This is a genomic window from Type-E symbiont of Plautia stali, assembly GCF_059731115.1.
Genome location: NZ_AP035906.1, coordinates 2,300,319 through 2,357,815, shown reverse-complemented (window position 1 = coordinate 2,357,815; position 57,497 = coordinate 2,300,319). Strand labels below are relative to the sequence as shown.

General features: G+C 53.1%; 56 protein-coding genes and 2 tRNA genes (1 of these 58 only partly in view). 28 read left to right on the top strand and 30 right to left on the bottom strand.

The genetic code is table 11. The features are described 5' to 3' along the window. Positions 1-12: 12 nt before the first annotated feature. From AC6I8L_RS10825 to rlmA, 5 genes are all read left to right on the top strand, one after another. On the top strand, positions 13-288 hold the full coding sequence (locus AC6I8L_RS10825; protein ID WP_058960164.1) for a YebO family protein: 276 nt from the start codon (positions 13-15) through the stop codon (positions 286-288). A gap of 18 nt (positions 289-306) precedes the next feature. Next, entirely contained in the window at positions 307-1,317 is a 1,011-nt protein-coding gene (locus tag AC6I8L_RS10820; RefSeq protein WP_058960163.1) for an MBL fold metallo-hydrolase, read from the top strand. Between the two features lie 527 nt (positions 1,318-1,844). Continuing rightward, complete coding sequence (locus tag AC6I8L_RS10815; RefSeq protein ID WP_128599124.1) at positions 1,845-1,919, top strand: DUF2627 domain-containing protein; 75 nt, start codon at positions 1,845-1,847, stop codon at positions 1,917-1,919. A gap of 83 nt (positions 1,920-2,002) precedes the next feature. Beyond that, complete coding sequence (gene cspE, locus AC6I8L_RS10810) at positions 2,003-2,212, top strand: transcription antiterminator/RNA stability regulator CspE (RefSeq protein WP_034828712.1); 210 nt, start codon at positions 2,003-2,005, stop codon at positions 2,210-2,212. A 139-nt stretch (positions 2,213-2,351) separates the two neighbouring features. Next, complete coding sequence (gene rlmA, locus AC6I8L_RS10805) at positions 2,352-3,158, top strand: 23S rRNA (guanine(745)-N(1))-methyltransferase (RefSeq protein ID WP_058960162.1); 807 nt, start codon at positions 2,352-2,354, stop codon at positions 3,156-3,158. Here the strand turns inward: rlmA and AC6I8L_RS10800 are convergent. The 4 genes from AC6I8L_RS10800 to manX form a co-directional block, all read right to left on the bottom strand. Then, on the bottom strand, positions 3,155-3,613 hold the full coding sequence (locus tag AC6I8L_RS10800; protein ID WP_058960161.1) for a DUF986 family protein: 459 nt from the start codon (positions 3,611-3,613) through the stop codon (positions 3,155-3,157). The genes rlmA and AC6I8L_RS10800 overlap by 4 nt on opposite strands. Positions 3,614-3,705: 92 nt before the next feature. Continuing rightward, entirely contained in the window at positions 3,706-4,551 is an 846-nt protein-coding gene (locus AC6I8L_RS10795) for a PTS mannose transporter subunit IID (RefSeq protein ID WP_038646579.1), read from the bottom strand. Between the two features lie 14 nt (positions 4,552-4,565). Continuing rightward, on the bottom strand, positions 4,566-5,366 hold the full coding sequence (locus tag AC6I8L_RS10790; protein WP_034828717.1) for a PTS mannose/fructose/sorbose transporter subunit IIC: 801 nt from the start codon (positions 5,364-5,366) through the stop codon (positions 4,566-4,568). A gap of 57 nt (positions 5,367-5,423) precedes the next feature. Next, complete coding sequence (gene manX / locus AC6I8L_RS10785; RefSeq protein WP_058960160.1) at positions 5,424-6,389, bottom strand: PTS mannose transporter subunit IIAB; 966 nt, start codon at positions 6,387-6,389, stop codon at positions 5,424-5,426. A gap of 511 nt (positions 6,390-6,900) precedes the next feature. Between manX and AC6I8L_RS10780 the strand changes: the two genes are divergently transcribed. After that, positions 6,901-8,466 (top strand): TerC family protein, encoded by a 1,566-nt coding sequence (locus AC6I8L_RS10780; protein ID WP_058960159.1) that lies wholly within the window; start codon positions 6,901-6,903, stop codon positions 8,464-8,466. A 481-nt stretch (positions 8,467-8,947) separates the two neighbouring features. Here AC6I8L_RS10780 and pdeD read toward each other — a convergent pair whose 3' ends face one another. From pdeD to pabB, 4 genes are all read right to left on the bottom strand, one after another. Further along, positions 8,948-10,510 (bottom strand): cyclic di-3',5'-guanosine monophosphate phosphodiesterase PdeD, encoded by a 1,563-nt coding sequence (gene pdeD, locus AC6I8L_RS10775; RefSeq protein WP_058960158.1) that lies wholly within the window; start codon positions 10,508-10,510, stop codon positions 8,948-8,950. Between the two features lie 219 nt (positions 10,511-10,729). After that, positions 10,730-12,094, bottom strand: a complete 1,365-nt coding sequence (locus tag AC6I8L_RS10770; protein ID WP_058962469.1) for an L-serine ammonia-lyase — start codon at positions 12,092-12,094, stop codon at positions 10,730-10,732. A 191-nt stretch (positions 12,095-12,285) separates the two neighbouring features. Then, the gene (locus AC6I8L_RS10765) at positions 12,286-12,855 is read right to left on the bottom strand and encodes a CoA pyrophosphatase (protein ID WP_058962468.1); all 570 of its coding nucleotides are present in this window, start codon (positions 12,853-12,855) and stop codon (positions 12,286-12,288) included. After that, positions 12,856-14,214 (bottom strand): aminodeoxychorismate synthase component 1, encoded by a 1,359-nt coding sequence (gene pabB, locus AC6I8L_RS10760; protein ID WP_058962470.1) that lies wholly within the window; start codon positions 14,212-14,214, stop codon positions 12,856-12,858. A gap of 110 nt (positions 14,215-14,324) precedes the next feature. On the opposite strand from pabB, the gene AC6I8L_RS10755 reads away from it, so the two are divergent. Beyond that, positions 14,325-14,510, top strand: coding sequence for a YoaH family protein (locus AC6I8L_RS10755; RefSeq protein ID WP_034828730.1), 186 nt, complete (start codon positions 14,325-14,327; stop codon positions 14,508-14,510). A gap of 17 nt (positions 14,511-14,527) precedes the next feature. Here the strand turns inward: AC6I8L_RS10755 and AC6I8L_RS10750 are convergent, their stop codons facing one another. After that, positions 14,528-14,872 (bottom strand): RidA family protein, encoded by a 345-nt coding sequence (locus AC6I8L_RS10750; RefSeq protein ID WP_034828732.1) that lies wholly within the window; start codon positions 14,870-14,872, stop codon positions 14,528-14,530. Positions 14,873-14,995: 123 nt separating this feature from the next. On the opposite strand from AC6I8L_RS10750, the gene yoaA reads away from it, so the two are divergent. The 5 genes from yoaA (at position 14,996) to rnd (ending at position 21,417) form a co-directional block, all read left to right on the top strand. After that, the gene (yoaA, locus tag AC6I8L_RS10745; protein WP_479398707.1) at positions 14,996-16,906 is read left to right on the top strand and encodes a DNA repair helicase YoaA; all 1,911 of its coding nucleotides are present in this window, start codon (positions 14,996-14,998) and stop codon (positions 16,904-16,906) included. 52 nt (positions 16,907-16,958) lie between these two features. Continuing rightward, complete coding sequence (tsaB, locus tag AC6I8L_RS10740) at positions 16,959-17,657, top strand: tRNA (adenosine(37)-N6)-threonylcarbamoyltransferase complex dimerization subunit type 1 TsaB (RefSeq protein WP_160869315.1); 699 nt, start codon at positions 16,959-16,961, stop codon at positions 17,655-17,657. 59 nt (positions 17,658-17,716) lie between these two features. Next, positions 17,717-18,313 carry a Slp family lipoprotein gene (locus AC6I8L_RS10735; protein ID WP_034828738.1) on the top strand — a complete coding sequence of 199 codons (597 nt, stop codon included), beginning with the start codon at positions 17,717-17,719 and terminating at the stop codon, positions 18,311-18,313. Between the two features lie 207 nt (positions 18,314-18,520). Beyond that, the gene (gene fadD, locus AC6I8L_RS10730; protein ID WP_153012275.1) at positions 18,521-20,197 is read left to right on the top strand and encodes a long-chain-fatty-acid--CoA ligase FadD; all 1,677 of its coding nucleotides are present in this window, start codon (positions 18,521-18,523) and stop codon (positions 20,195-20,197) included. Positions 20,198-20,295: 98 nt separating this feature from the next. Then, complete coding sequence (gene rnd, locus AC6I8L_RS10725; RefSeq protein WP_058959851.1) at positions 20,296-21,417, top strand: ribonuclease D; 1,122 nt, start codon at positions 20,296-20,298, stop codon at positions 21,415-21,417. Positions 21,418-21,471: 54 nt separating this feature from the next. On the opposite strand, the gene minE is transcribed toward rnd, so the two are convergent. Genes minE through minC form a run of 3 tightly spaced genes read right to left on the bottom strand, consistent with a single transcriptional unit; the run spans position 21,472 to position 23,307 of the window. Then, positions 21,472-21,747 carry a cell division topological specificity factor MinE gene (gene minE, locus AC6I8L_RS10720; RefSeq protein ID WP_034828741.1) on the bottom strand — a complete coding sequence of 92 codons (276 nt, stop codon included), beginning with the start codon at positions 21,745-21,747 and terminating at the stop codon, positions 21,472-21,474. A 3-nt stretch (positions 21,748-21,750) separates the two neighbouring features. Then, positions 21,751-22,563 (bottom strand): septum site-determining protein MinD, encoded by an 813-nt coding sequence (minD, locus tag AC6I8L_RS10715; RefSeq protein ID WP_034828743.1) that lies wholly within the window; start codon positions 22,561-22,563, stop codon positions 21,751-21,753. 33 nt (positions 22,564-22,596) lie between these two features. After that, a complete protein-coding gene (gene minC, locus AC6I8L_RS10710) occupies positions 22,597-23,307 on the bottom strand; it encodes a septum site-determining protein MinC (protein ID WP_058959844.1) in 711 nt (236 codons plus the stop codon). 153 nt (positions 23,308-23,460) lie between these two features. Between minC and AC6I8L_RS10705 the strand changes: the two genes are divergently transcribed. From AC6I8L_RS10705 to ycgN, 3 genes are all read left to right on the top strand, one after another. After that, the gene (locus AC6I8L_RS10705; RefSeq protein ID WP_058959843.1) at positions 23,461-23,736 is read left to right on the top strand and encodes a YcgL domain-containing protein; all 276 of its coding nucleotides are present in this window, start codon (positions 23,461-23,463) and stop codon (positions 23,734-23,736) included. A 267-nt stretch (positions 23,737-24,003) separates the two neighbouring features. Continuing rightward, the gene (locus tag AC6I8L_RS10700; RefSeq protein ID WP_034828748.1) at positions 24,004-24,663 is read left to right on the top strand and encodes a fumarylacetoacetate hydrolase family protein; all 660 of its coding nucleotides are present in this window, start codon (positions 24,004-24,006) and stop codon (positions 24,661-24,663) included. 65 nt (positions 24,664-24,728) lie between these two features. Next, positions 24,729-25,175, top strand: a complete 447-nt coding sequence (ycgN, locus tag AC6I8L_RS10695) for a cysteine cluster protein YcgN (RefSeq protein WP_034828749.1) — start codon at positions 24,729-24,731, stop codon at positions 25,173-25,175. A gap of 39 nt (positions 25,176-25,214) precedes the next feature. On the opposite strand, the gene dsbB is transcribed toward ycgN, so the two are convergent. Then, positions 25,215-25,748, bottom strand: coding sequence for a disulfide bond formation protein DsbB (dsbB, locus tag AC6I8L_RS10690; protein ID WP_034828752.1), 534 nt, complete (start codon positions 25,746-25,748; stop codon positions 25,215-25,217). Positions 25,749-26,064: 316 nt separating this feature from the next. On the opposite strand from dsbB, the gene fadR reads away from it, so the two are divergent. Further along, on the top strand, positions 26,065-26,784 hold the full coding sequence (fadR, locus tag AC6I8L_RS10685) for a fatty acid metabolism transcriptional regulator FadR (RefSeq protein WP_034828755.1): 720 nt from the start codon (positions 26,065-26,067) through the stop codon (positions 26,782-26,784). A 37-nt stretch (positions 26,785-26,821) separates the two neighbouring features. Here the strand turns inward: fadR and AC6I8L_RS10680 are convergent, their stop codons facing one another. Next, positions 26,822-28,357, bottom strand: a complete 1,536-nt coding sequence (locus AC6I8L_RS10680) for a SpoVR family protein (RefSeq protein ID WP_058959842.1) — start codon at positions 28,355-28,357, stop codon at positions 26,822-26,824. A gap of 501 nt (positions 28,358-28,858) precedes the next feature. Here AC6I8L_RS10680 and AC6I8L_RS10675 point away from each other — a divergent pair. Together AC6I8L_RS10675 and dadX are read left to right on the top strand one after the other, a co-directional pair. Beyond that, the gene (locus tag AC6I8L_RS10675) at positions 28,859-30,160 is read left to right on the top strand and encodes a D-amino acid dehydrogenase (RefSeq protein ID WP_058959841.1); all 1,302 of its coding nucleotides are present in this window, start codon (positions 28,859-28,861) and stop codon (positions 30,158-30,160) included. Between the two features lie 21 nt (positions 30,161-30,181). Further along, positions 30,182-31,252 carry a catabolic alanine racemase DadX gene (gene dadX, locus AC6I8L_RS10670; RefSeq protein ID WP_058959840.1) on the top strand — a complete coding sequence of 357 codons (1,071 nt, stop codon included), beginning with the start codon at positions 30,182-30,184 and terminating at the stop codon, positions 31,250-31,252. On the opposite strand, the gene AC6I8L_RS10665 is transcribed toward dadX, so the two are convergent. From AC6I8L_RS10665 to yeaG, 6 genes are all read right to left on the bottom strand, one after another. Then, positions 31,245-32,438, bottom strand: a complete 1,194-nt coding sequence (locus AC6I8L_RS10665) for a multidrug effflux MFS transporter (protein ID WP_058959839.1) — start codon at positions 32,436-32,438, stop codon at positions 31,245-31,247. The two genes, dadX and AC6I8L_RS10665, sit on opposite strands and share 8 nt — an antisense overlap. A gap of 118 nt (positions 32,439-32,556) precedes the next feature. Next, entirely contained in the window at positions 32,557-34,023 is a 1,467-nt protein-coding gene (wbaP, locus tag AC6I8L_RS10660; RefSeq protein ID WP_058959838.1) for an undecaprenyl-phosphate galactose phosphotransferase WbaP, read from the bottom strand. 377 nt (positions 34,024-34,400) lie between these two features. Beyond that, positions 34,401-34,634 carry a DUF1480 family protein gene (locus AC6I8L_RS10655; RefSeq protein ID WP_034828766.1) on the bottom strand — a complete coding sequence of 78 codons (234 nt, stop codon included), beginning with the start codon at positions 34,632-34,634 and terminating at the stop codon, positions 34,401-34,403. Between the two features lie 77 nt (positions 34,635-34,711). Further along, a complete protein-coding gene (locus tag AC6I8L_RS10650) occupies positions 34,712-36,439 on the bottom strand; it encodes a potassium/proton antiporter (protein ID WP_058959836.1) in 1,728 nt (575 codons plus the stop codon). A 230-nt stretch (positions 36,440-36,669) separates the two neighbouring features. Further along, complete coding sequence (locus AC6I8L_RS10645) at positions 36,670-37,947, bottom strand: YeaH/YhbH family protein (protein ID WP_034828771.1); 1,278 nt, start codon at positions 37,945-37,947, stop codon at positions 36,670-36,672. A 91-nt stretch (positions 37,948-38,038) separates the two neighbouring features. Continuing rightward, positions 38,039-39,973, bottom strand: coding sequence for a protein kinase YeaG (yeaG, locus tag AC6I8L_RS10640; protein ID WP_034828773.1), 1,935 nt, complete (start codon positions 39,971-39,973; stop codon positions 38,039-38,041). 407 nt (positions 39,974-40,380) lie between these two features. Between yeaG and AC6I8L_RS10635 the strand changes: the two genes are divergently transcribed. Together AC6I8L_RS10635 and AC6I8L_RS10630 are read left to right on the top strand one after the other, a co-directional pair. After that, the gene (locus AC6I8L_RS10635) at positions 40,381-41,130 is read left to right on the top strand and encodes a MipA/OmpV family protein (protein ID WP_058959835.1); all 750 of its coding nucleotides are present in this window, start codon (positions 40,381-40,383) and stop codon (positions 41,128-41,130) included. Between the two features lie 84 nt (positions 41,131-41,214). Next, on the top strand, positions 41,215-42,063 hold the full coding sequence (locus AC6I8L_RS10630; RefSeq protein WP_058959834.1) for an aldo/keto reductase: 849 nt from the start codon (positions 41,215-41,217) through the stop codon (positions 42,061-42,063). A gap of 21 nt (positions 42,064-42,084) precedes the next feature. On the opposite strand, the gene AC6I8L_RS10625 is transcribed toward AC6I8L_RS10630, so the two are convergent. Together AC6I8L_RS10625 and gapA are read right to left on the bottom strand one after the other, a co-directional pair. Continuing rightward, a complete protein-coding gene (locus AC6I8L_RS10625; protein WP_058959833.1) occupies positions 42,085-42,960 on the bottom strand; it encodes a D-hexose-6-phosphate mutarotase in 876 nt (291 codons plus the stop codon). A gap of 74 nt (positions 42,961-43,034) precedes the next feature. Then, entirely contained in the window at positions 43,035-44,033 is a 999-nt protein-coding gene (gene gapA / locus AC6I8L_RS10620; protein ID WP_034828788.1) for a glyceraldehyde-3-phosphate dehydrogenase, read from the bottom strand. A 338-nt stretch (positions 44,034-44,371) separates the two neighbouring features. On the opposite strand from gapA, the gene msrB reads away from it, so the two are divergent. Both msrB and AC6I8L_RS10610 read left to right on the top strand, forming a co-directional pair. Beyond that, positions 44,372-44,782, top strand: a complete 411-nt coding sequence (msrB, locus tag AC6I8L_RS10615) for a peptide-methionine (R)-S-oxide reductase MsrB (protein WP_058959832.1) — start codon at positions 44,372-44,374, stop codon at positions 44,780-44,782. A 2-nt stretch (positions 44,783-44,784) separates the two neighbouring features. Then, entirely contained in the window at positions 44,785-45,066 is a 282-nt protein-coding gene (locus AC6I8L_RS10610) for a YeaC family protein (RefSeq protein ID WP_045816085.1), read from the top strand. 35 nt (positions 45,067-45,101) lie between these two features. On the opposite strand, the gene pncA is transcribed toward AC6I8L_RS10610, so the two are convergent. The 3 genes from pncA to sppA form a co-directional block, all read right to left on the bottom strand. Then, the gene (gene pncA, locus AC6I8L_RS10605) at positions 45,102-45,710 is read right to left on the bottom strand and encodes a bifunctional nicotinamidase/pyrazinamidase (RefSeq protein ID WP_058959831.1); all 609 of its coding nucleotides are present in this window, start codon (positions 45,708-45,710) and stop codon (positions 45,102-45,104) included. A gap of 16 nt (positions 45,711-45,726) precedes the next feature. Next, positions 45,727-46,740 carry an asparaginase gene (gene ansA / locus AC6I8L_RS10600; protein ID WP_034828797.1) on the bottom strand — a complete coding sequence of 338 codons (1,014 nt, stop codon included), beginning with the start codon at positions 46,738-46,740 and terminating at the stop codon, positions 45,727-45,729. An 85-nt stretch (positions 46,741-46,825) separates the two neighbouring features. Beyond that, positions 46,826-48,685: a signal peptide peptidase SppA gene (gene sppA, locus AC6I8L_RS10595; protein WP_045816086.1), complete on the bottom strand. Its 1,860-nt coding sequence runs from the start codon at positions 48,683-48,685 to the stop codon at positions 46,826-46,828. Between the two features lie 169 nt (positions 48,686-48,854). On the opposite strand from sppA, the gene AC6I8L_RS10590 reads away from it, so the two are divergent. The 4 genes from AC6I8L_RS10590 to AC6I8L_RS10575 all read left to right on the top strand — a co-directional run bounded on the left by AC6I8L_RS10590 (position 48,855) and on the right by AC6I8L_RS10575 (position 52,844). Further along, positions 48,855-49,406, top strand: coding sequence for an NAD(P)H nitroreductase (locus AC6I8L_RS10590; RefSeq protein ID WP_058959830.1), 552 nt, complete (start codon positions 48,855-48,857; stop codon positions 49,404-49,406). A gap of 153 nt (positions 49,407-49,559) precedes the next feature. Further along, entirely contained in the window at positions 49,560-50,603 is a 1,044-nt protein-coding gene (gene selD, locus AC6I8L_RS10585) for a selenide, water dikinase SelD (RefSeq protein WP_058959829.1), read from the top strand. A 22-nt stretch (positions 50,604-50,625) separates the two neighbouring features. Continuing rightward, a complete protein-coding gene (locus AC6I8L_RS10580) occupies positions 50,626-52,548 on the top strand; it encodes a DNA topoisomerase III (protein WP_058959828.1) in 1,923 nt (640 codons plus the stop codon). Positions 52,549-52,589: 41 nt separating this feature from the next. Further along, a complete protein-coding gene (locus AC6I8L_RS10575; protein WP_236699723.1) occupies positions 52,590-52,844 on the top strand; it encodes a YnjH family protein in 255 nt (84 codons plus the stop codon). A gap of 33 nt (positions 52,845-52,877) precedes the next feature. Here the strand turns inward: AC6I8L_RS10575 and xthA are convergent, their stop codons facing one another. The 5 genes from xthA to AC6I8L_RS10550 all read right to left on the bottom strand — a co-directional run bounded on the left by xthA (position 52,878) and on the right by AC6I8L_RS10550 (position 55,519). Then, positions 52,878-53,690 (bottom strand): exodeoxyribonuclease III, encoded by an 813-nt coding sequence (gene xthA, locus AC6I8L_RS10570; protein WP_034828809.1) that lies wholly within the window; start codon positions 53,688-53,690, stop codon positions 52,878-52,880. A 110-nt stretch (positions 53,691-53,800) separates the two neighbouring features. Further along, positions 53,801-53,885 (bottom strand) — tRNA-Tyr (locus tag AC6I8L_RS10565). Positions 53,886-53,930: 45 nt separating this feature from the next. Then, positions 53,931-54,015, bottom strand: a tRNA-Tyr gene (locus tag AC6I8L_RS10560). A 142-nt stretch (positions 54,016-54,157) separates the two neighbouring features. Continuing rightward, positions 54,158-55,006 (bottom strand): formyltetrahydrofolate deformylase, encoded by an 849-nt coding sequence (gene purU / locus AC6I8L_RS10555; RefSeq protein WP_034828882.1) that lies wholly within the window; start codon positions 55,004-55,006, stop codon positions 54,158-54,160. Between the two features lie 57 nt (positions 55,007-55,063). Further along, the gene (locus AC6I8L_RS10550; RefSeq protein ID WP_058959826.1) at positions 55,064-55,519 is read right to left on the bottom strand and encodes a YchJ family protein; all 456 of its coding nucleotides are present in this window, start codon (positions 55,517-55,519) and stop codon (positions 55,064-55,066) included. Between the two features lie 96 nt (positions 55,520-55,615). Between AC6I8L_RS10550 and rssA the strand changes: the two genes are divergently transcribed. Further along, positions 55,616-56,521, top strand: a complete 906-nt coding sequence (rssA, locus tag AC6I8L_RS10545; RefSeq protein WP_058959825.1) for a patatin-like phospholipase RssA — start codon at positions 55,616-55,618, stop codon at positions 56,519-56,521. A 102-nt stretch (positions 56,522-56,623) separates the two neighbouring features. Then, positions 56,624-57,497: the 5' portion of a two-component system response regulator RssB gene (rssB, locus tag AC6I8L_RS10540; protein WP_058959824.1), read on the top strand. Its footprint extends 143 nt past the window's final position; only the first 874 of its 1,017 coding nucleotides appear in the window; it begins with the start codon at positions 56,624-56,626; its stop codon lies beyond the right edge, outside the window.

Here is a 57,497-nt window from a genome sequence, read left to right as displayed (position 1 = left end):
ATAGAGGCAGTTATGAACGAGTTAGCCGCAAATACCAGTCCGCTGTTCAGTTATGGTGTACTGGCCATCATTATTGTTGTGGCCTTGATAGCCTGGTTCTTCGTTAACCGGGCCAGCATGCGCGCCAGTGAACAGATTCGTTTGCTGGAAGCACTGCTGGAAGAGCAGAAAAAACAGAATGCATTGTTGCGCCGCCTGGCGGATGCTCAACCTGCCACAGCAAAACAGCAGGAGGAAGAAGACGCCGTAAAACAGCGCGACTTCATCCGTATGATTCCAGAACGTTAAACACATGATGGAGCAGTAATGGCCTGGCAAAATCCCTGGTACGACGCAACGCTGGCGCATCACACGCCAGAAGGTTTCCGCAATCCGGAACCGGAATTGCGCCAGCCAGGGGATTTGCAGCGCTGGCGGCGGGAGCGCAAAGCGGACCATTTGCCGCTGCCGCCTCAGGCCGGTTATCCGGCATTCATTGCCCGCTGGTATCAGGAAAGCGATCTGGGCGGTGATGACGATCGCGTCTGGTGGTTAGGTCATGCCGCCGTGTTGATGCGGCTCAATCGCCGCTATATTCTCATCGATCCGGCACTCTCTCTGCGTGCTTCACCTCTGCCGTTTGCTGGACCACAGCGTAAAACGCCCGCTCCGCTCCATATTGCACAGTTGCCACATCTCGACGTGGTACTGATTTCGCACAATCACTACGACCATCTCGATCGACCTACGGTAAAGCGCATCGCACGTCATTTCCCGGATGCGCAATTTGTTGTGCCGCTGGGTATGGGAACCTGGTGCCGCAAACGTGGCGTGCGCCATGTCACCGAACGCGACTGGTGGCAATCCATTGATATCGCAGGAGTGACGTTGACTGCCGTACCCGCGCGGCACTGGAGCATGCGAACTTTCTGGGATCGTAATCGCTCACTGTGGTGTGGCTGGGTGGTGCGAAACCAGAGTGTGAATTTTTGGTTTTCAGGTGACAGTGGCTATAGCGAAAACCTGTTAGAAATTGCTGAACGTCTTGGGCCCTTTAATCTTGCCGCGTTGCCCATTGGCGCTTATGCACCAAAATGGTTCATGCGCGGTCAACATATGGACCCCGATCAGGCGGTGCGTTTATGGCAGGCGATAGGGCGTCCGTTAACGCTGCCGATCCACTGGGGGGTGTTTGAACTGGCGGATGATCCTTTAGATGAACCCCCTGCCGCTTTGGCGCAAGCAATGCAATCCGCGGGAGAATTGGACTCACGCTTTATGCCATGGAGAATAGGCACCAGCCAAAGCTTGCAGAATAGCGATTCAGATGTGTCCTAAGCCCGATTTGTTAAATCAAGTGTCGCAGTGCGTTTTTTTAACATATAATTGTAGAGTCGTTAGTTAAAAATAAGATAACCGCCAAAACGAGCGTGCATATATTTGGGGCAAGAGCGCTTATATTTTCCTGATTTTGGTGCAAAACAATTAATGACTTGTACTTAATAAATCGGGTTGTACAAGTTTTGCTCAGCGCACGAATGTTGCATTCCACGTTAATTTTTTGGCGAAATATTTTATCAATGCCATATTAATGCAATACTTCTTGCGTAGCCTTGACCGCTTTAATTGTGCTGGTTTAGATTGCGTCGCTACGCTTGACTAATGTAAGTACTGGCGCTAACTACTCTGACATATAACATTTTTTTGTGCAGTTATTCCGTCATCTGTCAATATGCTAATGGCAGAAGAGTGCAGAGCAACGGCCAATTATGTGCGTCATGTCGATCACCGTTTAAAAATGGCTTGCCATTAATTTGCGGATATGTGATAACGACTCTTGGGTCAAACGAGGTACAGTTCTGTTTATGTATGGCATCTTCAGTAAAGAAGTTACGAGTAAAGACGTTGACGTTGAATTCCGCTTCCTTGCCGAACCTTAAATTAGTGCCTCATTCAGTAACGTCTCTGGTTTATCTGTAAGACTGCCTTCGGGCAATATAAACAATCAAAGGAATTTGCAAAAATGGCAAAGATTAAAGGTCAGGTTAAGTGGTTCAACGAGTCTAAAGGTTTTGGTTTCATTACTCCTGCTGACGGCAGCAAAGACGTGTTCGTACACTTCTCTGCAATCCAGGGTAACGGCTTCAAAACTCTGGCTGAAGGCCAGGCTGTTGAGTTCGAAATTCAGGACGGCCAGAAAGGTCCAGCTGCAGTAAACGTTACTGCTATCTGATTTCGTTCTCAGACTCGGTGCCATGCGCCGCTGACACGAATTGTAAAGCCCTGGTCTCTGACCGGGGCTTTTCTTTTATCCTTTCTGTTGCCAGACGATCAGGGTAAACTGCGCGCGAATCGTGAACCCGGAGTTGTCTATGTCTTTGATTTGCCCCCTTTGCCAGCAACATTTGCACCAGCAAGCCAACAGCTTCCGCTGCGATGCAGGTCACCAATTCGATCAGGCTAAAGAAGGGTACGTTAATTTATTGCCGGTGCAGCATAAAGGCTCAAAGGAACCGGGTGACAGTGCGGAAATGCTGCTGGCACGTCGCGCATTTCTTGATGCCGGCCACTATCAGCCATTGCGCGATGCAGTGGCGCAACATCTGGCACAGCGCCTGAATGGCCAGGCGGCACAGGTATTGGATATTGGCTGTGGCGAGGGTTACTACACCGCAGTAATGGCAGAAGCCCTTCCGCAGGCGCAGTTGTTTGGCCTGGATGTGGCGAAAGCGGCGATTCGCATGGCGGCTAAACGTTATCGCACGGTGAAGTTCTGTGTCGCCTCCAGCCAGCGTTTACCCTTTGCTGATGCATCGCTGGAGGGCATTGTGCGCATCTATGCTCCCTGTAATGAAACCGAACTGAACCGGGTGGTGAAAACGGGCGGCTATCTGCTGACGGTGACGCCGGGCCCACATCATCTGCAGCAGTTCAAGGCGTTGATTTATCGTGAAGTGCAGCTGCACGCGGCAGAAGAAAAGGCTTACGAAGGTTTTAGCCAGGTTGAGCAACACAATCTGCGTTATGAGATGACGTTAAATGGGGCCGAAGCGGTGAGCTTGCTGCAGATGACGCCTTTTGCCTGGCGCGCGCGCGAAGAAGTCTGGCAACAGCTGGTGGCAGCCGATAGCTTTAGCTGCGATGCCGACTTCATGCTGACGCTATGGCAGCGCACTTAACGCGCTTCCACCAGCGTATTGTAGATACGTTCCAGGTCGTCGAGCTGTTGCACTGCAATCAGCAGGCGACGCTGTTCCAGCTGCATGACTAAAATGCCATCCTCAGATAAGTTCATACTTTGAATGCGACGATAGTCGATCCACACGCTGCCGAAGAACAGTCCCTCTGTCTTCATCAACAATTTCGGCGTGCGTAGCCAGAATAGCCAGATCGCCATAAAGCATAACACCATCAGCAGCGTGGTGGTGAGTTGGGGACCATGGTTGCTGACGTTATTCCACAGCAAAATCAGCAGTAACACGATAAAAATGCCGCTGTCGATCTTATGGCGACGACGCAGCGCGACACGCAATTTGGTCGGCCCCTTGCGCCGTGGCAGGATAGCGTCATCGTAAATCGCGAACAGGGCGAAAGCGATGATCAGCAGGGCAATCAGAGCGTCAGTCAGTGACATTACATTTTCTTCCTCAACCGAATTTACCTCAACGTTGGCGCTCAGGTAACTTCGCTGAAAACTGCCGGGAGCCGTAGCCCCCGGCGAGATGATTACAGACCGAGCAGGCCGATCCAGTAACCAAAGATACCCAGGGCAAAGAAGCCCACGATAATCCACAGTGCGTTAACTTTACGGCGCAGCAGCCACATACAGCCGAAGGTCAGCAGCAGCGGGATTAAGCCCGGCATCAGCTGATCGAGGATCGATTGAACGGTGGTCACGGTGGTTTTGCCGGTGTGATCGGTAATGCGCGACACCACAAGCGGCACGTTCACGTGTGTCCACTTGTTGACCAGCGCCCCCATGACAAACAGGCCGAGAATCGACGCCCCCTCCGTGAGTTTTTGCAGGAAGCCGCCACCCATATCGCTGACGATATCCACGCCTTTGCGATACCCATACGCCACACCGTAATAACGCGTCAGCATACGCACGGCGTTAAACAGAATGAAGAACAGCAGGGGACCGAGCAAGCTGCCGCTCATCGCGATACCGGCACCGAGTGCAGCAAACACCGGGCGAACGGTACCCCAGAAGATCGGGTCACCCACCCCCGCCAGCGGTCCCATCAGGCCGACTTTGATGCCGTTAATCGCGGCATCATCAATCGCCGCGCCGTTAGCACGCTGCTCTTCCATCGCCATGGTAACGCCGAGCACCGGTGCTGCCACGTATGGATGGGTATTAAAGAACTCCAGATGGCGTTTAATCGCCTGTTTACGATCGTCATTGTTCTCAGGATAGAGGCGACGAATCACCGGCACCATTGAGAAGCAGAAGCCCAGCGCCTGCATACGTTCAAAGTTCCATGAACCCTGAAACAGGTTAGAGCGGATGAACACACCACGGACATCGCTCGGGGTGAGTTTCTTTTGCGTGTTAGTTGTATCAACCATGATTTCACCTGTTCCTAGTCGAGTTCGTTGTCGAGGTCATTGTGTGCAGGACCGGCAGCGGCCGCGCCTGCTGTACGGTTATATTTCGGCGCCAGCTGGATATACAGCACCGCCATGACCACACCAATCACGCCCAGAGCAACCAGGTTGAAGTTGGTGAAGGCCGCCGTCACAAAGCCCAGATAGAAGAACGGCATCAGGTAGCCTGCGCGCATCATGTTGATGACCATCGCGTAACCGACCACCACGATCATGCCACCGGCGATGTTCAGACCGTTGGTGACCACTTCTGGAATGGAGCTCAACAGTTCCTGTACCACGCTGGTACCCACTGAAATCGCCACAATCAGGGCTGGAATTGCAATACGCATCGCCTGCAATACCAGTGCAGAGACGTGAATCCAGCTGATGGCGCTCAGATTACCTTTCTCGGCGGCCTTATCGGCAGCGTGCTGGAAGGCAACGGTGATGGTACGGACGATGATGGTCAGAACCTGACCGGCTGCCGCCAGTGGAATTGCCAGTGCGATACCCGCACCAACGCTTTGGCCACCCGCGATAACCAGGATGGTTGAAATGATGGAGGCCAGTGCCGCATCGGGTGCAACCGCCGCACCGATGTTCATCCAGCCCAGCGCGATCATTTCCAGCGTACCACCGATGATGATACCGGTTTTCATGTCACCCAGAACCGCACCAATCAAGGTACAGGCCACCAGTGGACGGTGGAACTGGAACTCATCAAGAATCGAACCCATCCCGGCAATACAAGCCACAATAAATATCAGGATGATTTGTAGCGTGGTTATTTCCATTGCTTTTCTCCTCAGCAAGGTCTCAAGTATTCGCCCGCCAGCGCAGGCAAAAGCGAACTACTGATTGACCTTGGCAATCAGGTCCATCATTTTCAGTCTTGGGTCGTTTGAAACTTTACGCACTTCCAACTCAATACCGCGTTCATTCAGTTTACGGAAGGCTTCAATGTCCTTCTGATCGACCGAAACTGCGTTGTTGACCTGGGTTTTACCCTGTTTGAATGCCATGCCGCCGATGTTGACCGACTTGATATCCACGCCTTGTTCCACAATCCGTTCCACATCGGTAGGATTGGTGAACAGCAGCATCACGCGGTCACGGCCATATTTCGGGTTGTTCCACACGCGGATCATCTTGGCAATATCCACCACGTGTGCGGTCACGCCAGGAGGGGCCACCTGCGTCAGCAGCGTTTTACGCACATGGTCATTAGCCACTTCATCACTGACGACGATGATGCGAGTCACGTTGGTCTCTTTGGTCCAGCGGGTTGCCACCTGGCCGTGAATTAAACGGTCATCGATGCGCGCCAGGCCGATCTTCATGTGCTCGCCCGGTGCCAAAGGCTTTTGCGGTTGCGCCGGGGCTTGTGCGGCAACGGGTGCTACAGCTTCCGGGGTAGGGGTTTCGGTCTTGAGGGCTTTGACACCTTCGCGGCCGGCTTCCACGGCAATATGAATCAATTCCTCAAAGGATGGATTATCATCGCGCCCCATCAGGGTTTCCACCAGCATCGGGATGTTCACCCCGGCGATGACGTCATAATCCGGCTTATCCACCACAATGCGGCTGGCCGCGTTGAATGGACTGCCGCCCCAGGTATCCACCAGGAACAGCACGCCTTTCGACGTGTCGAGTTCTGCCAGTCTCGCCTGATACTTTTCGATTAGCGTTTCTGCATTTTCGCCGGGCACGAAATCAATCCATCCGACATTTTCCTGCTCACCCAACAACATTTCTGCTGTTTTAAGCAGCTGTTCTGCCGCCCAGCCATGTGTACCAATTACAATAGCAATGGTCACTTGCTACCTCCGTTCGCATGAGAGATTCTCTGGCATTGCCGGGAATCATTGAGAATTACCGTTGTTGATTCAGGTGGATCGTTTGGGTCTAAGATGAAGAGTCGCATCAATAAATGTTCCGAAACTGTCCGCTGCACAGCAGTAAGGTCGCGATTTATTTTAGTGTGCGAAAAAATAATTTATGTGATGTTTGTCAGCTATTTCGAGCGTAACGCTGCAAAATTGCATTTATGTTCGTTATTCCTGCGTTTGTGCAGTTGTTTGTAAATGTAATAAAATTTTTTGACGTTGTTGATGTAACTGATACATTAGCGTTCTGTTTAATATTCAGGAGTATCGGGCTTCAGCTCACCTATATGGACCGTCACCGACGTCGCTCAACATGTTCTCAGCGCTTTCTGGCGCACACTACAACGCTCTTCAGCGTGACCTCATTTGCTAACGATCTCTCGTCTCGCTTCACCGCGCAGGCTCAATCTCGTTCGCCCCTCTGTGTTGTAAGGAGTCATTGATGGAATTTCTCTTCGACCCCTCAATTTGGGCGGGTTTGCTAACGCTGATCGTGCTGGAGATCGTTCTCGGCATCGACAACCTGGTGTTCATCGCCATCCTGGCGGACAAGTTGCCACCGAAACAGCGTGATAAAGCGCGTCTGATCGGTCTGTCACTCGCTCTCGTGATGCGATTGGGCCTGCTGTCGCTGATATCCTGGATCGTGACATTGACGCGACCCCTATTCAGCGTAGGCGATTTCAGTTTTTCCGGGCGAGATTTAATTCTGTTGTTCGGTGGTTTGTTCCTGTTATTCAAGGGAACCATGGAACTGCATGAGCGGTTGGAAAACCGCGGCATGGAACATCAGGGCAACAAAGGTTATGCCAGCTTTTGGGCCGTGGTGATCCAGATTGTGGTGCTGGACGCGGTATTCTCGCTTGATGCGGTGATTACCGCAGTGGGTATGGTCAACCATCTGCCGGTGATGATGACCGCCGTGGTGATTGCCATGGGTGTGATGCTGTTGGCTTCGAAGCCGTTGACCAACTTCGTCAATGCCCATCCGACAGTCGTGGTGCTGTGCTTAAGCTTCCTGCTGATGATCGGTTTGTCATTGGTGGCGGAAGGCTTCGGTTTCCACATTCCGAAAGGCTATCTGTACGCCGCAATTGGCTTCTCGATTGTGATTGAGCTGTTCAACCAAATTGCGCGTCGTAACTTTATTCGCCATCAGGAACATCGGCCGATGCGAGAACGTACGGCTGAAGCGATCTTGCGCCTGATGGGCGGTCGCCAGCGTCATCAGCCGGTGACCACTGAAGAAGCTTCGCTGACGCAGGCGATGCCACAGGAAGCATTTAAAGACGAAGAGCGTTATATGATCAACGGCGTGTTGACGCTGTCACAGCGCTCCATTCGTAGCATCATGACGCCACGCGGCAATATCTCATGGGTTGATGCTGAACGTCCGGTGGATGAAATCCGTATTCAGCTCCTCGACACGCCGCACAGTTTGTTCCCGGTATGTCGCGGTGAGCTGGATGAGATCATCGGCGTGGTGCGTGCTAAAGAACTGCTGGTGGCGCTGGAGCATGGTATGGACGTGGCGACGTTTGCTGCTACCACTCCGGCGATAGTGGTGCCTGAAACGCTGGATCCGATCAACCTGCTGGGCGTACTGCGCCGCGCTAAAGGCAGCTTTGTCATCGTCACCAACGAATTTGGTGTGGTGCAAGGTTTGATTACCCCACTGGACGTGCTGGAAGCGATTGCCGGTGAGTTCCCGGATGAAGATGAAACGCCCGATATTATCGTGGATGGTGATGGCTGGTTAGTGAAGGGCGGTACCGATCTGCACTCACTGCAGCAGTTGCTCGACCACCATGAGCTGGTGGATCGGGAAGAAGATCATGCCTCGCTGGCGGGTCTGTTGATTGCCCAGAAAGGCCAACTGCCGCAGCCTGGTGAGATCATCGACCTGCCGCCCCTGCATTTCCAAATCATTGAGGCTACGGATTATCGTATCGACCTGGTGCGCGTAACCAAAGATAAGCCGCATGAAGATGAAGAGCATGAGGCGTAAGGGCTAAGTTAATTGTCATCGAAAAGGCCGATATCCACGATATCGGCCTTTTTTATTTCTGTGACCCGTCCTAAATAGCGTTGGCACATTTTACTCACTCACTTAGGAAGATGTGATTAAGCAGTATGTGTTTCGCCCTGAATGGCGTTGACACCTTCCACACTTTCTCTGAGGAATAGGTCATGAACGAGTATGTTAAACGCTCCACGCGATTGACCTAATCCAGGTACAGCGTTGTACAGACCGCAAAAATGCCACATGAAGCCGGTAAAGGGGGATGAGGAGTAAAGCGTACGCCGCAGGGATGCGGTGTCCGAGGCTACAGGGATGTATTCACGCCGTCTTTACGGAACATCCCCCTTTACTGGCTGGAACGCACCCTCAGACACAGCAATCGAACGCATCATGAAACAGAGCAATCGAACGCACCATCAAACAGAGCAATCCAACCCAGCATCAGACACTACAATCCAACCCAACATCAGGCCCTAAGATGCACCTGATGCTGCTCCAGCCACACAGGGAAATCTTCGATGGGCATTGGACGGGCGTAATAATAGCCCTGTAAATGATCCACGCCGCGCTCACGCAGATAGTGTGCCTGCTCCGCGGTTTCCACGCCCTCAGCCACTAACGCAATGTTCAAACGCTGCGCCAGCGAAATCACCATATCTGTCACCGTGGCGTTAATCGCGTCGGTACCGATGGCCGCAGTGAAAATCTTGTCAATTTTTAGCACGTCTGGCTTCAGGTCTTTCAGGTAGGCGAGGGAACTGTGTCCGGTACCGAAATCGTCAATCGCCAGGCGCACGCCGATCTCATGCAACTGCGACACCACAGATTGATCAATCACCGGCAGCGCATCGCGCTCGGTCAACTCGACCACCAGCTTCGGCAGCGGGTTAGCGGGCCACCAGATACTTTGCAGATCCTCGACAATCGCACGATCGCGGAAATGGCTGGCGGCAACGTTAATCGCAATATGGAAAGAAGAACATTGCGGCAGGTTAGGTAACTCATCTACCACTTTAGCTAACACAAAGCGCGTCAGTGGTGCTATCAGGTTCTGACGCTCAGCTAGCGGGATAAACACATCCGGCGCAACCCAGCCTTGACGCGCATTGTGCCAGCGCAGCAGCAACTCCATGCCATCGCACTCACCACTTTTGGCATTGATCAGCGGCTGACAGTAAACCATAAATTCATTCGCGGTAATGCCATAGCTGATTTGCCAGCTGAGGCTCATGCGGTTCGCGGTGGCTAACCAAACGATATAACCCATCAGCAAGCTCAGCAACACTGCGAGCGGCAATTGGGAAGGCAGCGTATGCAACGCCAGACGTGCCGGAGAAGGGCCATACAAGGTAATGCTGTAGGGGTAACGCAGTGAAGCCTGATCGTAAGCCACTTCATCTTCCGATGGCACTGTCTCTTCAATCAACGGATTGCCATATTCCAGACTCTGTCCGCCGACATTAAAAATGGCCCGTTCGACCCAGGGTAACTGCGGCTCCAGCAAATAATTTGTCATCAATTCCACATTGATAACCTGCAGCAGCCCATCGCGATTATCCAGCGATTTGGGTGTCCACAGCAGCAAGACCGGTGAGCCTTTTAGCAGGTAATTATCGGTGGTCAGCATCATGCGCTGATTATTAATCGCCAACTCCGGATAGGTCTGGCTGAACGAAATATTGCGCGGGCCGTAAATACTGGAGCAGTAAATACTGTCATCCTGCACCAGCAGGATGGTGCGCACGGTCTGCAATGAAGAAATCTTTTCGATTAACGGATAGCGAACTTGTGCGCAAGGCACGCCAACCAGCCCAAGCGTGTTGTTGGCGGAGACATCCAGCGGGGAGAACATGCGGTCAAAGCGCTCAATGGCGCGACTGGCAAAATTCAGGGACTGCTGCTCAATACGCGATTTCTCTTCGATATAACGAAAAGTCAGCGTGAGAATCAGAACCAGCGCCGCGATCACCAACGCGATAAGCAAACGCTTACGGCGAAATTGACCGACAAATTGCTGGGGAATGAGCATCAGTAACCACCTTGCAAAACAAAAATTGAAGCCAAATTAACGTGTAGGTTATCGGCATTGAGGCGGCCAGGTTTAGCGCACCGCAGAGAAAAAAAGCGGCACTAAAAAACAGCGCGGCCACTAAGGGCCGCGCGCAAATTAATGTATCTGGTTTACTCACAGGGAGGTAGCGTGAGATGCAGAAAAAAATCTAATTGATTATTTTTTCAACACATCTGGTCAATCACATTGAACTTTGATCGCCAGACCACCGCGTGAGGTTTCACGATACTTGGCATTCATGTCTTTACCAGTTTCGTACATAGTTTCGATCACCTTATCCAGTGAAACACGTGGTTCACTGGTACGGCGCAACGCCATGCGCGCAGCATTGATGGCTTTCACTGAGGCGATAGCATTACGTTCGATACAAGGCACCTGCACCTGACCTGCCACCGGGTCACAGGTCAATCCCAGGTTATGTTCCATACCGATTTCAGCGGCGACACACACCTGCTCCGGGCTGGCGCCGAGCAATTCCGCCAGGCCTGCGGCAGCCATCGAACAGGCCACACCGACTTCGCCCTGACAGCCCACCTCAGCACCTGAAATCGAGGCATTCATTTTATACAACACGCCAATGGCACCCGAGGCCAGGAAGTAACGGATGAAGATGTCCGGCGTCACGGTCTCAATAAAGTGATCGTAATAGGCCAGCACCGCAGGGACGATACCGCAGGCGCCGTTGGTTGGCGCGGTGACCACACGTCCACCGGCGGCATTTTCTTCATTGACCGCCAGGGCAAACATGTTGACCCAATCAATCACGTTCATCGGATCATTGGAGTGCTTGGAAGAAGAAACCAGTAAACGACGCAACGAGGCAGCGCGGCGCGGCACGCGCAGTGGACCCGGCAATACGCCTTCCGTATTTAAGCCGCGATCGATACAGGCCTGCATGGTTTGCCACACGTTGCCGAAATAGGCATAAATGTCTTCACGGCTGTGCAGCGCCAGCTCATTCTTCATCACCAAACCGGAAAGGGACAATCCGCTTTCATGGCAGTGGCTCAACAACTCTTTGGCAGAGTTGAACGCATACGGCACCGAGACCTCATCCAGTACGGATTGGCCGAAATGCTCTTCATCAACGATAAATCCGCCGCCAATCGAGTAGTAAGTCTTGGTCAGGATCAACAGATCGCCGGCAAAGGCGAAAACCGTCATGCCGTTTTCATGCAACGACAGATTTTCACTGCGGAACACCATGCCGCCTTCGCGTGGAAAGTCGACTTCACGTGCACCGTTCGCCAGCAGCAGACGCTCGCGCTGCTCGACGTCTTTAATAAAAGCGGGAATGCTATCGATATCCACGGTGGCGGGCTCAAAGCCGGCCAGCCCCATAATGATGGCGATATCGGTATGGTGACCTTTACCTGTGAGCGATAGCGAGCCATAGACGTCGACGGCAATGCGCGTCACGTCTTGCAATTTGCCCTGTTCGGCCAGCAGATCAACAAACTGCTTGCCCGCTTTCATCGGACCTACGGTATGTGAACTGGATGGGCCAATGCCCACTTTGAACATGTCAAAAACACTAATCACCGGTGACACTCCTCACAAATCTTATTCTGTACGGCTGAGGCCGTTTATGCGGCTAATAGTAATCGCCCGCGTGACTCAGCGAGCAGCTTTTCGCATGAAATAAACTAATTATAAGCCACAGAAATAGTTATCCCATTCTGCGGCTGTGAAGTGGATCGAGTTTATGGCGGAAGTAACATGCAGCGCGGAACTCAGGGAAGGGCGATTTGCTGACTTAATGCGCGAATGATCCCGGCGGTCATGCCCCAGATAAAATAATCCTCATACCACGATAACCACACCTGATGTTGACGATGACCACGGCGCAAGGTGAGTCCACTGTAGCGACTGAGACGCAGGGCTTCTGCCAGCGGCATCGCGAAGGTGCTTTCCACTTCGTCAGGATTAATATTGAGAGGCAGGTCCGCTGGAATAATGCCGACCACCGGCGTGACGGCAAAACCGGTGCTGCTGGTCACGGGCGGTAACACACCCACGACGCTAACCTGAGCGGGGTGAATGCCGACTTCTTCTTCGGCCTCACGCAGTGCGGTGTGGATCAGCGAATCATCCGTTGCATCCTGCATGCCGCCAGGGAACGCTACCTGGCCCGCATGCTTACGCAGGTGGGATGAGCGACGCGTCAGCAGTAACCCCGGTTCAGCACCGTCGATCACCGGTACCAACACGGCCGCTCGCCGGCCGCTGATCACGCTTTTGGGTGCGCTCAGAGGAGGCTGCAGCACGAAGCGGTTCAGGAACTGGTCAAGCGTCAGGCTCATTTAAACCTCGCCGCTCAGGCTGGGCAAGATACGATTGACCTTGTGGAAGGTCTCCTGATATTCCAGCTCCACATCGCTGTCCGCCACCAGGCCACCACCTGCCGCACAATAAAGATGCTGATTTTCAGCGATTAACGTGCGGATAGTGATGCTGGTATCCATGCGACCACACAGGCTGATGTAACCGATGCTGCCGCACCAGGCGTTGCGGCGCTGCGGTTCCAGTTCCTCAATAATCTCCATCGCGCGAATTTTTGGTGCACCGGTAATGGAGCCGCCGGGGAAACAGGCGCGCAGGAGATCGGTTGCGCCGAGATGTTGAGGTAGTCGCGCTCGTACTGTGCTGACCAGATGATGCACCGCCGGGAAAGGTTCCACCACAAACAGCTCAGGAACGCTGACGCTGCCGGGTTCAGCAACGCGACCAATGTCATTACGCAGCAAATCGACAATCATCAGGTTCTCGGCGCGATCTTTTTCCGCATGGCTCAGTTTCTCAGCCTGCAAGCGATCGGCTTCTGGATCGGCTAAGCGTGGCAAAGTGCCTTTAATCGGTCGGGTCTCAATCTCCTGCTGCTGCAATGAGAGAAAGCGTTCCGGTGACAGGCTAAGAATGACGCTCTTAGGCAAGCGGATAAACGCACTGAAGGGCGCGCGGTTGTCGCGGTTGAGTCGTAAAAAGGCCAGCCACTCGTCGCCGTGATAGCGAGCCTGAAAGCGTTGTGCCAGGTTCACCTGATAACAATCCCCGGCTTGAATGTAGTGCTGAACCTGTGCAAAACGCGCGGCGTACTCATCAAAACTAAGGTTTGACTGCCAGTCGCTGGTTAGCGCAAAAGCTTTAGGCTGCGGAATCGCCTGCGCCTGCAGCCACTGCCAGCGTTGCCCGGCATCGGTGAGTGAAATCAGGGTGAGTTTTTGCTGATGATGATCCGCGATCAAAGCCCAATCGTAGATGCCGACTGCCATATCCGGCGTTGTCAGATCCTGCTCAGCGCGCTGCGGTAAGATTTCAAAGCGGCGTCCCAGATCATAACCAAACAAACCCAGCGCGCCGCCCTGGAAAGGCAGATCAGCATCAAACAGTGGAGTCGCGCCCAGCATTTCGCACTGTTGCTGCACCAGGTGCAGTGGATCATCGGCGGAGAGGATCACCTTGCCATCACAGTCGATTTCCGTCATCTCGCCGCGCGTGGTAAGCGTGGCACGGGGATCGGCGGTTAAAATGTCAAAACGATTATCGGCATGGTCGGCATGGCCAGAGGTGAGCAACATCGCCCAGGAACGATGAGCAAGCGCAGAAAAACGGTGCAACAGCGCATCCGGCGTATACTTCAGGTTAAGGGTTTTTACGATCATCGGGCTAATTAATCCAACAAGCAGGCGCGTAGCCTGGCACATTTTTTTGTCGCTGGCACCTGTTTGTTCCTCATGGAATAATGCGTCCCCCTTTGCACCAGGAGCAAATAATGTTTACAGGTCTTCCGGCTTTATCTCATGAACAGCAGCAGCAAGCTGTGGAACGTATCCAGGAATTGATGGCGGGTGGCATGGCGAGTGGTCAGGCGATTGCGCAGGTGGCACACGAGATCCGCCAGAGCTATCAGGGTGAATCGATTCGGGCGATGTTCGAAGACGACGAAGAAGACGAATAACGCCCGAAAGGGTTACATTACAGTGCGGCGATGATTTTGATTTCCACTTTGTACTTCGGATTCATCAAGTCGGCTTGCACGGTGCAACGTACGGGCGCGTTGTCAGGTGAAACCCACGCATCCCATGCACGGTTCATGGCCGGAAAGTCAGCTTTATCGACCAGGAAAATTGTGGCATCAAGGATCTTACTTTTGTCTGATCCGACTCGGGTCAGAATCGCGTCAATCACCGCCAGCGCGTTGGCGGTTTGCGCTTCGGCATCGTCATCCAGATTTTCTGGCACGCTGGTGTAATAGACGGTCTGGTTATGCACAACGGCTTCTGACATGCGGGGGGCGGGATCAATACGCGTAATGGTCATGGTGTTCTCCTGTAATTTCGCTGCGCTAGCCTGCCATATCCTGTAGGGCGCTGTCATCTGTTGTGGTCGCCTCAGGGGAATCCTGACATAATTACAGTGTTTTTGACCAATCGGTGAGGATGTGTGGCAGACGATTTTGCAGCTGATGGCGCGCTGGCGCAGGCTATTCCAGGTTTCAAACCGCGTGCCGCGCAGCGTGAAATGGCGCAAGCGGTCATGGAAGCGGTGAAGAAGGGCGGTGAGCTGGTGGTCGAAGCCGGCACCGGTACCGGTAAAACCTATGCCTATCTGGCACCCGCATTGCGTGCGAAAAAAAAGGTCATTATCTCGACCGGATCCAAAGCCTTACAGGATCAGCTGTATAACCGCGATTTGCCCACCATCGCTCGTGCCCTGAAGTTCAGCGGTAAAACTGCCCTGCTGAAGGGGCGTTCCAACTATTTATGCCTCGAACGTCTCGAACAGCAGAATCAAACGGGTGGCGATCTCACCGTGCAGGCGCTCGGGGATTTGATCAACGTGCGCAGCTGGTCAAATCAAACTTCGGATGGCGATGTCAGCAGCTGTTCCGGCGTCGCCGAAGACAGTCCGATCTGGCCGTTTGTCACCAGCACCAATGATAACTGCCTTGGCAGCGACTGCCCGCTCTACAAAGATTGCTTTGTGGTGAAAGCGCGTAAAAAAGCCATGGATGCCGATGTGGTGGTGGTGAACCATCATCTGTTCCTTGCCGATCTGGTGGTCAAAGAGGGCGGTTTTGGTGAACTGATCCCGGAAGCGGATGTGATGATTTTCGATGAAGCGCATCAGTTACCCGATATCGCCAGTCAATACTTTGGTCAGCAACTTTCGAGCCGCCAACTGCAGGATCTCGCCAAAGACATCATTATTGCCTATCGCACTGAAGTGCGCGACGTGCAGCAGCTACAGAAATCAGCCGACCGTCTGGCACAGTGCGCGCAGGATTTCCGCTTAACACTGGGCGAGCCGGGTTTTCGCGGCAATCTGCGTGACCTGCTAAGCGATAACAACATCATGCGCATGTTGACCCTACTGGATGATGCGCTGGAGCTTTGCTACGACGTCATCAAATTGTCGCTGGGTCGTTCGGCGTTGCTGGACGCGGCATTCGAACGCGCGGCACTGTATCGCACCCGTTTGAAACGCCTACGCGCCATTGATGAACCCGGTTTTAGCTACTGGTATGAGTGCACCAGCCGCCACTTTACGCTGGCGTTAACCCCGCTATCGGTCGCCGAACGTTTTCGTGAAGTGATGGATAACCGTAAAGCGGCGTGGGTATTCACCTCCGCCACGCTGGCGGTGAATGAGCAGATGAGCCACTTCTCCAGCCGATTGGGCGTCGATAAAGCCACCACCATGATTCTCGACAGTCCTTTCGATTACACCCAGCAGGCGCTGTTATGTGTACCACGCAATATGCCTGAACCCAATCAACCCGGCGGTGCCCGTAAGCTGGCACAGATGATGAAACCGCTGATCGATGCCAATAAAGGACGCTGCTTCTTCCTCTGTACTTCGCACAAGATGATGCGCGAACTGGCCGCTGAATTTCGCGCCTCGATGACTTTGCCGGTGTTGTTGCAGGGAGAAACCAGTAAAGGTCAGCTGCTGAAGCAGTTCCTCGATGCCGGCAACGCCTTGCTGGTGGCGACCAGCAGTTTCTGGGAAGGCGTTGATGTGCGTGGCGATGCGCTGTCACTGGTGATTATCGATAAGCTGCCGTTTACCTCGCCGGAAGATCCGCTGCTCAAAGCGCGCATGGAAGATTGTCGCCTGCGTGGCGGCGATCCCTTTAATGATGTGCAACTGCCGGATGCCGTGATCACCCTGAAGCAGGGCGTTGGCCGTTTAATCCGCGACACGGAAGACCGTGGCGTGCTGGTGATTTGCGATCAGCGTCTGGTGTCGCGCCCGTACGGCGGGTTGTTCCTCAATAGCCTGCCACCCACGCCGCGTACCCGCGATTTACAGCGTGCCATCGCTTTCGTCCGCCAGCCAGAGAAGCACTAATTTGTGCCCGGCTGTGTTAAGATGCGCGCCATTTTGACTTTCAGAGGTTGTTATGTCCGCCCGAATTTTAGCTCTGGACACGGCGACAGAAGCCTGTTCTGCCGCGCTGCTCAATCAGCAGCAGATCGATGCCCGCTTTGAAATCGCCCCGCGCGATCACACCCAACGCATCTTACCGCTGGTACAAGAGCTGTTGCAGTTGCAGCAGCTGGATCTGACCGCGCTTGACGTGCTGGCGTTCGGCCGTGGACCGGGTAGTTTCACTGGCGTGCGCATTGGCATTGGTATTGCGCAAGGGCTGGCGCTGGGTGCGAACTTGCCGATGATCGGCGTCTCTTCTCTCGCGACTATGGCTCAGGGCGCATGGCGCTTAACCGGCGCTAACCGCGTGCTGGCTGCCATCGACGCGCGCATGGGCGAAGTTTACTGGGCCGAATATCAGCGTGATGCTAACGGTGAATGGCAAGGTGCGGACTCGGAAGCCGTATTGAAACCCGAAGATGTGCAGGCGCGCATTGCCCAGCTAAGCGGTGAGTGGGCAACGGTCGGCACCGGCTGGGCGGCTTATCCGCATCTGTTAAGCTCGACGGGCGCAACCTTAGTGACCACAGAAGTGACGCTGCCAGCAGCGGAGGATATGCTGCCGCTGGCATTGAGTGCCTGGCAGCGCGGTGAGTCGGTGGCGGTGGAGAATGCCGAGCCGGTTTACCTGCGTAATGAAGTGGCATGGAAAAAGTTGCCGGGCCGTTAAGCGCCACGCAACTATTCCGTAAGCGCCCAGTCTAACTGAGAAATAACAGGAGAAGTGCTATGCCAATAAGTCGTAAAGGGATGTCTGGCGCTCTGTTAGCCTGCGCGCTGTTGCTCAGCGGCTGCGTTTCGGTGCCAGATTCCATTAAAGGGAGTTCTCAACTTCCACAGCAAGATTTATTACGCGTGATGAATGCGCCTCAGCTGTATGTCGGCCAGGAGTCACGTTTTGGCGGTAAAGTGGTGAAAGTCACCAATCTGACGGGCGTGACGCGCCTGGAGATCGCCACCCAACCGCTGGATGACAGTGCGCGGCCGCGTTTAGGTTCCGCATCGGTTGGGCGTATTTTCGCCGACATTCGCGGTTTTGTTGATCCGGTGGATCTGAACAATCAGTACGTCACGGTACTGGGTAATATCAAAGGCACCGAAAAAGGTGAGATTGGTAAAGCCAGCTACAACTTTGTGGTGGTGGATGTGCGCGGCTATCAGCGCTGGCACCTGACTCAGCAGGTGATGACGCCACCGCAGCCTATCGATCCCTGGATTTGGTATGGGCCAACGCGCCGTCATCCGGGTTACTGGGGGCCAAATCCTTATTGGGGGATGAACATGAATACCGGTCCCGCGCAGGTGGAAACTATCCTGACCGAATGATTCATCTTCATTATTTGACGGCCCGGTCGCGGCGCTCGCGACCGGGCTTTTTTATTGGGCGCGCAACCGATGCGCGAAATTTAGTGATGCGCTTCGCAACCTGAAAATGCCGAAACAGGCAAACTGGTACAATCAGTTAAAATATTGTTAACAACACTGATTGCAGAGGCGGCGATGGCTACGCAACAAGAATATCGGGGTGATTCTTTGAATAAGGTTTGGCTTAAACGCTATCCAGCAGATGTTCCTGCGGAGATTAATGCGGACCGTTATACCTCTTTGGTCGAACTTTTCGAGCACGCAGCATTGCAGTATGCCGATAATACGGCGTTCATTAATATGGGCCAGCCGATGACTTACCGTCAGTTGGATAAGCAAAGCCGCGACTTTGCCGCCTGGCTGCAGCAAGGTCTGGGCCTGAAGCAGGGCGACCGCGTGGCGCTGATGATGCCCAACCTGCTGCAATATCCGGTGGCGCTGTTTGGCGTGCTGCGTGCGGGTATGGTCGTCGTCAACGTGAATCCGTTGTATACGCCGCGTGAGCTGAAACATCAGCTGAATGACAGTGGCGCCAGCGCGATTGTGATTGTATCCAACTTTGCCCACACGCTGGAAAAAGTGGTCGCCGAGACGCCGATCAAGCACGTGATGCTGACGCGTATGGGCGATCAACTTGCCCCGGTCAAAGCCACGCTGGTCAACTTCGTGGTGAAGTATGTGAAGAAGCTGGTGCCGAAATACCATCTGCCCGGTGCGGTGCCATTCCGCAGCGCACTGCGGCAGGGCGCGCAGATGACTTACCAGCGTCCGACGCTGACTAACAGTGATCTGGCATTCCTGCAATACACCGGCGGCACCACCGGCGTCGCCAAGGGCGCGATGCTAACTCACGGCAACATGCAGGCTAATCTGGAGCAGACCAAAGCCACCTATGGCAAACTGCTGCGTGCGGGCAAAGAGCAGGTGGTCACGGCACTCCCGCTCTACCATATCTTTGCGTTAACGGTAAACGGCCTGCTGTTTCTCGATCTCGGCGGTACCAACCTGCTGATCACCAATCCGCGTGATATCCCCGGTTTTGTCAAAGAGCTAAGCAAATTCCCGTTCACCGCCATTACCGGCGTCAATACGCTGTTTAACGCGCTGCTCAACGACGAAAACTTTAATAAGCTCGATTTCTCCACGCTGCGTCTTTCTGCTGGCGGCGGCATGGCCGTGCAAAAGGCCGTGGCTGAGCGTTGGGAAAAACTCACCGGGCATTATCTGCTCGAAGGTTATGGTTTGACTGAATGTTCACCACTGGTATCGGTCAATCCGTATGACATCACTTGCCACACCGGCAGCATCGGTCTTCCTGTACCCTCCACGGATGTGCGTATCGTCGATGACGAAGATAACGATGTGGCGCCAGGTGAACCGGGTGAACTCTGTATTCGTGGTCCACAGGTGATGGTCGGTTACTGGCAGCGACCGGATGCTACCGAAGAAGTGTTGAAAAATGGCTGGCTGCACACCGGTGATGTTGTTACCGTTGATGGCGAAGGTTTTATTCGCATCGTCGATCGGAAGAAAGACATGATTCTGGTGTCAGGCTTTAACGTGTATCCTAACGAAATCGAAGATGTGCTGATGCAGCATCCGAAAGTGCGCGAAGCCGCCGCAATCGGTGTTCCCAGCGACCTTTCCGGCGAAGCGGTGAAAGTGTGCATCGTTAAAAAGGCTCCGTCACTGACGAAAGAAGAAGTGCTGGATCATTGCCGCCGTCAGCTCACCGGCTACAAAGTGCCGAAGATTATCGAGTTTAGAGATGAGCTGCCGAAGACCAATGTGGGCAAAATTTTGCGCCGCGAATTGCGTGACGAGGCGAAGCGAGAAGGGCAGTAAGCTGCCTTTCTCTCCAGGTTAACGCCGGCTCAGTCCGGCGTTTTTATTGCTTTTAACATGGAGCGCTGCGCGAAGTGTGCCGCAGCGAGAATGAATACGTGAATTACACCCTGATCGACCAAAACAGCCAGCTGGCTGCCGTGTGCGAACAAGCGCGCCAGCATAATGCCGTTGCGCTGGATACTGAATTCGTGCGCACGCGCACTTACTATCCGCAGTTGGGTCTGATCCAGCTGTTCGATGGTGAACAACTGGTTCTGATCGATCCGCTCAACATCAGTGACTGGACGCCGTTCATCGCACTGCTGCAAGACAAACAGGTGACGAAATTCCTGCACGCCGGTGGCGAAGATCTTGAAGTTTTCTTGCATCGTTTTAAATGCCTGCCTGATCCGATGATCGATACCCAAATCCTGGCGGCCTTCGCTGGGCAGCCGCTGTCATGGGGCTTCGCTTCGATGGTTAATCACTTTAACCAAATCGAACTGGATAAGAGCGAATCCCGTACTGACTGGCTGGCGCGCCCGCTCACTGAGCGTCAATGCGACTATGCCGCAGCAGATGTCGCTTATCTTCTGCCGATTGCCCATCAGTTAGTTGAGCAGACGCAAGCCGCAGGCAACATGGCTGCCGCGCTGAGCGAATGCGATAATCTTTGCCAGCGTCGTCTTGACGTTTTACAGCCAGAGGATGCATGGCGCGACATCACCAACGCATGGCAGTTGCGACCGCGCCAGTTGGCAGCGCTGCAACGCCTGGCGGCATGGCGTTTGAACATCGCCCGTCAGAAAGACATGGCCGTGAATTTTGTGGTGCGTGAAGAGAATCTGTGGAAAGTGGCGCGCTTTATGCCGGGTAGCCTGGGTGAGCTCGATCATCTGGGCCTGAACGGTCACGAGATTCGCTTCCACGGGAAAGCGATGGTGGCGCTGGTGGCGGAAGCGCAGGCACAGGATGAAGCGACCTTGCCACAACCGTTGCCCAATCTGATTGACCATCCGCATTACAAACAGGCATTTAAAGCAATCAAAGCGCTGGTGTTACAGGTAAGCGAAGAGACGGGTTTCAGTCAGGAGCTATTGGCTTCACGTCGCCAAATCAATCAGGTGTTAAGCGTATACTGGGGCTTGAAAAGCGGATGCCGTACACCAGAATTACTGACTGGCTGGCGTGGTGAATTGCTGCAAAAGCGAATCGACGAGATCCTGCAGGCGCTATAAGCGGAATGTTTTCCCCTGCGCACAACGCAGGGGAAAATCAGGAACCCGCTACAATCATTTAGGAACGTCTTCCGTCTCCGTCTCCGGCAGTGTGACGTTGAGTTCCAGGATGGAGATATCGTCCCCTTTCTGATCCAGCTGAACGGTCACCATATCCGGGTCAATTTTCACGTACTTACATATCACTTCCAAAATATCGCGCTTCAGTTGCGGCAGATAATGGGGCTCACTGTCGCCCCTTCTGCGCTCGGCTACGATAATTTGCAGCCTTTCCTTGGCTATGTTGGCTGTGTTCTTCTTACGGGATAAAAAGAAATCTAATAATGCCATTGGTTATCCCCCGAACAGGCGTTTCAGGAAACCCTTCTTCTCTTCTTCAATAAAGCGGAAGGGGCGTTCTTCGCCAAGCAGGCGATCTACGGTATCAGCGTAAGCTTTACCGGCGTCAGAGTTAGCGTCGAGAATGACCGGCTCACCCTGGTTAGAAGCACGAAGTACTGACTGATCTTCCGGGATCACACCCACCAGTGGTATACGCAGAATCTCCAGCACGTCTTCCATGCTCAGCATGTCGCCACGCGTCACGCGGCCTGGATTGTAACGTGTCAGCAGCAGATGCTCTTTCACCGGGTCCTGGCTATTTTCAGCACGACGCGATTTAGAAGAGATAATGCCGAGGATGCGGTCGGAGTCACGCACGGAAGAGACTTCCGGGTTGGTGGTGATAATCGCTTCATCCGCAAAGTACAGTGCCATCAACGCACCGGTTTCGATCCCCGCAGGGGAATCGCATACGATGAAGTCGAACTCCATCGCGGCCAGGTCGTTTAATACTTTTTCCACGCCTTCGCGGGTCAGCGCATCTTTATCACGTGTTTGTGAAGCAGGCAGGATATAGAGTTGCTCCGTGCGCTTGTCACGAATCAGTGCCTGGTTCAAGGTTGCATCGCCCTGGATGACGTTGACGAAGTCATAAACCACACGGCGTTCACAGCCCATGATCAGGTCGAGGTTACGCAGACCGATATCAAAATCGATCACGACAGTTTTTTTGCCTTTCTGCGCTAAACCGGTTGCGATGGCCGCGCTTGACGTGGTCTTGCCAACGCCCCCTTTACCCGATGTAACTACAATGATGCGTGCCATAAATGTTGATTTCCTTAACGAAAGAAAAGGGGCCTAATAAAGTGTCTGAATGGTGAGCGCGCCCTCTTTAAGGCACAGGCGCGCGGCTTTACCAAAGAATTCCGCCGGAATCTGATCCATGATCCAATATTCCCCGGCAATAGAGACCAACTCGGCTGCGAGGTTGGTACAAAAAATCTGGCTGTCACGTTCGCCACTGGCACCCGCCAGTGCACGACCACGCATCATGCCGTAAATATGAATATTGCCGTCTGCCACCAGTTCGGCACCGGCGCTGACGCTGTTGGTGACGATAAGGTCGGCATTCCGTGCGTAAATTTGTTGGCCTGAGCGCACTGGCGTATTGATGATGCGGGTTTTGCTGGCGGTTTCAGCGACCGGCGCCAGGATTGGCGGGGCTTCTTCAACCACTGGCTCTTCCGCACGCTTGCGATTCTCTTTGCCTTCTGACAACACCGGCAAGCCTGCTCGGGCAATCATCTTTTTCAGGGCTTCATCTTTACAACCACTGACACCGACAATGCGCAAACCGGTGGCGATGACCGCCTGCTGCATCTGCTTCCAGTTGATGTCACCGTTCAGCGCTGACACATTGAGCACCACCGGCGCATTCTGCAAAAACGCAGGTGCCTGGTCGATTTTGTCCTGCAGCGCCTGACGAATCACCTCGGGTTGTGAATGGTGCAGATGAACCACTGACAGGGTAAAACTGCTTCCCTTGAATTCGATTGGCGTTTGCGACATCTGTCCTGACTCAGTCCTGTTTTACGACCCTAAGATGTACGTCGATAAAATCGTCATTAACATCAAACGGTCAATATTCGAAGTTCTGCAAGCATGTTATAGTTACTGCTATATTCAGGCAAGTGACGCCACAGGTTAATTCGAGTAAAAAATATGTTTTGTGTGATCTATAGAAGCCCGCAACGTGAACAAACTTATCTTTATGTTGAAAAAAAAGACGATTTTTCGCGCGTTCCGGAAGAACTGCTGCGTGGCTTTGGTAAACCCCAGCTAGCAATGGTGCTATCACTGGACAAACGCGACAAACTGGCTAATGCAGATATCAATAAAGTTAAGCAAGGTTTAAGCGATCAAGGCTATTATTTACAGATCCCACCACCGGTTGAAAGTCTGCTCAACATTCATCTTGATCAGAGTAAAAAAGTTTAATTCGGATTCATCTGTAAATATTCCCTGTAAAAATCCTCAGTGTTATTTGCATTAATTATTCGCCCGCTTCAAAGCATTATTGCGGGCAATAATTCCAGGTTGTGATCCTGTTTGTTGCGTATGATTAACGACTTTTGACAATTTCCGCCACGTCTGCTGCCATAAAACCGCTAATATAATCCTCCTCAGCTTGCCGCGTTCCGGCACTGAACCTGACCTATCCGCCAGTCAGACTGGCATCAAACACTACTAATGCAGGGGAACAGCATGTATCAGCATCGTAACTGGCAGGGCGCTTTGTTGGATTATCCCGTCAGCAAAGTGGTTTGCGTGGGCAGCAACTATGCGAAGCACATCAAGGAAATGGGCAGTGCCACGCCGACAGAACCGGTGGTGTTTATCAAACCGGAAACGGCGGTTTGCGATCTGCGCCAGCCGCTTTCGATTCCAGCCAACTTCGGCGAAGTGCATCACGAAGTGGAACTGGCGGTGCTGATAGGCTCCACGCTGAAGCAGGCAACGGAAGAGCATGTGGTGAAAGCGATTGCCGGATATGGTGTGGCCCTGGACCTGACGCTGCGTGATGTGCAGGCGGGGCTGAAAAAAGCCGGTCAGCCGTGGGAAAAATCCAAAGGGTTCGATAACTCTTGCCCGCTGTCAGGTTTCATTCCAGTTTCTGAATTCAGCGGCGACCCGCAGGATACTGAACTGAAGTTAGTGGTGAATGGCGAAGTGCGCCAGCATGGCAGCACGGCGGATATGATTCACAAAATCCTGCCGCTGATTGCTTACATGAGCCAGTACTTTACGCTGCGCGCCGGCGATGTGATCCTGACGGGCACCCCGGAAGGTGTCGGGCCAATGCGATCTGGCGATAAACTCGAAATCTCGCTGGCCGGTCACGGAATTACCACCCGCGTACTGTAAAACTTGCATCACCGCACCTAACCCTTTATAAGGTGCGGTCTTATTGCACAACCCGGACCGCGATCATGACTGAACAACCTTTCTGGCAGACAAAACGCCTTGACCAAATGGACGATGCAGAGTGGGAATCACTGTGCGACGGCTGCGGCCAGTGCTGCCTGAATAAGTTGCAGGATGCGGACACCGACGAAATCTACTTCACCAATGTGGCTTGCAATCAGCTGAACATCAAAACCTGCCAGTGCCGTAACTATGAGCGCCGGTTTGAGTACGAAGAGGACTGCATCAAGCTCACGCGTGAAAACCTCACCACCTTTAACTGGCTGCCGCGTACCTGCGCCTATCGTCTGTTAGGCGAGGGCGGGACTTTACCTGCCTGGCATCCACTGGTGGCCGGTTCGAAAAAGGCGATGCATGCGCAGCGTATCTCGGTGCGTTACATTGCGGTGCGGGAAAGTGAAGTACGCGACTGGGAAGATCACATTATCGATCGACCCGACCGTAACGGTTGACGTGAAAACAGGCAGCGAGAGCTGCCTGTTTTATTTTGATTAGCGGCTAAACAGATCGCGGCGTTTTGGCTTAAACGGCTGGGCAATCAGCACCAGTGCGCCAACCAGCAGATACGCGGCAAAGATGACGATCATCCATTGTGGCATGCTCCAGGTCAGGAATGTCCAGCTGCGTTCGGCACAATCACCGCTGGCGACAAATACTGATGGCAGCCATTTATCCAACGGCAGCCAGGTCGGGAAGCGTGCGGCAAAGTCACAAGTAACAAACGGATTCGGGTGCAGCTGAATATTCGTATGTTCAATCGAAAGCATTAATCCCTTATAAGCGCTGTAAAGCCAAATCAGGATAGCGGCCCAGCGCAGTGGCAGGGATTTCGGGGCGAACGCGCCAACGATACCTGCGCCCATGACGCCAAACAGCGCACAACGTTCGTAGATACACATCACGCAGGGCTTCAGTCCCATGACGTGTTGAAAGAAGAGTGCAGTCAGTTCAAAAGCCAGTGCTGTCAGAGCCAGCAATAACCATGCCCCGCGTCCTCGTGAGCATTGATTCAAATATCGCAACATATTGCTTATCCTGTAACCATTAATGCTTCGCAGTGTAAACCAAAAGCGTAACCGTGCCAGCCAGGTAAGGGGAAAAAATCATGTACAAAAATGACTTAAGCCTGATCCAGGCCATATAAAGCGCATTTACTGATCAAGCGGAGGTGGTAGAAGGTCCATACCACGCAAACGAGTGCGTTGCCGTCTGACCGGTTAAAAACACCGCTGAATTTTGCGCCAGCGCGCGCTTTTAATCGGTTGTCAGTCTATTTCCGCTATAGCCGCTCTGGTATGATGAGTGCCATTACGACAAAGAAAGCAATGAGAAATAAATGCTATGGTGATTAAGGCGCAAAGCCCCGCAGGATTTGCTGAAGAGTATATTATTGAAAGCATCTGGAACAGTCGCTTTCCGCCGGGGTCTATTCTGCCTGCTGAACGTGAGCTTTCTGAACTGATTGGTGTCACGCGCACCACGCTGCGTGAAGTTTTACAGCGTCTGGCACGCGATGGATGGTTAACCATTCAACATGGTAAACCCACGCGCGTGAATGATTTCTGGGAAACCTCCGGTCTTAACATTCTCGAAACGCTTGCCCGCCTCGATCACGATAGCGTACCGCAGTTGATTGATAATCTGCTGTCGGTGCGTACCAATATCGCGTCGATTTTTATTAGCCGCGCACTGCGCCATCATCCGGACAAAGCGCGCGAGGTGCTGGAAACTGCACTGAGCGAAGAGGATAAAGCAGAAGCCTACACCGAACTGGATTATCGCGTGTTCCGTGGTTTGGCCTTTGCCTCCGGTAACCCGATTTATGGTTTGATCCTGAACGGTTTGAAAGGGCTGTACACCCGCGTGGGGCGCCACTACTTCTCTAATCCCGAGGCGCGTCAGCAGGCTCGTAGCTTCTATCGTCAACTGGCGGATTTGTGTAGTGCGAATCCCACGCAGGACCAGATTGTCGATACGGTACGTGAGTATGGTCGTCGCAGTGGCGAGATCTGGCATAGCATGCAAAAAAGCATGCCCGATGATTTAGCCAGCAAGCGCTAAAAGAAAACCGGACTTTAACAGTCCGGTTTTTTTATGTTTACAGCGCGGGTCCACGTGTTGGCGACCGGTCCAGCAGATCAACGCTGCCATCTTCGTTCTGTTGTTCCAGAATCACATCGAAACCCCACAACCGATGCACATGCTTCAGCACTTCGCGGCGGCTTTTATCCAGCGGCGCACGTTGCTGTGGCACGTAACGTAAGGTCAGCGAACGGTCACCGCGCAGATCCACATTATAGACCTGAATGTTAGGCTCCAGATTGCTCAGGTTGTACTGTGCTGACAGTTGCTGGCGGATGGCACGATAGCCAGCTTCGTCGTGGATCGCGGCAATTTCCAGGAAGTTATTGCGATCGTCATCCATTACCGTAAACAGGCGGAAGTCGCGCATCACTTTGGGTGACAGGAACTGGCTGATGAAACTCTCATCTTTAAACTCGCGCATGGCAAAGTGCAGCGTTTTCAGCCAGTCGGAACCCGCAATATCCGGGAACCAGTAGCGATCCTCTTCCGTTGGTGACTGGCAGATACGCTTGATATCCTGGAACATGGCGAAGCCCAAAGCATAAGGGTTTATGCCGTTATACCACTGGCTGTTATACGGTGGCTGATACACCACATTGGTGTGGCTGTGCAGGAACTCCATCATAAAGCGTTCCGACACTTTCCCTTCGTCGTAGAGATGGTTGAGGATGGTGTAATGCCAGAACGTCGCCCATCCTTCGTTCATCACCTGCGTCTGTTTCTGCGGGTAGAAATACTGGCTGACCTTGCGCACGATGCGCAGCACCTCGCGTTGCCAGGACTCCAGCAGCGGGGCGTTTTTTTCCATAAAGTAGAGTAAGTTTTCCTGCGGTTCCGAAGGATAGCGCGCCGCTTCCACGTGCACGGACTCCTTCTCTTTACGCGGCAGGGTGCGCCATAAGGTGTTTACCTGGCTTTGCAGATACTCTTCACGGCTTTTTTGCCGCGCTTTCTCTTCCTGCAGCGAGATCTTTTGCGGACGTTTATAGCGATCCACGCCGTAGTTCATCAGAGCATGGCAAGAGTCGAGCAGCCGCTCCACTTCTTCGACGCCATATCGCTCTTCACAATCGGTGATGTAATTACGCGCGAATAACAGGTAATCGACGATGGAGCTGGCATCGGTCCAGCTGCGGAATAAATAGTTATTTTTAAAGAAAGAGTTGTGCCCATAGCACGCGTGCGCCATCACCAGCGCCTGCATGGTCATGGTGTTCTCTTCCATTAGATAGGCAATACAAGGATTGGAGTTGATGACGATCTCGTACGCTAAGCCCTGCTGGCCATGTTTATAGCGTTGTTCGGTTTCAATGAATTTTTTACCGAACGACCAGTGGGCATAGTTAATCGGCATACCCACGCTGGAGTAGGCATCCATCATTTGTTCGGAGGTGATGACTTCGATTTGATGCGGATAGGTATCAAGCCCGTAGCTTTTCGCTACACGGTCAATTTCTGCCAGATAAACATCAAGCAGTTCGAAGGTCCAGTCGGGTCCATCACTGAGTCGTTTACTGCTCCGGGTTGGCTCGTCAAAGATTGTCGTCATAGCGCACCTCTGTTTTGCAAGCGGCAGGCAACGGATTGTCACCTGTCACGATCGTTTAAGGCTTCATCCTGAGAAAGACGGCCCAATAAAACTGAGCGAACACTTCAATGATAGTCCACTGTCGCTTATCCGAAACCGGAACTCAATCGAATTCTTTTGGCAGAAAATCATTCAAAAATCGTCGCTTAAGTCATTACTGATGACAACTGTTGGTTTTTATCTAAGTTACAGAATAAAGTTCTGTTTATAAGTGCATTGTATGACTGCGGCGCTTTCTCCTGAAAAAAGAGAAAAGCACTCCCTTGCGCATAATAAATTGCTGATTAATGGTTTTATGGCATAAAAAATCCTGATTTTTGCACTACCTCATGATTTCTGTGTGCAGGAAGGTGAAAAACATGTGAAATATGTCTGTCGAATGTAAGATAAGAAGTGCTGCCTGGTTATGCTGATTCAGGCGGCATTCATAGTTGATTATGCTTTTGCCGCGGCGAGGGGCTTATGCGCGTAGTGATTCTTGGAAGTGGTGTCGTGGGAGTGGCGAGTGCCTGGTATTTGGCGCAGGCTGGACATGAGGTGACGGTCATTGATCGCCAGCCGGGGGCCGCGCTGGAAACCAGTGCCGGCAACGCTGGCCAGATCTCTCCAGGTTATGCGGCGCCCTGGGCGGCACCGGGCGTGCCACTGAAAGCGGTAAAATGGATGTTCCAGCGTCACGCGCCATTGGCCGTCCGCCTCGACGGCAGCAAGTTCCAGCTGGAATGGATGTGGAACATGCTGCGTAACTGTGACATGCGCCATTATCAGGAAAATAAAGGACGCATGGTACGTATCGCGGAATACAGTCGTGATTGCCTGAAAGCATTGCGCGCCTCGACCGGTATCGCCTATGAAGGCCGACAGGGTGGCACCTTGCAGTTGTTCCGCACTCAGCAACAGTTTGAGAGCGCCAGCAAAGATATTGCCGTGCTCAAAGAAGCCGGCGTGCCATACGAACTATTGGAAGCACACCAGCTCCACAGCGTTGAACCGGCGCTGGCCACGACCGCACACAAACTGACCGGTGGGCTGCGTTTACCGAACGATGAAACCGGAGACTGCCAGCTGTTTACGCAGCGCCTGGCCGAGATGGCAGCCGCTGCGGGTGTCACCTTCCGCTATGACACCCAGGTTGATCAACTGCTGCGTGAAGGCAATCGCATTTACGGTGTGAAGTGTGGTGATGAGGTGGTTAAAGCGGATGCCTATGTGGTGGCCTTTGGTTCCTACTCGACCGCGTTGCTGAAAGATATCGTCTCAATTCCGGTTTATCCGCTAAAAGGCTATTCCCTCACCATTCCGATTAAGAATTCCGACGCTGCACCGGTGTCCACCATCCTCGATGAGACCTACAAAGTGGCGGTCACGCGCTTTGACGATCGCATTCGCGTGGGAGGCATGGCGGAAATTGTTGGTTTTAACACCAAACTGACGCCTGCACGACGTGAAACGCTGGAGATGGTGGTCAGCGATCTCTATCCTGAAGGCGGTTTTGTTGAACAGGCCACGTTCTGGACAGGATTGCGTCCGATGACGCCGGACGGCACGCCGATTGTCGGGCGTACGCCGCTGTCCAATCTCTATCTCAACACCGGTCACGGAACGCTGGGATGGACCATGGCCTGTGGTTCCGGTCAGCTATTGGCTGATTTGATTTCCGGTCAGAAACCGGCGATTGCCGCAGACGATTTGTCAGTACTGCGCTACCTGCCGGGTTTCGAACCCCATTCGTCGCCGTTGCGTAACGCTAACGCGGCGCGTTGAGACCTCAGGGAGAGCACAAGCATGTCACGTCCTACTGGCGCCACCATTAACCAACAGGCGCTGCGCCACAATCTGGCGATTGTACGGCAGGCTGCACCGCAGTCGCGGGTTTGGTCAGTGGTCAAAGCCAATGCATACGGGCACGGTATCGCGCGTGTCTGGCAAAGTCTGGCAGAGACCGATGGTTTCGCGCTGTTGAATATGGAAGAAGCGATTCTGTTGCGTGAGCAGGGTTGGAAAAAACCGATTCTGTTGCTGGAAGGTTTCTTCCATGCTGAAGATTTAACGTTGATCGATCGTTATCGCTTGACCACCAGCGTGCACAGCAACTGGCAGATTCAGGCGCTGGCCAAAGCTTCACTTTCTGCACCGGTTGATATCTATGTGAAGATGAACAGCGGCATGAATCGGCTGGGTTTCCGTCCTGAACAGGTTCAGGCGGCGTGGCAGAAACTGCGTGCGCTCCCTAACGTCGGTGAGATGACGCTGATGGCGCATTTTGCGGACGCGGAAAACCCGGAAGGACTTATCGAACCGATGAAGCGCGTTGAACTGGCCGCCGAAGGTTTGGATTGCCCGCGCTCGCTCTCCAACTCTGCCGCCACGTTGTGGCATCCTGAAGCGCACTTTGACTGGGTGCGTCCGGGGATCATTCTCTATGGCGCATCGCCAAGTGGGAATTGGCAGGATATTGCCAGCAGCGGCTTGCAACCTGTGATGACGCTGAACAGTGAAATCATTGGTGTGCAGCAGCTCAGTGCCGGTGACGGTGTGGGCTATGGCTATCGCTATCATGCATCGGGCGCACAGCGCATTGGTATTGTGGCCTGCGGCTATGCAGATGGCTATCCACGCCATGCGCCAACCGGCACGCCAGTGAGCGTCGAGGGTATTCGCACCCAGACGCTGGGCGCGATCTCCATGGATATGATGATGATTGACCTCGAACCTTGTCCGCAGGCCGGGATTGGTTCCAAAGTGGAACTGTGGGGCAATCAGGTGAAAATCGATGAGGTGGCGAAAGCCGCCGGCACGGTGGGCTACGAGCTGATGTGTGCACTCGCGCCCCGCGTACCGGTTGAGATTATTTAAGCGCGGTCACGCTGCCGTGCATCTTCTTACTGCAGCGCCAGGCAATCAGGGCCAGCGCTGCACCTAAAACCATCATCAAAGCCAGTGCTGATTTTTCTGCAACCGGCAATGCCACAATCATCAGGCTGCCACCTGCGCCGCAAGCCATCTGAATAAAGCCCTGCAATGCCGCGGCAACCCCCGCTTGCTGCTGATACGGCTCTAATGCGTAGCTGGTGGCCGGGCCAACGGTAAAGGCCAGTCCCGCAACCGACACCGCCACTGGAATCATATACAGCGCCCAGTGTGTCTGCCATGCGGCAGGCAACAGCGTCATCCCCGCCAGCAGCAAAATGGCACCTAACAGCATAGTGACAAAGCCCATCGCCAGGCAGAACGGGCGTCCGGCTTTACGGATAGTCTTATTCACAAACGCACTGACCAGCATGATCCAAAAGCCGTTGGCACCAAAGGCAAAGGAGAATTGCAGGGGCGTCAGACCCCCTTCCGTCATCAGCACGTGAGGTGCCAGTGACACATAAGTCAGCACCATGCCGAGCGCACCCGCATTGGCAAAGGCGAAGGCAAGAAAACGCGGTTCACGTGCAATCGCCGCGTATTGCGCCAGCGGCAATCCTTTAACTCGCAGCGTATCGGCAGGACGGGTTTCCGGCAGGCAGAACACCACAATCAAACCAATCACGGCAGCATAGCCACACAGGAACCAGAAGGGCGCACGCCAGCCGTAGGCTTCAGCAAGGATGCCGCCCAGCAATGGCGCCAGTGCCGGCACAATATTCAGTGCACCATTCAGGAAACCATAGGCGCGTGCGGCTTCATCACCGCTTAAACGATCGCGCACGCCACTGAAGGCCACCACAGCACTGCAACAGACCGCGCAGCCCTGAATCAAACGGGCGAGGAAGAACACCGGCCATACGGTGGCGGTCGCAGCCACAGCGCTACCAACGATGTAGAGTGCCAGGCCAATCAGCGCAATCGGCTTACGGCCAAAATTATCCACCAAAGGTCCGGTCACCAGTTGGCCGATGCCCATCACCAGTAAGAACAGCGGAATGGTGATCTGAATCAAACTGACCGGGCTGTTCAGGCCTTCAGCGATTTGCGGCAGAGTGGGAAGGTAAAGATCGATGCCGAGCGGTGCCAGCAGCACCAGGCTTAAAAGCAGCAGGGTAAATTTTTGCATCTGAAACCAGAAACGTCCTGTTAAACAAGCGGGAAGGGTAATGACTTAGCCGGGAAAAAGAAAGGAATAAAAAAGCGATGTCTGCTGGACCAACACAGACATCGCGTCGAGGGTAGGATCAGTAAGCGCCGTCGCGGCGTAACACTACGCCTGCGGTTTTGAACAGAATGGCAATATCGGTCCACAATGCCCAGTTCTTCACATACCAGGAATCGAAATAGACGCGGGTGTCGTAGTCGATGTCGTTACGACCACTCACCTGCCACAGCCCCGTCATGCCTGGTTTCGCCATCAGGTAATAATCGACATCCCCTGCGTAGCGTTCCAGCTCAGCTTCGATAACCGGACGTGGTCCCACCAGACTCATCTCACCACGAATCACATTCCACAACTGCGGCAATTCGTCGAGACTGGTTTTACGCAGGAAGCCGCCAATTTTGGTGATGCGTGGATCGTTCTTCAGTTTGAAATCACGATCCCACTCGGCACGCGCTTCTTCACTGGTTGCCAGCAGGTTTTGCAACACTTCCTGCGAGTTGGTGACCATCGAACGGAACTTGAGACATTTAAACTTCACACCGTCTTGCCCAACGCGTTCATGTCCATAAATGGCATTGCCGCCATCACGTTTCACCATAGCACACAGCAGACCAAATACCGGGGCAAGGAACAGCAGCAACAGTGATGCCACCACGATATCGAAAGTACGCTTGAGGAAGCGGGATGAGCGTTTCGCCAGATTGTTGCTGACGCGCAGGATCATCACTTCGTGGCTGAAGATGAATGACATATCAGTGCCATACAGCGGCACACCGCGCAGGGTTGGAATCACGGAGATGGAGCGGCACTTCATTTTGGACAGAAACTTCAGCCATTTATCGCGCACCACCTGCTGTTCAAACTCAGTGGCGACGATAAATTGCGTGTTGTCGCGATCCATGGTTTGCCAGTTGATGTCTTTCCAGGTGATCACGGGTACACCATTCACGTTCTCAGGGTGGTGCTCATCTTCCAGTGAGATAAAAGCCTGGACGTTGTAGCCGAGGATTTCCTCACTCTGCAGGGCTGCATAAGCTTCCATGGCATTCTTGCCTGAACCAATGATGATGGTCTCTTTCTGCCACTGACCTGCGCGGTTAATGGCACGCTTGACCACCGCACGCATCAGCGGCAGCAGTAGCAGTGCGTAAGTCCAGCTAAACACCCAAACCATGCGCGAAAAATCCCACTTGGAGAAGGCAATCAGCGCCAAATCCAGCAGCGAGAAGACGAACAGGGTTTTAACAATCTCTTTTAACTCGAACCAGAACGGTTTGCGGTAAGTGTAATGACGCATGCGCACCCAAAACCACGCGGTGCAAAGTACAGAAAGCCCTAATTGAGCGATGAAGCGGTACTCAATCTGCTGCGGCGGAATAAAGGTGTCCAGTTCTCCCCAAATACCCTGAACGGTTGCTGCAGATAAAAACAAAGCCAGATTCAGAGCAATTAAATCCGAAAAGCTTAAAGCGACTTTTGCGATGAGATTTTTACGCAATCCGCTCCACGAGCGGGTTGCATCATTCATTACCAATGTACTTGCCATAAAACCTGCTCTCTTTTCTTAAGTAAAAGATGGCCTGACCAGAATCAAGTACGCGCTCAGGAGTTGTCCACCGAAAATAAAAAGAAATGATTTTTCAGTGCGCTATAAGTCAATGCTGCCATAAGCGCTGCATGGAAAGGGCCGTTTGAGACGTGATGTACGTCACGAAAAGCTGCAGCAACGTTTAAGAGTATGCAGGAGTTATTTGACAGAGTTAATATGGAAATAGTCTTAAAAGGAAATAAATGCTGCGTGAAATAGTGAGTTAGCTAATTGAAATACAAGGTTAAAACCAAAAAAAACACAGATAGAACGCTTCATTTTAAGACTGCTTTTAGGAATGACCGCCATACGAAGCGGATGGCGGCGGGGGTACATTAGGCGGGTTTTTTTAATACCCAGCGGTCTTGTTGCTTGTCATAGTGTCCGATCTGCAGATCGACGGGCTCGCCATCAATCCACGCCGGCACGCTGGTTTCATGATCCCAGCCATCGAGTTGGTAACTCAGGCCGGGGTTGGTATTGCAGGGAATGCTGATGGTATCGAGCTTTTCAGCATTCAGTTCTGCATCAACGATCTCGTAACGACCAATCTTTACCACGTGTCCCATGCGCTTCTCCCGTTTGTGCTGGGTGGAACAGTGATCATAGTCGCTCACGCGCAGTTTTGGCGTATTCGCGGTTAGGATTACTCCTTGTCTTCCATGACGCGTACGCCAATTTTAACGATTTGGTTGTCCTCTTTCTCCGCCACGGTCCAGGTCAATTGGTTCCACTCCACCTGATCGCCCACCACCGGTGTACTGCCCAGCAGGCCCATCACCAGTTGACCGAGGGATTGCTGATCGTTGGTGGTTTCATCGAGTTCCAGCCCATAAATTTGCGCCACATCGCGTAAACGTGCCTCGGCATCCAGAATGAAGTCACCAAAGAAGCGTTGATCGAGCGCGACGGGTGGAGACTGACTGAACATTTTACCCAAAGCGGGCAAATCACGTTCACGTCCAATCACACATAGCACATCGCCCTCTTTAAGGCGCGTGCTACCGTTGGGATGCATCAGCGCGTTATCGCGGAACAGGGCAGCGATGCGCGTTTCGCGTGGCATCTGCAAATCACGCAGCGCGGCTCCGATACACCATTTATCAGCACTAAGTTGGTAAACAAACTGCTCCCAGGGGTTTTCAGGGTGGATGTCCAGTCCGACGCGGCTGATAGGTGATGCAGTAGGGGGAACCACAACTTTGGCGCGTTTGGCCGCATAGCCCAGTGAGGTGCCCTGGAGCATCAACGACACGAGAACCACGAAGAAGGCGATGTTGAAGTAGAGCTTGGCGTTTTCCAGCCCGGCCATCATCGGGAATACTGCGAGGATGATGGGTACTGCGCCACGCAGGCCAACCCAACTGATAAAGATGCGTTCGCGGCCGGTAAAACCTTTAAATGGCAACAGGCCCACCAGAATTGAAAGCGGACGCGCCACCAAAATCAGCCAGAGAGATAAAATCATGGCAGGAACGGCGATATGCCACAAATCAGATGGCGTCACCAGTAAGCCGAGCACGATAAACATGCCGATCTGACTCAACCACGCCATACCATCGAAGGTTTGCAGAATACCGTGACGGTTGCGAATCGGGCTGTTACCCAGCAGATAGCCACACAGGTAAACCGCCAGAATACCGCTGCCTTCCATCACCGTGGTCAGTGCAAACACAATGATGCCGCCACTTAACGCCAGCAGGGGATAGAGACCTTGCGCCAGATTGATACGGTTAATCAGTTGCTGTAGTGCCCAGCCGCCGCCCAGCCCCAGTACAATACCGAGACCGAACTGTTGCACCAGATGTACCACAAACATCCAGCTTAAGCCTGACTGGCCTTGCTGGATCATGTCAATCAGCGTGATGGTCAGGAATACCGCCATGGGATCGTTACTGCCGGATTCAATTTCCAGCGTGGAGCTGACACGTTCGTTAAGGCCTTTATCCCCCAGCAGCGAGAAAACGGCGGCGGCATCGGTGGAACCGATAATCGCGCCAATCAGGAAACCTTGCATCAAATCAAGTTTGAAAAGCCAGGCAGCAGCCAAACCGGTTAAACCGGCGGTTATCATCACGCCAACCGTGGCGAGTGACAGCGCAGGCCCCAGCGCCACCTTGAATGAGCTGGATTTGGTGCGCATGCCGCCATCCAGCAAAATAATCGCCAGCGCGAGGTTAGAAACCAGATACGCCACCGGGTAGTTGTCAAAAGCGATGCCGCCAATCCCATCAATGCCAGTCAACATGCCTAACGCAAGGAAGATCACCAGAATAGGGATGCCAAGCCGTGACGAGAATGAACTCAGAAGAATACTTGCTGCGACCAGCACGGAACCAATAATAAACAAACTGTAAATCATGCTGGCATTCAACGGCGTTCTCCTGCGGTACGAGCGAAAATGACAAACTGCGGGGGATTCACACAGACAAGGTGAAAAGATAATGCCTTATCAATAGCTTGTCAGCGCTTAATTGCATATTTTTTCTATCTGCGGAGCGCTATCCCATAGATCGTTAAAATTGTGTGAAAAATCAGCGGGAATTTCAGGTGAATGAGCGGTGGCGCGGAAAAGAAAAAGCCGGTCAATGACCGGCTTGATGTTCAGGCTTCTGCCACCTGTTTGTGGAAAAGTTCTCTAAATACTGGGTAAATGTCTTCTGGCTCACGGATGTGCTGAATCGCGAAGTTATCAAACATAGCCTGCAGATGTTCATACTCACGCCACAGCGTCTGGTGCGCACGGCGCGTGATTTCGATGTAGCTGTAATAACGTACAACCGGCAAAATATGTTTGGCCAGAATTTCGTGACACAACGGGGAGTCATCCGCCCAGTTGTCGCCATCAGAGGCTTGTGCCGCATAAATATTCCACTGCGCAGGGTCATAGCGCTCTTTAACCACTTCATCCATTAACTTCAATGCGCTAGACACAATGGTGCCGCCGGTTTCCTGCGAGTAGAAGAACTCCTGCTCATCGACTTCTTTCGCCTGCGTATGGTGACGGATATACACCACCTCCACATTTTTATAGGTCCGGCTCAGGAACAGATAGAGCAGAATATAAAAACGCTTCGCCATGTCTTTCGTGGCTTGATCCATGGAACCGGACACATCCATCAGGCAGAACATCACCGCCTGGCTGGAAGGCTCAGGGCGCTTCTCAAAGTTTTTGTAGCGTAAGTCGAAGGTATCAATAAAGGGTACGCGTTCAATGCGTGCCCGCAGTTCGGCAATCTCTTTGCGCAGCCGCTCCTCTTCCAGCAACTGAGCCGGTTCACTGTTCTCCACTTCCGTCAGCGTGGCTTCCAGTTCGTGCAGCATACGGCGTTTACCGGCGGTCATGGCAGTACGACGCGCCAGTGAATTTTGTAGCGAACGCACCACACTGATGTTGGCCGGTACCCCATTTGAGGTAAAGCCCGCGCGGTGCGTTTTATATTCGTTCAATTGTCGATGCTGATTTTTACGCAGATTTGGCAGGGCAAGATCTTCAAACAGCAAATCAAGATATTCATCTTTCGATATCTGGAAGACAAACTCATCCTGACCTTCACCGTCCTGACTGGCGTTGCCCTGACCGCTGCCACCGCCACCACCGCCCCCTTGTGGGCGCTCAATGCGGTCGTTCTGGACGAAATGATCGTTCCCCGGATGCACGCGATGGCGACTGCCGCCGCGTCCCTGATGGAAAATAGGCTCATTGATGTCATCGATAGGAATCGAGACAGATTCGCCGCTCTCCACGTCGGTGACCGACCGCTTGTTGATGGCCTCGGAGATCGACTGCTTGATTTGCGACTTGTAACGGCGCAGGAAACGCTGCCGATTGACCGCGCTCTTGTTTTTACCGTTCAGACGCCGATCGATAAAATAGGCCATACATATCCCCCAAACTACAGTGCAAGCCAGGCCGGAACCACTCCGGCCTCCTGTTGCGGCGTCGCGGCGCCGCGTAGCTTACAGGTAACGATTAAGACGATTTACGCACGCGCAGATACCATTCGCACAACAGGCGCACCTGTTTGCGGGTATAACCTTTCTCCATCATGCGATCGACAAAATCATCGTGTTTTTTCTGTTCGTCCGTTGAGGTCTTGGTATTAAACGAAATCACCGGCAGCAACTCCTCGGTATTGGAGAACATTTTCTTCTCAATGACCGTGCGCAGTTTTTCGTAGCTGGTCCAGTTAGGATTACGTCCGCTATTTTGCGCCCGGGCACGCAGCACAAAGTTGACGATCTCGTTACGGAAATCTTTCGGGTTACTGATCCCGGCAGGTTTCTCGATTTTTTCCAGTTCAGCATTCAGTGATTCGCGATCAAACAGCTGTCCGGTATCCGGGTCGCGGTATTCCTGATCCTGAATCCAGAAGTCGGCGTAAGTAACATAGCGGTCGAAGATGTTCTGACCGTATTCTGAATAAGATTCCAGATAGGCGGTCTGAATCTCTTTGCCAATAAACTCCGCGTATTTCGGAATCAGATAGCCTTTCAGGTGCTCAAGGTATTTCTCTGCCAGATCCTGCGGGAACTGTTCGCGTTCAATTTGTTGCTCCAGTACGTAGAACAGATGTACCGGGTTGGCCGCCACTTCGGCATGGTCAAAGTTGAACACGCGCGACAGAATCTTGAACGCGAAGCGGGTCGAAAGGCCGTTCATGCCCTCATCCACGCCAGCGTAGTCATGATACTCCTGCCATGATTTCGCTTTTGGATCGGTATCTTTCAGGCTTTCACCATCATAGACGCGCATTTTTGAATAGATGCTGGAGTTTTCCGGCTCTTTCAAACGCGACAGGATTGAGAAGCGCGCTAAGGTCTCCAGCGTGCCTGGTGCACATGGCGCCGTCGTCAGCTCACTGTGATTAAGCAGTTTGTCGTAGATTTTGATCTCTTCCGACACTCGCAGGCAGTAAGGCACTTTGACAATGTAAACACGGTCCAGGAACGCTTCGTTGTTCTTGTTGTTACGGAAAGTCACCCATTCTGACTCGTTGGAGTGCGCCAGAATGATGCCGTTAAACGGCAGGGCAGAGATCCCTTCAGTACCGTTGTAGTTACCTTCCTGAGTGGCGGTCAGCAATGGATGCAGCACTTTAATCGGTGCCTTAAACATCTCGACGAATTCCATGATGCCCTGGTTCGCGCGGCAGAGTGCGCCCGAGTAACCGTAAGCGTCGGGATCGTTCTGCGCGTGGTTTTCCAGTTTGCGGATATCCACCTTACCGACCAATGCAGAGATATCCTGGTTGTTCTCATCACCCGGTTCCGTTTTGGCGATGGCCACTTGCTCCAGGATAGAAGGCCAGACTTTGACCACTTTAAAGCGGGTAATATCGCCGCCGAAGTCATGCAGGCGTTTTGCTGCCCACGGCGACATGATGGTGCCCAGGTAACGCCGCGGCACGCCATACTCTTTCTCAAGAATGTTGGCGTCTTCCTGCGGGTTGAACAGGCACAGAGGATGATCGTTGACCGGGCTGCGTTCGCCATCAGCGCTCAGCACGTAGATCGGTACGCGTTGCATCAGGGCTTTCAAACGCTCAGCAAGTGACGATTTACCGCCACCGACCGGCCCCAGCAAGTAGAGAATCTGTTTCTTCTCTTCCAGGCCTTGCGCAGCGTGTTTCAGGTAGGAGACGATCTGCTCAATCGCTTCCTCCATACCATAAAACTCTTCGAAGGCGGGATAGCGTCCCATGACGCGGTTAGAGAAGATTCTGGAAAGGCGTGGCTCCTGCGCCGTGTCAACCATCACCGGCTCACCGATAGCCATCAATAGTCGCTCTGCAGCGTTGGCGTATGCACTGCGATCCTGCTTACAGATTGCGAGAAATTCCTGCAGTGTGAACTCTTCGTCCTTGGCAGCTTCATAACGCTGACGATAGTGATCGAATATATTCATAGCGATGCCCGTCCTTTCGTTTTTAGCACAGGTAAAGGAGCGAAATTAGATACGTTTGCAGCTCCCGGAAGATATTCTTTAATGAGTACAGCAACCCTTATGCCAACCTGACGTTTTTTTATCGGGATACACAAATCTTATGGTTACTCTGCTCGTACAAAAAGTCTCGGCTTACTTTTAACTGTAGAAGGCATTCAGAAAATCTGCAGCCACTTTTCTCCTTATTTAGCGATATATCAATAACAAAGTCTCATAAGCACTAAGGCATTCCGTTTGCTTGTCTACCACTGCAGCCTGCTTCAGACTATTCCGCATGGGTGATAAACATCCCTGATTTAACGTTAACCCAGCGCGAAATTTTAGTTAGACTCTGCGTGTGATTGTTATATTAATGGACTGATTAAATTGTGAACCAATTCAAACTTAAAGCGCTTGCTTGTGTTGTTCCTTGTTATTTTGCGGCGTTCAGCACTCATGCAGAACCCTTATCTCTCGGGGCTTCGGTTATTTATGCCCAGTCACCTTATCGTGGCGGACAGGACCGATACATCCCCATCCCGGTCATCAATTATGAAGGCGAAAACTTCTGGTTCCGTAGCTTGCAAGGCGGCTACTACCTGTGGAAAGACCAGCAGGATCAACTGTCATTAACCTTGCTGGGTTCACCGCAACAGTATGATCCCAAGGATAACGATCTGGGTGACATGAAGGCTCTGGATAAGCGCCGGATGACCCTGATGGCAGGTGCCACCTATCGTCATGTTGCTGATTGGGGTATCGTGCGCACCGCTCTGCTAGGCGATGTGCTCAACAACAGTAATGGCATCATCTGGGATCTTACCTATCTGTATCGCTTCGATTTTGGCGCGTTCAGCCTGACGCCAGGCATCGGTGCAATGTGGAACAGCGCCAACCAAAACCGCTACTACTATGGCGTGTCATCGCACGAAAGCGCGCGGACAGGTATTGCTGAATATCAGCCGGACGACAGCTGGTCTCCTTATGTGGAAATGAACGCCAGCTACCAGATTAGCGATAGCTGGAACGCCAGTTTGTCCGGGCGCTACACCCGCTTTGATAGCGAAATCAAAGACAGTCCGATGGTGGACAAAAGTGGTCAGTTCACCCTCTGGACCGGCATCAGCTACAGCTTCTAATGGTTTTACATCGCGCCTCGTAATGAGGCGTTTTTATTACATTGCACCAATAACGCGCCCCATCTTGGCGCATCAGGAGGCGTAATGAAGACGATTCAATTCCGTGGAGAATCAGCTTTACCCGCTATTGGGCAAGGAACCTGGTATATGGGGGAGAATGCAGCGCTGCGTCGTCAGGAAGTCACGGCGTTACAGGCTGGATTGGATCTGGGGCTGAGGCTGATTGATACCGCAGAAATGTACGCCGAAGGCGGAGCGGAAGAGGTGGTGGGCGAAGCGCTACGCGGACGCCGTCATCAGGCCTGGCTGGTGTCAAAAGTCTATCCGTGGAATGCCGGGGAAGTGGATGCGATAGAGGCCTGCGAGCGCAGCTTACAGCGCTTAGAGACCGATTATCTTGATCTTTATCTGCTGCACTGGCGCGGCAATGTACCACTGGAAGAGACCATTCGCGCCATGGAAACCTTACAGCAGCAGGGAAAAATTCGGCATTGGGGCGTATCGAATTTCGACACGGACGATATGCAAGAATTGTGGAGTGAGACGGGCGGTGAAAACTGCGCAACCAATCAGGTGCTGTATCACCTGGCATCACGAGGAATCGAATACGATTTATTAGCGGCATGCCAGCAACGTGATATGCCGATAATGGCCTATTGCCCTCTGGCGCAGGCGGGACGTTTACGTCAGTCACTGTTTGATGATCCCCATTTGCAGCAGATTGCACAACAGAAGAGCATCAGCGTGGCGCAATTACTGCTCGCATGGGTGATTCGTCAACCTGGCGTGATCGCCATTCCCAAAGCCAGTAGCCAACAACACGTGGCGGAAAATGCCGCCGCGTTAAATCTGCATTTGAGCGTTGAAGAATTAGCGATCATCGACCGGGCGTTTCCAGCACCGCAACATAAAACGGGCTTAGACGTGGTATAGCGGCGCATCTGCGCCGCAAACCTATTTATTGCGCACGCGAAGGGTGGTACCGAGGCGAGCAGGGGATTCACCGGCACTTTTCATCGGCTTGTTGATGCGAGCCGTTTCCACGCAGACCATGGTTTTGTAACCCTCATTAGGCATATCCGCCATGCTGCAGGACAATTCTGGCCCTGGATTCCATGTGACAACGTCACTTTTATAGTGATGATACACTTCAATCTGACGTTTTCCTGCTATGTCGTGAATCACACTGCAATCTTCGGCGGCGGTGTGAATCCGATCGACGCGGTCAGGGTAGGTTTGCTTGCCATCAGCCGAACTGCCTACCGTGTTAGCGTTCACCTTGTCGATAAAGTTATTTCCTAAGCCACTCACTTCCACCTGAGCAATATCGGCGATCTGGAAGTAGGTGTGCAAGGCTGCGGTGGCTTCGTAATCGCCCCAGGCTTCCAGCTCAATTTCACAATGCTCGGCGATACGGAAACGGGCCAGCAGGGTGAAATCATGCGGCCACAGCTTCTTCGTTTGCGCGTTGCTTTCCAGTGTGAACGTCAGCATTACGGCATCTTCGTTCTCATCGTGTGCAGTCAATGTCCAGGGTTGATTACGGGCGAAACCATGCGCCGGTTCACCTGCCGGACCAAACCAAGGCCAGCAAATCGGCACGCCTCCACGGATTGCTTTGCCTGCGGCAAACGGCGTCTTATCGCTCAACCAGATCACCGGTTGCTGGCCGCTGGGCTGCCATGAGAGCAGATGTGCGCCTTGCAGCGCAATCGCCGCTCGGACCTTGGGATGGCTCACGACGACGATGGGTAAATCGCCCATCTGGCGTTGTGACAGATAAGGGGTGATCTGATTCACCACCGGTAAACTATAAAGCGTATCTTGCATCGTCAGACCTTCTCTTCTTCCAAATGAAAAAAAAGGGGCGACCGAAGTCACCCCTTGTCTGTTTCGCCAGTCGCTTACTTAGAAGCAACCAGTGCAATCAGATCCAGAACTTTGTGTGAGTAGCCAGTTTCGTTGTCGTACCATGAAACCAGTTTCACGAAGTTGTCGTTCAGTGCGATACCGGCTTTAGCATCGAATACTGAAGTCAGGGTTTCGCCATTGAAGTCGGTTGATACAACGTCGTCTTCGATGTAGCCCAGAACGCCTTTCATCTTGCCTTCAGATTCAGCTTTGATCACGGCACAGATTTCTTTGTAAGTGGCTGGTTTTTCGAGACGTACAGTCAGGTCAACAACAGACACGTTCGGGGTAGGAACGCGGAACGCCATACCGGTCAGTTTACCGTTCAGCTCTGGCAGAACCACGCCCACTGCTTTAGCAGCACCGGTAGAAGATGGGATGATGTTCTGAGCTGCGCCGCGGCCGCCGCGCCAGTCTTTGTGAGACGGGCCATCAACGGTTTTCTGCGTAGCGGTGGTGGCGTGAACAGTGGTCATCAGACCTTCAACGATACCGAAGTGGTCGTTGATCACTTTAGCCAGTGGTGCCAGGCAGTTAGTGGTGCAAGAGGCGTTAGAAACGATATCCTGGCCAGCATATTTTTCAAAGTTTGCGCCACGAACGAACATTGGGGTCGCATCTTTAGAAGGACCGGTCAGAACCACTTTCTTCGCACCAGCCTGAATGTGTTTGCGAGCGGTTTCGTCGGTCAGGAAGATACCGGTTGCTTCTGCAACAACGTCAACACCCACTTCGTCCCATTTCAGGTTAGCCGGGTCTTTCTCAGCGGTAACACGGATTTTCTTACCGTTAACAATCAGCGCGCCGTCTTTCACTTCTACGGTGCCGTCGAAACGACCGTGCGTAGAGTCATACTTCAGCATGTAAGCCATGTAATCGGCGTCGAGCAGGTCGTTGATCGCGACGATTTCGATGTCAGAACGCTGCTGTGCAGCACGGAAAACGATGCGACCGATACGGCCAAAACCGTTGATACCTACTTTGATAGTCATATATTCCACCAGCTATTTGTTAGTGAATAAAAGGTTGGCTGTAAAATTACAAAAACCTTACCAGGCGTCAAGCGGAATCGTGTCAATTGTTGCGACAGGTCAATTCCAACGCCAGGAATAATTGGTTGCGCAATCGCTTACGCAGCACCCTTATTGCGCGCCTATGTTACGCCGAATACCGACCGAAAAGGGATGACTTTTGCAAAGGGTGATCGACGTCACAATTTTGCGCTGTGGCAGTCGTGGAGAACGGGTTCGCACGAAAAAAGACCATGATGATGTTGTTCGTTTGTTAGAATACTAGTCGATTTTTACAGAATGACACTCCGGAACTCAAAATGGCTAAAGACACCGCACCCGAGGCAAAAATCGCGCAGCTCTCTGAGATGCAGCGTTATGTCACACAGCATCGCGGCACGGAACCTCCTTTCAGTGGCGCACTCCTGCATAACAAGCAGGAAGGTATCTACCACTGTTTAGTGTGCAATTCACCGCTGTTCCTCTCAGACTCTAAATATGATTCAGGCTGCGGCTGGCCGAGCTTTTACCAGCCGTACAGCGATGATGCGATTCGTTATCTGGAAGATGATTCTCACGGTATGCACCGCGTGGAAATTCGCTGTGGCAATTGCGATGCGCATCTCGGCCACGTCTTCCCGGATGGCCCGCAGCCTACCGGTGAGCGCTACTGCGTTAACTCTGCCTCATTGAGCTTTACCGATGAGCAGGGCAAGCAACAAGAGGGCTGAGCATGAAGCAAGAACTGGAAGCCATGCTGGCGGCGATGACGCCGGAAGTCTACGAGCGGCTCGCCACCGCAGTGGAAACCGGTAAATGGCCGGACGGTGTCGCGCTGACGCAAGAGCAGCGCGATAATTGCCTGCAGCTGGTGATGCTGTGGCAGGCGCGTCACAACGACGACCCGCAGCATATGACCATTGGCAAAGGGGGGGAGATGGTGATGAAGTCGAAAAAGCAGCTTAAGGAAGAGTTCGGTATCGAGCCGGACATCACGCGCATTAACCTGCACTAGAGCGCAAAAGGGCTGGTTTTCACCAGCCCTCATTTTCAGATTATTACCGCACCCTGAGCTTGCATCTGTTCGATGGCAATATCGCTATCATCAGGATTCAGGTTGACGCCGCGGCAACCCTCTTTCACCACTTCAACGTTGTAGCCCAGCTCCAGCGCATCCAGCACGCTGTATTTGACACAGTAATCGGTGGCGAGACCCAGCATCACCAGATCGCTGATGCCGCGTTCCCGCAGCCAGCTGTCCAGCTCCGTTTTACGGCGATGGCCATTGTCGAAGAAGGCACTGTAGCTGTCCACGTCAGCATCGCCGCCTTTGTGGAACACCGCATCAATCAGTGTGCGATCCAGTTCGGGGTGAAAATCCGCACCCACTGAGTTCTCAATACCGTGATCGGGCCACCAGATTTGCGCCAGACCGTTCAGTTCACCCAATGTATACACCGGTTCACCAGAGACAGAGGCGAAGCTGCCGTGATCTGCCGGATGCCAGTCCTGTAATGCCACTACACATTCTCCCCGATCGCGGAACTCGCGTGCGTAGCGATTGGCAACGGCAACCGTTTGGTCGCCTTCGCGCACTGCCATTGGGCCGCCGGGGCAAAAATCGTTTTGAATATCGATGATTATCAATGCCCGCTTCATTACATCTCGCTCCGTATCAGTCGTCGGTCAGTTCGCCGCGTAAATTCTGTTGCATTCTGGCACGAATTTCCGGGTTGGTGAGGTTTTGACTCAACAAAAAGTGCAGTTTTGTTAATGTTGCCTCAACGGTAAGGTCAAAACCGCTGATCACGCCCGCATGCTCCAGCGCATTGCCAGTGGCATAACCCCCCATGTTCACTTTGCCGGACATGCATTGCGTCAGATTCACCACCACAATCCCACGTTCGCTGGCCTGCTGCAGCTCAGCCAGGAATTCGGCATTCTGCGGCGCGTTGCCCACCCCATATGAGCGCAGAATCAGGGCCTTCACCGGCTGGCGCAAGAAGTTACGTACCACATCGGCAGAGATACCCGGATAGATGGTGACCACGCCAATCGGCTGCGGAGTAATCGGGTGCACAATCAGCTCACCCCTGCCCTGAGGCGCAGGTGGCGTATTGAGTTTACGAATGTGAATACCGGCTTCCAGCAGAGGAGGGAGATTCGGTGAGGCAAAGGCGTTAAAGCCGTCGGCATGCGCTTTGGTGGTGCGATTGCCACGGAACAGCGTGTTGTTAAAGAACAACGCCACTTCATTGATCGGATAATTAGCGGCCACGTACAACGAATTGAGTAAATTCTGCTGACCATCTGAGCGCAATTCTGCCAGTGGAATCTGCGAGCCGGTTACGATTACCGGCTTCGCCAGGTTTTCCAGCATGAATGACAGCGCCGAGGCAGTGAATGCCATGGTGTCGGTGCCATGCAGAATCACAAAACCATCATAGCTGTCGTAATTCTGTTTAATGTCATCAGCAATCGATTGCCAATCCAATGGCGTCATGTCTGACGAATCCATCAGAGGCTGATATTCGTGGATGGTGAAATTCGGCATCTCAGGCCGATGGAACTCTGGCATGTTGGCCAGTTGCTGCTGCAAGTGGCCGGAAACCGGAATGTAGCCGTGCGCGGAGCGCTGCATACCGATGGTACCGCCCGTGTAGGCTACATAGATATTTTTCTTTTGCATGGAAGAACTCAGACTTGCCGTAAAACGCGCAGTATAAGGGGATTAACAGCGAAAAGCAGCCCGACCAGCGGCCGGGCTGTAAAGATTAGCGTACGTTGCCGCAGTTCAGGCAGAAGGCGTAGCGATTTTGCGGATCATTAAGATTGTTCATCAGGCCAGGCTGATCTTTCACTGCACTCATTACGTCCAGCATCGGCGCGGGCAGCCACACCTTCAGTGCTGCTGGCAGCATCGCTTGTGCAGAGGCATTCATCTGATTTAGCAGCAGGTCAATCATGCCGGGGTCGTCCTGATACCAGCTAAGCTGCGGCTTGGCGACTTTTGCCAATTCGGCCGCTTTCGCCACGGCATCGTCAAAATCACCCAACGCATCGACTAAACCATTCGCTTTGGCATCGCTACCGGTCCAGACGTGGCCCTGGGCGATATCATTGATCTGCTCTGGCGTTTTGTGACGCGACTTCGCTACCAGTCCGACAAAATTGCGATAGCCATTTTCGATGGTCAGCTGCATCAACTGTTGCACTTCCGTCGGCAGGGCTTTAGTGGTGGCAACATCCGCCAGTGGCGAAGTGGCCACGCCATCCGTGTGCACACCAATACTGTTCAGGCTATTTTCAACCGTGTTAATCACGCCGAAAATACCGATTGAACCGGTCAAGGTGCTGGGTGCGGCCACAATGTAGTCTGCTGGCGTCGAGATCCAGTAGCCGCCTGAAGCCGCCATGCCGCCCATTGAGACCACCACTGGCTTGCCGGCATCATGGGCTGCGGCTAACTCTTCACGAATCGCTTCCGATGCCGACACGCTGCCACCTGGGCTGTTGACGCGCAGTACAATCGCTTTGATTTTCGGATCGAGACGTGCATCGCGAATCTGCGAAGCGGTGGTATCGCCACCCACGTTTCCGGCGGTTTCCTCACCGTCCATAATCGCACCGCTGGCGAAGATCACCGCAATATTGCCATCCTGATCCTGCTGAGGCTGCTTCACGGTGTAATCGTAAATGCTGACGTTGCGATAATCGTTATTGGCTTTATCCCAGCCAAAGGTTTTCACCAGTTCCTGATCGGCAGCCGCACGGCTGTCCAGCACATCAACCAATTTACTGTTCAGCGCATATTTTGCGGTATCGCCGTCAACAGCCTGCAATCCGCTGATGACGCCGGCTGCTCCCGGGAACAGTTGATCCGGGGTAATCTGGCGATTTGCGGAAACGGTGTTCAGGTAGTTCTGCCACAGCTGGCCGATCCAGCGACCATCCGCATCACGTGCTTCCGGAGACATATCGTCACGCAGGAAAGGCTCGACGGCAGATTTGTAGGTGCCCACACGGAACACATGAGAATTGACTTTGAGCTTCTCTAGCAGGGATTTGTAATACAACCCATTGGTAGCAAAGCCATGCAGATCAACGGTGCCCTGCGGTGACAGATAAATTTTGGTGGCATAGCTGGCGATGTAGTATTGCGCCTGGCTATAGCTATCACCAATGGCGTATATCGGTTTGCCCGCATCACGGAACTCACGCAGCGATTTGCCCAGATATTGTAATGAGGGTTGATCGCCGCCAGCAAAATCACGCAAATCAAGCACGATCCCGGTGATGTTTTTGTCAGTTTTCGCCTGACGAACCGCATCCACCACGTCGAACAATGAATTCTCTTGCAGGCGATCGCTGCTCGCGCCCAGCAACTCACGGCTGATGCGACTCAGGCGATTACTGACGGAAGGTTTATCCACTAATACACCGCTTAAATCCACTTTGAGTGCACCCTGTTGCACCGGTTCGCTGCTGTTGGCGCTGGAAAGCTGTAACCAGATACCGACACCGGCGAGGATTAAGACGATGAGGAATAAATTAAGAATGAATTCCCGAATAAAATTTAACACCCGCCAGCTCCAGCGGAACAGGCCAGCAATAATTCGCCACAATGTGCGCATAAACTCTCCATATTCACGTAACAGGGCAGTCGCCACGCGGTCTGCCCCGATGTCGGGTTCATCCTAAAGAGCAGCGTGCGAAATGTCAGCAGGAAATCGCGCCAGACTGTTACAAAAGATCTTGCTGTGCCAGGATTAGCCCACGCTTTTTATTCACGGGAGAATAATGATGGATGCACTGGATTTATTAATTAACCGCCGTTCGGCTTCGCGTCTGGCAGAACCGGCACCAGCGGGCGAAGTCTTGCAGAACATTTTGCACGCAGGCTTACGTGCACCGGATCATGGTACGTTGCAGCCGTGGCGCTTTATCATTGTAGAGAATGAAGGGCGTGAGCGTTTTGGTAAATTGCTTGAACAAGCGGCGCGTGACAGCAACCTCGATGAAAAGGCGATTGAAAAATCCGCCACCGCACCGTTTCGAGCGCCGATGATTATCACTGTTGTGGCGCACTGTGAAGAGCATGCCAAAGTCCCGCATTGGGAACAGTTGGTTTCAGCAGGTTGTGCCGTGATGGCGATGCAAATGGCCGCGGTGGCGCAGGGCTTTAACGGTATCTGGCGCAGCGGTCCATGGACCGACCATCCTTCGGTACGCGAAGCCTTTGGTTGCCGCGAGCAGGATGCGATTGTCGGATTCCTGTATCTCGGTACACCGCAGCTTAAAGCGAATACCACGGTAGTTGCACCGGTCACCGCGCAATTTGTCAGTTATTTCTGACAGACATCAGCGGGTTTCTTCGGCAGGGTGAGGCGTGTTGCAAAGATTGCACACCGCGTGTGCGAAAGATCGAGCTTAAACCGCGCAACACTTACCACCGGTTGACAGCCAGGCTAACATACAGCCTTCTGTTCAGCGCATAAGGAACCCGCCATGAGTGAACCTCTTCGTCTGACGCAATACAGCCATGGAGCTGGCTGCGGCTGCAAAATTTCGCCGCAGGTACTGGAAACCATTCTTCATAGTGAGCTGACCCCTTTTCATGACCCCCAGTTGCTGGTGGGCAACGAAACACGTGACGATGCTGCCGTATACGATCTTGGCAACGGCACAGCGGTAGTCAGCACCACCGACTTCTTCATGCCGATTGTTGATGATCCCCATACCTTTGGCCGTATCGCCGCCACCAACGCTATCAGTGATATTTATGCCATGGGCGGCAAACCGATTATGGCGATTGCCATCCTGGGTTGGCCGGTCAACGTGCTGAGCCCAGAAGTGGCTCAGCAGGTCATTGAAGGCGGTCGTGCGGCCTGTCAGGCTGCTGGTATTGCGCTGGCGGGTGGGCATTCGATCGATGCGCCGGAGCCGATTTTTGGCCTGGCCGTCACGGGAATTGTTGATGTGGCGCGGGTGAAAAAGAACAGCGCCGCGCAGGTGGGAAGCCAGCTGTTTCTCACCAAGCCGCTGGGAATTGGCATCCTGACCACCGCCGAGAAAAAAGGCCTTCTGCTGCCAGAACACCAGTCATTAGCGGCGGAGGTGATGTGTCAATTGAATAAAGCCGGTGCCGAGTTCGCCAAACTGGATGGCGTCAGCGCCATGACCGATGTCACCGGTTTTGGCTTGCTGGGACATCTGAGTGAGATTTGCCAGGGATCAGGTTTGCGTGCGGAAATCCACGCCACACAGGTTCCGCGCTTACCGGGTGTCGATGAGTATATCGCCAAAGGTGCCGTGCCCGGCGGCACTCAGCGCAATTTTGCCAGCTATGGCGCCCTGATTTCCGCGATGGACGATGCAACTCGCGCGTTACTGTGCGATCCGCAAACCTCGGGTGGTTTACTGGTGGCGGTGCAACCCAGCGAGGTCGAAGCCTTCCAGCGCTGCGCAATATTGGCCGGCGTGCAGGCGACGGCGGTGGGGGAACTCTTCGCTGCCGATCCTTCCTGTCCATTAATTACCGTCGTGAATTGACGTAGAAGGAACGACGCCAGACATGCGTTTGTTTATTGCTGAAAAACCCAGCCTGGCGCGTGCCATTGCTGATGTACTGCCGAAGCCGCATCGCCGCGGTGACGGTTTTATTGCCTGTGGCAACGATCAGATGGTCACCTGGTGTGTCGGACATTTGCTGGAACAGGCGCAGCCGGACAGCTATGACAGCCGCTATGCGCGCTGGAATCTTGCCGACTTGCCGATCATTCCGGAAAAGTGGCGTTTACAGCCACGTCCGTCGGTGGCTAAGCAACTCAAAGTGATTGAGGGTTTGCTGCAACAGGCGAGTGAAGTGGTGCACGCCGGTGACCCGGATCGAGAAGGTCAGCTGTTGGTGGATGAAGTGCTGGACTACCTGCAACTCGCGCCGGAAAAGCGGCAGAAAGTGCAGCGCTGTCTCATTAACGATCTCAACCCCTCCGCCGTGGAGCGAGCAGTCAGCCGTTTACGTGAGAATCGCGAGTTTATCCCGCTGTGCGTCTCCGCATTGGCCCGCGCCCGCGCAGATTGGCTCTACGGCATCAATATGACCCGTGCCTGGACGCTATTAGGCCGCAATGCCGGTTATGATGGCGTGCTGTCGGTCGGACGCGTACAAACGCCGGTGCTCGGCCTGGTGGTGCGTCGCGATGAAGAGATCGAAAACTTCATTCCTAAAGATTACTTCGAAGTGAAAGCGCACATTGTGACGCCGAAGGATGAGCGTTTTGTTGCCAGCTGGATACCCAGCGACGCCTGCGAACCCTGGCAGGATGAGGAAGGTCGCCTGTTACACCGTTCGCTGGCCGATCATGTCTTAGAGCGCATCAACGGTAAGCCGGCGATAGTGACAGGCTATAACGACAAACGGGAATCTGACACCGCACCATTGCCGTTTTCGCTCTCCAGCCTGCAGATCGAGGCGGCAAAGCGTTTCGGCCTGAGTGCGCAAAACGTACTGGACTGCTGCCAGCGTCTGTATGAAACCCATAAGTTGATTACCTATCCGCGTTCAGACAGCCGTTATTTGCCGGATGAACATTTTGCCGGACGGCATGCGGTGCTGAATGCGATACAGGCGCACCAACCCAATCTGACACCGCCTACGGATTTTAACCCTGATCAGAAGAACCGCTGCTGGGATGATAAAAAGGTGGATGCGCACCACGCGATCATCCCTACCGCCCGCGCCAGTAAAGTGAACCTCACGGAGAATGAAGCCAATATTTACGGCCTGGTGGCACGTCAGTATCTGATGCAATTTTGCCCAGACGCGGTGTTTCGCAAATGTGTTATCGATCTCGAGATTGGCGGGGGTAAGTTTGTTGCCAAAGCGCGTTTTCTGTCAGAAGCGGGCTGGCGTGCCTTACTCGGCAGTAAAGAACGCGATGAAGAGAACGATGGCACGCCTTTACCGGTGGTGGCAAAGGGCGATGAGCTGCTGTGTGAGCGCGGTGAGGTGCATGCCAAGCAGACGCAGCCGCCGCGCCCGTTTACCGATGCCACCCTGTTATCCGCCATGACCGGCATCGCGCGCTTTGTTCAGGATAAAGAACTAAAGAAAGTGCTGCGTGCGACCGATGGTTTAGGGACGGAAGCGACGCGAGCCGGCATTATTGAATTATTGTTCCGCCGGACATTCCTGGTGAAGAAAGGCCGCTATATTCATTCTACGGACGCGGGCAGGGCGCTGATCCATGCGTTACCAGAAATGGCGGCCCGACCAGATATGACGGCTCAATGGGAATCGACATTAACACGCATCAGTGAAAAGGCCTGCCGCTACGATGAGTTTATGCAGCCGCTGGTTGCCACGCTGATCGGGTTAATTGGCGAAGCGCGTCAGCGACCCTCGTTGCAATCATTTAGAGGCATTGCCGCACCGGCCGCTAAACGTAAAGCAAAACCGAAATCGACCCGGCGTAAAACCAAGGAGACAGAGTGATGCGTTATATCCTATTAGCGCTTAGCGGGCTGCTGTTGTGCATGAATTCGGCGCTGGCGAACCGCCAGCCGGAAAACAGTCGCACGGGCAATACGGATGTGGTGGTGGATATGCCACCGGAAGTCTGGACACAGGGACAGAATAATCAGCAGAGCAACTGTCTGCAGTGCTGCACTTATGAGAATCGCAGTTACTCTGAAGGGGCAGTAGTGAAAGCGGAAGGCGTGCTGCTGCAGTGTGGGCGTGATGAGAAAGTGATGGGCACTAACCCGCTTATCTGGAAAATCATCAAGTAAAGGTGCGTGGCGTTCTCACGCCACGCAGTTTACTTATTTTTCCAGATTGAACGTCGACCAGACAGGTGCATGATCCGATGGTTTTTCCATACTGCGGATCTCGTAATCAATGCCACTTTCAATGCAACGCGCTGCCAGCGGTTGACTGGCCAGCAACAGGTCGATACGCAGACCACGGTTATCATCAAAACCTTTTGAACGGTAGTCGAACCAGGAGAAACGGTCAGCCGTTTCCGGGTATTTCGCGCGCCAGGTATCGACCAGACCCCAATGCAACAGGCGATCCATCCACTCACGCTCTTCTGGCAGGAATGAGCATTTACCGGTGCGCAGCCAGCGCTTGCGGTTATCTTCGCCAATGCCGATATCAAGATCGGTACTGCTGATATTCATGTCACCCATGATCAGCACCGGCTTATCAACCGCCAACTGCTGTTCCAGATAATCCTGTAAATCACGGTAGAACTTCTCTTTCGCCGGGAATTTAGTTGGATGGTCACGGCTTTCACCCTGCGGGAAGTAACCGTTAATCACGGTGATGTCGCCAATCGGGCTGGGGATCTCCGCCATGATTAGGCGGCGTTGTGAATCTTCATCATCACCGGGAAAACCACGACGTACCGAAACAGGCTGCGCTTTGGTCAGCAGCGCGACGCCGTAGTGGCCTTTTTGACCATGATAAAACACGTTGTAACCCAACTTGCTGACGTCTTCGAGCGGGAACATGTCATCGTGAACTTTGGTTTCCTGCAGGCCGATGACGTCTGGCTGATGCTGTTCGACGAGGGCTTCAAGTTGATGAGGGCGTGCGCGCAAGCCATTGATGTTGAAAGAGATGAATTTCATTTCGCTGCCATTCTTATCCGCAAAAGTATGCCGGGATGGTAACGAGTTTTCGTTAGAATGTCATGGATTGAATCGGGAAGAAATAACGATGTAAGCAATAGGAAAAGCGATGGTGGCGGGAGAAGGATTCGAACCTTCGAAGTCGATGACGGCAGATTTACAGTCTGCTCCCTTTGGCCGCTCGGGAATCCCGCCAGGGATATAAAGCTCTTAGTGATTCAGGTGAGAAGATTATTCAGATGGTGGCGGGAGAAGGATTCGAACCTTCGAAGTCGATGACGGCAGATTTACAGTCTGCTCCCTTTGGCCGCTCGGGAATCCCGCCACTGGCCTGAATAATGTGCCTGAAAGCGGGGCGCATGATACCAAATGCGTTCTGACTGTAAAGCGCTGAAACAAAAATATGAATCGTTTGCCCACTTTTCATCCGTGGCGCTGAAGAGTTGCACAATTCAGCGCCAGGACGCTTACAGAATGATGGTGCGGTTACCGTAAACGAACACGCGCTGGCCCAGCACTTTATACAGCGCGCGGCTCAGGACATTCTTCTCGACATCACGACCGGCACGCATCATCTCTTCTGCGGTGTAGCTGTGATCGACGTTGATCACGTCCTGCATGATGATCGGACCTTCATCGAGGTTGTCATTCACGTAGTGCGCGGTAGCACCGATAATTTTTACGCCACGCTCGTAAGCCTGATGGTAAGGGCGCGCGCCGATGAAAGCAGGCAGGAACGAGTGGTGAATATTGATGATCTGATTCGGGTAACGCTGCACAAAAGCCGGCGTCAGCACGCGCATATATTTGGCCAGCACCACGTAATCCGGCTGGTAGCGATCAATTTCATCGCCCATGCGGTTGTCATGCTCTTCACGCGTCAGGCCTTCATGGCTGACCAGCACAAACGGAATATCGAAACGTTCAACCAGCGAGCGCAGCGTTTCATGGTTACCAATGACGGCGGCAATCTCCATATCGAGACCACCAAACGCGCATTTCATTAGCAGATCGCCCAGGCAATGCGCCTCTTTGGTCACCAGAATCACCACACGACGACGACCAGCGCTCTGCAATTCCCGCACCGAACCTACCGGTAACGCGCTGTCGAGATCCGCCAGCAGGGTATTGTCGTTGAAAATCCCTTCCAGCTCTGTGCGCATGAAAAAGCGCCCGGTACGGTGATCGACAAACTCATTGTTTTGCACAATGTTGAGTTCATGCTTGTAGCAAATGTTGGTGATCTTGGCGATCAGACCTTTCGCATCAGGGCAAATGGTCCGTAAAACTTTTCGTTGCGTGTTTTGCGCTTGCATCTCGATCAGAGTCCTGTCAAAGCGATGAATGGTAAAGCCGTTGTGCATCTGTCCAGATTAACCACAACATTTTTTGTATTTTTTATCGGAGCCACAAGGACAGCGATCGTTGCGCCCCAGCTCGGGCACCGTTCCGTCGATATAGTACCAGCGTTGATCCTCACAGAGAAAGCGTGAACATTCATAGATGGCCGAAGTGCGCTCTTTTTCGCGGTAACGCGCAAAAAAGGTCACAAAGGCTTCATTCTCGTGGCTTCCATGATTACAACGGGTTACATTCAAGCCCAGCCACTCAGTGCCGGAAAAACTTTCAGATAATAACGTCTCAAGGTCGGCCACACGCTTACTGGAGTGCCAGGTCGCAGCCAGATAACCCGCGTTCTTTTCAACATAAGCGGTGTAGCGTGAACGCATTAATTGTTCAGCGCTGGCAGGGAATGCCTGACCGCTCAGAAAGGGCTGGCAACATAAGCTATACTGCTTTCCGCTGCAGCAGGGGCACTTTTCAGACACGTCATCTCCTGTGAGTGATTAAAGTTAATTAAAGTGTGCGCTATGGTAGCCGACTGCTGAGCGGGATGCTACGTACCAGACTAATCACGAGGTGCGATGAGAAAGGTGAGGATCGGGCTGGCCCTGGGTTCAGGCGCCGCCAAAGGTTGGGCGCACATTGGTGTGATTAATGCGCTGGAGCGTGCCGGCATTGAAATTGATGTGGTTGCAGGCTGCTCTGTCGGCGCGTTGGTGGGATCGGCATACGTCAATGGGCGGCTGGGCGTAATGGAAAAGTGGGTGAGCGCATTTCGCTATTGGGACGTGATCCGGCTCATGGATCTGTCGTGGCAGCGTGGTGGTTTGCTGCGCGGTGACCGCGTGTTCAGCCACATCCGTCAGTTGATCCCCAATGAATTGATTGAGGGGTGCAATAAACCCTTTGGCGTGGTGGCCTCGAATTTAAGTACCGGCCGTGAGTTGTGGTTAACCGAAGGCGATTTGCATCAGGCAGTACGTGCGTCCTGTAGTATGCCAGGCTTATTACCACCTGTTGGCTACAATGGTTACTGGCTGGTGGATGGTGCCGTGGTCAATCCGGTGCCGATATCTCTGACACGAGCCCTTGGCGCCGACATTGTCATCGCGGTGGATTTACAGCATGACGCGCATTTAATGCAGCAGGATTTATTATCGGTGACACCTCAGAGCGGCGAAGAAGAGGCTGCGGCTGAGGCATTAAGCTGGGGCAAAAAATTGCGCCAGCGCATACTGGGTCTGACGCACCGCCGGGCCAATCAAACGCCGGGCGCCATGGAGATCATGTCCACATCCATCCAGATTCTGGAAAACCGCCTTAAACGTAATCGTATGGCGGGCGATCCACCGGATGTGCTTATTCAACCGTTTTGTCCGCAGATATCCACACTGGATTTTCATCGTGCAGAAGAAGCCATTGCGGCAGGTAAAGCCGCCGTCGAGAAAAAAATGGATGAACTATTACCGCTGGTCCGAGGCAGATAATCAGGTTGTTCATTCTCAGGCAGTGCGACTTCAGTCAATTCTGAAAGGCGCAACTGCGTTTTATGAACCACTATTGAAATATCTGGTACGCAGGGGGAGAGAATGGAAAAACCACTAATCGGCAAAAAGATACTCATTGTCGAAGATGAGGTCGTTTTCCGTTCGATGTTAGACACTATGTTGGTGGGGCTGGGAGCCAGCACGCTGGAAGCGGGAGATGGCCTCGATGGCTTAACCTTGCTGTCGGCTCAAGCCGTGGATCTGGTGATTTGCGATCTGGAGATGCCGCGCATGGGGGGGCTTCAGTTCGTCGAACGTATCCGCAGCCGCGGTAATAGCGTGCCAATCTTGATCATCTCCGCCACGCAGAACATGGCTGATATTGCGCATGTCCTGCGCCTTGGGGTTCAGGATGTTCTGCTTAAGCCGCTCAGAAACCTCGAACGTTTTCGTGAAGCTGTTTATGAGTGCCTTTATCCTTCGATGTTCACTTCCAAAGTTGAGGAAGATGAACAGCTGTTTCAGGATTGGGATGCACTGGTCCGCGATCCTTTAGCTGCGTCTAAGTTACTGAAGCAGTTGCAACCTCCGGTTCAGCAAACCATCGCCAATTGCCGCATTAACTATCGCCAACTGACCATGGCCGAACAGCCAGGGCTGGTGCTGGATATTGCCGCGTTGTCCGACAAGGATCTGGCCTTTTACTGTCTTGATGTGACCCGAGCAGGCGATAATGGCGTGTTGGCCGCCTTACTGTTGCGCGCGCTGTTTAATGGTCTGTTACAGGAACAACTTTCCGGACAGAAGCAGCGCTTGCCGGAGTTAAACGGCCTGCTGCGCCAGGTCAATATGCTGTTACGCCAGGCCAATCTCAGTGGCCAGTTCCCCTTGCTGGTGGGGTACTACCACCGTCAGTTGAAAAACCTGATTCTGGTCTCCGCTGGCCTCAACGCCACATTGCACATTAACACCCATC

Coding starts and splice junctions, on each gene's coding strand:
- ansA (WP_034828797.1), bottom strand. CDS start 46,740: ATGCAAAAGAAAAATATCTATGTAGCCTACACGGGCGGTACCATCGGT.
- pdeD (WP_058960158.1), bottom strand. CDS start 10,510: ATGCTCATTCCCCAGCAATTTGTCGGTCAATTTCGCCGTAAGCGTTTG.
- AC6I8L_RS10800 (WP_058960161.1), bottom strand. CDS start 3,613: ATGTCACTGACTGACGCTCTGATTGCCCTGCTGATCATCGCTTTCGCC.
- AC6I8L_RS10610 (WP_045816085.1), top strand. CDS start 44,785: ATGAAGCAAGAACTGGAAGCCATGCTGGCGGCGATGACGCCGGAAGTC.
- AC6I8L_RS10655 (WP_034828766.1), bottom strand. CDS start 34,634: ATGGGACACGTGGTAAAGATTGGTCGTTACGAGATCGTTGATGCAGAA.
- AC6I8L_RS10735 (WP_034828738.1), top strand. CDS start 17,717: ATGCCAATAAGTCGTAAAGGGATGTCTGGCGCTCTGTTAGCCTGCGCG.
- AC6I8L_RS10750 (WP_034828732.1), bottom strand. CDS start 14,872: ATGACCATTACGCGTATTGATCCCGCCCCCCGCATGTCAGAAGCCGTT.
- tsaB (WP_160869315.1), top strand. CDS start 16,959: ATGTCCGCCCGAATTTTAGCTCTGGACACGGCGACAGAAGCCTGTTCT.
- minC (WP_058959844.1), bottom strand. CDS start 23,307: ATGTCGCAAACGCCAATCGAATTCAAGGGAAGCAGTTTTACCCTGTCA.
- selD (WP_058959829.1), top strand. CDS start 49,560: ATGAGTGAACCTCTTCGTCTGACGCAATACAGCCATGGAGCTGGCTGC.
- AC6I8L_RS10575 (WP_236699723.1), top strand. CDS start 52,590: ATGAATTCGGCGCTGGCGAACCGCCAGCCGGAAAACAGTCGCACGGGC.
- AC6I8L_RS10700 (WP_034828748.1), top strand. CDS start 24,004: ATGTATCAGCATCGTAACTGGCAGGGCGCTTTGTTGGATTATCCCGTC.
- AC6I8L_RS10675 (WP_058959841.1), top strand. CDS start 28,859: ATGCGCGTAGTGATTCTTGGAAGTGGTGTCGTGGGAGTGGCGAGTGCC.
- minD (WP_034828743.1), bottom strand. CDS start 22,563: ATGGCACGCATCATTGTAGTTACATCGGGTAAAGGGGGCGTTGGCAAG.
- cspE (WP_034828712.1), top strand. CDS start 2,003: ATGGCAAAGATTAAAGGTCAGGTTAAGTGGTTCAACGAGTCTAAAGGT.
- purU (WP_034828882.1), bottom strand. CDS start 55,006: ATGCAAGCGCAAAACACGCAACGAAAAGTTTTACGGACCATTTGCCCT.
- fadR (WP_034828755.1), top strand. CDS start 26,065: ATGGTGATTAAGGCGCAAAGCCCCGCAGGATTTGCTGAAGAGTATATT.
- ycgN (WP_034828749.1), top strand. CDS start 24,729: ATGACTGAACAACCTTTCTGGCAGACAAAACGCCTTGACCAAATGGAC.
- AC6I8L_RS10755 (WP_034828730.1), top strand. CDS start 14,325: ATGTTTACAGGTCTTCCGGCTTTATCTCATGAACAGCAGCAGCAAGCT.
- AC6I8L_RS10825 (WP_058960164.1), top strand. CDS start 13: ATGAACGAGTTAGCCGCAAATACCAGTCCGCTGTTCAGTTATGGTGTA.
- minE (WP_034828741.1), bottom strand. CDS start 21,747: ATGGCATTATTAGATTTCTTTTTATCCCGTAAGAAGAACACAGCCAAC.
- gapA (WP_034828788.1), bottom strand. CDS start 44,033: ATGACTATCAAAGTAGGTATCAACGGTTTTGGCCGTATCGGTCGCATC.
- sppA (WP_045816086.1), bottom strand. CDS start 48,685: ATGCGCACATTGTGGCGAATTATTGCTGGCCTGTTCCGCTGGAGCTGG.
- AC6I8L_RS10590 (WP_058959830.1), top strand. CDS start 48,855: ATGGATGCACTGGATTTATTAATTAACCGCCGTTCGGCTTCGCGTCTG.
- AC6I8L_RS10580 (WP_058959828.1), top strand. CDS start 50,626: ATGCGTTTGTTTATTGCTGAAAAACCCAGCCTGGCGCGTGCCATTGCT.
- rlmA (WP_058960162.1), top strand. CDS start 2,352: ATGTCTTTGATTTGCCCCCTTTGCCAGCAACATTTGCACCAGCAAGCC.
- dsbB (WP_034828752.1), bottom strand. CDS start 25,748: ATGTTGCGATATTTGAATCAATGCTCACGAGGACGCGGGGCATGGTTA.
- AC6I8L_RS10645 (WP_034828771.1), bottom strand. CDS start 37,947: ATGGCCTATTTTATCGATCGGCGTCTGAACGGTAAAAACAAGAGCGCG.
- AC6I8L_RS10820 (WP_058960163.1), top strand. CDS start 307: ATGGCCTGGCAAAATCCCTGGTACGACGCAACGCTGGCGCATCACACG.
- AC6I8L_RS10790 (WP_034828717.1), bottom strand. CDS start 5,366: ATGGAAATAACCACGCTACAAATCATCCTGATATTTATTGTGGCTTGT.
- yeaG (WP_034828773.1), bottom strand. CDS start 39,973: ATGAATATATTCGATCACTATCGTCAGCGTTATGAAGCTGCCAAGGAC.
- AC6I8L_RS10705 (WP_058959843.1), top strand. CDS start 23,461: ATGTTTTGTGTGATCTATAGAAGCCCGCAACGTGAACAAACTTATCTT.
- AC6I8L_RS10680 (WP_058959842.1), bottom strand. CDS start 28,357: ATGACGACAATCTTTGACGAGCCAACCCGGAGCAGTAAACGACTCAGT.
- AC6I8L_RS10625 (WP_058959833.1), bottom strand. CDS start 42,960: ATGCAAGATACGCTTTATAGTTTACCGGTGGTGAATCAGATCACCCCT.
- AC6I8L_RS10765 (WP_058962468.1), bottom strand. CDS start 12,855: ATGAGCCTGACGCTTGACCAGTTCCTGAACCGCTTCGTGCTGCAGCCT.
- xthA (WP_034828809.1), bottom strand. CDS start 53,690: ATGAAATTCATCTCTTTCAACATCAATGGCTTGCGCGCACGCCCTCAT.
- pncA (WP_058959831.1), bottom strand. CDS start 45,710: ATGAAGCGGGCATTGATAATCATCGATATTCAAAACGATTTTTGCCCC.
- wbaP (WP_058959838.1), bottom strand. CDS start 34,023: ATGGCAAGTACATTGGTAATGAATGATGCAACCCGCTCGTGGAGCGGA.
- pabB (WP_058962470.1), bottom strand. CDS start 14,214: ATGATCGTAAAAACCCTTAACCTGAAGTATACGCCGGATGCGCTGTTG.
- rssA (WP_058959825.1), top strand. CDS start 55,616: ATGAGAAAGGTGAGGATCGGGCTGGCCCTGGGTTCAGGCGCCGCCAAA.
- msrB (WP_058959832.1), top strand. CDS start 44,372: ATGGCTAAAGACACCGCACCCGAGGCAAAAATCGCGCAGCTCTCTGAG.
- AC6I8L_RS10780 (WP_058960159.1), top strand. CDS start 6,901: ATGGAATTTCTCTTCGACCCCTCAATTTGGGCGGGTTTGCTAACGCTG.
- AC6I8L_RS10630 (WP_058959834.1), top strand. CDS start 41,215: ATGAAGACGATTCAATTCCGTGGAGAATCAGCTTTACCCGCTATTGGG.
- AC6I8L_RS10665 (WP_058959839.1), bottom strand. CDS start 32,438: ATGCAAAAATTTACCCTGCTGCTTTTAAGCCTGGTGCTGCTGGCACCG.
- AC6I8L_RS10795 (WP_038646579.1), bottom strand. CDS start 4,551: ATGGTTGATACAACTAACACGCAAAAGAAACTCACCCCGAGCGATGTC.
- dadX (WP_058959840.1), top strand. CDS start 30,182: ATGTCACGTCCTACTGGCGCCACCATTAACCAACAGGCGCTGCGCCAC.